Annotated in this window: 56 protein-coding genes and 2 tRNA genes (2 of these 58 only partly in view); 36 read left to right on the top strand and 22 right to left on the bottom strand. The window is 44.8% G+C overall.

The window, feature by feature from the left end; genetic code table 11:
* The 10 genes from ACN0VI_RS06155 to ACN0VI_RS06200 form a co-directional block, all read left to right on the top strand.
* Window positions 1-1,633, top strand: the 3' portion of a protein-coding gene (locus ACN0VI_RS06155) for a TonB-dependent receptor (RefSeq protein WP_417446138.1). 362 nt of this gene lie to the left of the window's left edge; 1,633 of the gene's 1,995 nt are visible here — the last part of the coding sequence; its start codon lies beyond the left edge, outside the window; its stop codon occupies window positions 1,631-1,633.
* Window positions 1,634-1,660: 27 nt separating this feature from the next.
* Entirely contained in the window at window positions 1,661-2,062 is a 402-nt protein-coding gene (locus tag ACN0VI_RS06160; protein WP_417446139.1) for a hypothetical protein, read from the top strand.
* A gap of 201 nt (window positions 2,063-2,263) precedes the next feature.
* Window positions 2,264-3,682, top strand: a complete 1,419-nt coding sequence (locus ACN0VI_RS06165; protein ID WP_417446140.1) for a cytochrome ubiquinol oxidase subunit I — start codon at window positions 2,264-2,266, stop codon at window positions 3,680-3,682.
* A complete protein-coding gene (gene cydB / locus ACN0VI_RS06170; protein WP_417446141.1) occupies window positions 3,682-4,713 on the top strand; it encodes a cytochrome d ubiquinol oxidase subunit II in 1,032 nt (343 codons plus the stop codon). Before ACN0VI_RS06165 ends, cydB begins: the two co-directional genes overlap by 1 nt.
* Window positions 4,713-4,853: a DUF2474 family protein gene (locus tag ACN0VI_RS06175; protein ID WP_417446142.1), complete on the top strand. Its 141-nt coding sequence runs from the start codon at window positions 4,713-4,715 to the stop codon at window positions 4,851-4,853. Before cydB ends, ACN0VI_RS06175 begins: the two co-directional genes overlap by 1 nt.
* 18 nt (window positions 4,854-4,871) lie before the next feature.
* Entirely contained in the window at window positions 4,872-5,264 is a 393-nt protein-coding gene (locus ACN0VI_RS06180) for a VOC family protein (protein ID WP_417446143.1), read from the top strand.
* Window positions 5,265-5,538: 274 nt separating this feature from the next.
* Entirely contained in the window at window positions 5,539-6,540 is a 1,002-nt protein-coding gene (locus ACN0VI_RS06185) for a diguanylate cyclase (RefSeq protein ID WP_417446144.1), read from the top strand.
* 36 nt (window positions 6,541-6,576) lie between these two features.
* Window positions 6,577-6,771 (top strand): CPXCG motif-containing cysteine-rich protein, encoded by a 195-nt coding sequence (locus ACN0VI_RS06190; protein ID WP_331889764.1) that lies wholly within the window; start codon window positions 6,577-6,579, stop codon window positions 6,769-6,771.
* A gap of 100 nt (window positions 6,772-6,871) precedes the next feature.
* Window positions 6,872-7,576 (top strand): pirin family protein, encoded by a 705-nt coding sequence (locus tag ACN0VI_RS06195; RefSeq protein WP_417446145.1) that lies wholly within the window; start codon window positions 6,872-6,874, stop codon window positions 7,574-7,576.
* 25 nt (window positions 7,577-7,601) lie between these two features.
* Window positions 7,602-8,357: a sulfite exporter TauE/SafE family protein gene (locus tag ACN0VI_RS06200; protein WP_417446146.1), complete on the top strand. Its 756-nt coding sequence runs from the start codon at window positions 7,602-7,604 to the stop codon at window positions 8,355-8,357.
* Window positions 8,358-8,661: 304 nt separating this feature from the next.
* On the opposite strand, the gene ACN0VI_RS06205 is transcribed toward ACN0VI_RS06200, so the two are convergent.
* Both ACN0VI_RS06205 and ACN0VI_RS06210 read right to left on the bottom strand, forming a co-directional pair.
* The gene (locus ACN0VI_RS06205) at window positions 8,662-8,952 is read right to left on the bottom strand and encodes a GIY-YIG nuclease family protein (RefSeq protein WP_417446147.1); all 291 of its coding nucleotides are present in this window, start codon (window positions 8,950-8,952) and stop codon (window positions 8,662-8,664) included.
* 446 nt (window positions 8,953-9,398) lie between these two features.
* Entirely contained in the window at window positions 9,399-9,851 is a 453-nt protein-coding gene (locus ACN0VI_RS06210) for a GFA family protein (RefSeq protein ID WP_417446148.1), read from the bottom strand.
* 281 nt (window positions 9,852-10,132) lie between these two features.
* Here ACN0VI_RS06210 and thrS point away from each other — a divergent pair, with 281 nt between their 5' ends.
* From thrS to ACN0VI_RS06265, 11 genes are all read left to right on the top strand, one after another.
* Entirely contained in the window at window positions 10,133-12,052 is a 1,920-nt protein-coding gene (thrS, locus tag ACN0VI_RS06215) for a threonine--tRNA ligase (protein ID WP_417446149.1), read from the top strand.
* Between the two features lie 25 nt (window positions 12,053-12,077).
* A complete protein-coding gene (infC, locus tag ACN0VI_RS06220; RefSeq protein WP_331889798.1) occupies window positions 12,078-12,611 on the top strand; it encodes a translation initiation factor IF-3 in 534 nt (177 codons plus the stop codon).
* A 155-nt stretch (window positions 12,612-12,766) separates the two neighbouring features.
* Entirely contained in the window at window positions 12,767-12,964 is a 198-nt protein-coding gene (gene rpmI, locus ACN0VI_RS06225; protein WP_015780731.1) for a 50S ribosomal protein L35, read from the top strand.
* 15 nt (window positions 12,965-12,979) lie between these two features.
* Window positions 12,980-13,339, top strand: coding sequence for a 50S ribosomal protein L20 (gene rplT, locus ACN0VI_RS06230; RefSeq protein WP_015780730.1), 360 nt, complete (start codon window positions 12,980-12,982; stop codon window positions 13,337-13,339).
* A 187-nt stretch (window positions 13,340-13,526) separates the two neighbouring features.
* Window positions 13,527-14,573, top strand: a complete 1,047-nt coding sequence (gene pheS, locus ACN0VI_RS06235) for a phenylalanine--tRNA ligase subunit alpha (RefSeq protein WP_417446150.1) — start codon at window positions 13,527-13,529, stop codon at window positions 14,571-14,573.
* 12 nt (window positions 14,574-14,585) lie between these two features.
* A complete protein-coding gene (pheT, locus tag ACN0VI_RS06240; RefSeq protein ID WP_417446151.1) occupies window positions 14,586-16,964 on the top strand; it encodes a phenylalanine--tRNA ligase subunit beta in 2,379 nt (792 codons plus the stop codon).
* A 31-nt stretch (window positions 16,965-16,995) separates the two neighbouring features.
* The gene (locus ACN0VI_RS06245; RefSeq protein ID WP_015780727.1) at window positions 16,996-17,298 is read left to right on the top strand and encodes an integration host factor subunit alpha; all 303 of its coding nucleotides are present in this window, start codon (window positions 16,996-16,998) and stop codon (window positions 17,296-17,298) included.
* Window positions 17,276-17,626 (top strand): MerR family transcriptional regulator, encoded by a 351-nt coding sequence (locus ACN0VI_RS06250; RefSeq protein WP_015780726.1) that lies wholly within the window; start codon window positions 17,276-17,278, stop codon window positions 17,624-17,626. The genes ACN0VI_RS06245 and ACN0VI_RS06250 overlap by 23 nt, the downstream gene beginning before the upstream one ends.
* A gap of 96 nt (window positions 17,627-17,722) precedes the next feature.
* Window positions 17,723-17,799, top strand: a tRNA-Pro gene (locus ACN0VI_RS06255).
* A gap of 157 nt (window positions 17,800-17,956) precedes the next feature.
* Window positions 17,957-18,781, top strand: coding sequence for a hypothetical protein (locus tag ACN0VI_RS06260; protein ID WP_417446152.1), 825 nt, complete (start codon window positions 17,957-17,959; stop codon window positions 18,779-18,781).
* A 72-nt stretch (window positions 18,782-18,853) separates the two neighbouring features.
* Window positions 18,854-19,078 (top strand): YHYH domain-containing protein, encoded by a 225-nt coding sequence (locus ACN0VI_RS06265; protein WP_417446153.1) that lies wholly within the window; start codon window positions 18,854-18,856, stop codon window positions 19,076-19,078.
* Window positions 19,079-19,264: 186 nt separating this feature from the next.
* On the opposite strand, the gene ACN0VI_RS06270 is transcribed toward ACN0VI_RS06265, so the two are convergent.
* The 3 genes from ACN0VI_RS06270 to dcm are packed head-to-tail and all read right to left on the bottom strand — an operon-like array spanning window position 19,265 to window position 22,112.
* Window positions 19,265-20,464, bottom strand: coding sequence for a type II restriction endonuclease (locus tag ACN0VI_RS06270; protein WP_417446154.1), 1,200 nt, complete (start codon window positions 20,462-20,464; stop codon window positions 19,265-19,267).
* Window positions 20,464-20,871 carry a very short patch repair endonuclease gene (locus tag ACN0VI_RS06275; RefSeq protein WP_417446155.1) on the bottom strand — a complete coding sequence of 136 codons (408 nt, stop codon included), beginning with the start codon at window positions 20,869-20,871 and terminating at the stop codon, window positions 20,464-20,466. Before ACN0VI_RS06275 ends, ACN0VI_RS06270 begins: the two co-directional genes overlap by 1 nt.
* On the bottom strand, window positions 20,856-22,112 hold the full coding sequence (dcm, locus tag ACN0VI_RS06280) for a DNA (cytosine-5-)-methyltransferase (protein WP_417446156.1): 1,257 nt from the start codon (window positions 22,110-22,112) through the stop codon (window positions 20,856-20,858). The genes ACN0VI_RS06275 and dcm overlap by 16 nt, the downstream gene beginning before the upstream one ends.
* Before the next feature lie 297 nt (window positions 22,113-22,409).
* Here dcm and ACN0VI_RS06285 point away from each other — a divergent pair.
* Window positions 22,410-22,500 (top strand) — tRNA-Ser (locus ACN0VI_RS06285).
* A gap of 166 nt (window positions 22,501-22,666) precedes the next feature.
* Here ACN0VI_RS06285 and ACN0VI_RS06290 read toward each other — a convergent pair.
* Together ACN0VI_RS06290 and ACN0VI_RS06295 are read right to left on the bottom strand one after the other, a co-directional pair.
* Window positions 22,667-23,140 carry a hypothetical protein gene (locus ACN0VI_RS06290; RefSeq protein WP_417446157.1) on the bottom strand — a complete coding sequence of 158 codons (474 nt, stop codon included), beginning with the start codon at window positions 23,138-23,140 and terminating at the stop codon, window positions 22,667-22,669.
* Window positions 23,112-25,952, bottom strand: a complete 2,841-nt coding sequence (locus ACN0VI_RS06295; protein WP_417446158.1) for a hypothetical protein — start codon at window positions 25,950-25,952, stop codon at window positions 23,112-23,114. Before ACN0VI_RS06295 ends, ACN0VI_RS06290 begins: the two co-directional genes overlap by 29 nt.
* 379 nt (window positions 25,953-26,331) lie before the next feature.
* Here ACN0VI_RS06295 and ACN0VI_RS06300 point away from each other — a divergent pair, with 379 nt between their 5' ends.
* Both ACN0VI_RS06300 and ubiT read left to right on the top strand, forming a co-directional pair.
* On the top strand, window positions 26,332-28,413 hold the full coding sequence (locus tag ACN0VI_RS06300) for a TonB-dependent receptor domain-containing protein (RefSeq protein WP_417446159.1): 2,082 nt from the start codon (window positions 26,332-26,334) through the stop codon (window positions 28,411-28,413).
* Window positions 28,414-28,721: 308 nt separating this feature from the next.
* Window positions 28,722-29,264 (top strand): ubiquinone anaerobic biosynthesis accessory factor UbiT, encoded by a 543-nt coding sequence (gene ubiT, locus ACN0VI_RS06305; RefSeq protein WP_417446160.1) that lies wholly within the window; start codon window positions 28,722-28,724, stop codon window positions 29,262-29,264.
* Here the strand turns inward: ubiT and ACN0VI_RS06310 are convergent.
* From ACN0VI_RS06310 to ACN0VI_RS06320, 3 genes are read right to left on the bottom strand one after another with little or no spacing between them, the layout of a single operon-like run.
* The gene (locus ACN0VI_RS06310) at window positions 29,234-30,115 is read right to left on the bottom strand and encodes a U32 family peptidase (RefSeq protein WP_417446161.1); all 882 of its coding nucleotides are present in this window, start codon (window positions 30,113-30,115) and stop codon (window positions 29,234-29,236) included. The genes ubiT and ACN0VI_RS06310 overlap by 31 nt on opposite strands.
* 5 nt (window positions 30,116-30,120) lie before the next feature.
* Window positions 30,121-31,110, bottom strand: a complete 990-nt coding sequence (gene ubiU, locus ACN0VI_RS06315) for a ubiquinone anaerobic biosynthesis protein UbiU (protein ID WP_331892261.1) — start codon at window positions 31,108-31,110, stop codon at window positions 30,121-30,123.
* Window positions 31,111-31,118: 8 nt separating this feature from the next.
* A complete protein-coding gene (locus tag ACN0VI_RS06320; protein WP_331892262.1) occupies window positions 31,119-31,400 on the bottom strand; it encodes a chorismate mutase in 282 nt (93 codons plus the stop codon).
* 613 nt (window positions 31,401-32,013) lie between these two features.
* Here ACN0VI_RS06320 and ggt point away from each other — a divergent pair.
* Entirely contained in the window at window positions 32,014-33,774 is a 1,761-nt protein-coding gene (gene ggt, locus ACN0VI_RS06325) for a gamma-glutamyltransferase (RefSeq protein WP_417446162.1), read from the top strand.
* A 77-nt stretch (window positions 33,775-33,851) separates the two neighbouring features.
* On the opposite strand, the gene ACN0VI_RS06330 is transcribed toward ggt, so the two are convergent.
* Complete coding sequence (locus ACN0VI_RS06330) at window positions 33,852-34,388, bottom strand: hypothetical protein (RefSeq protein WP_417446163.1); 537 nt, start codon at window positions 34,386-34,388, stop codon at window positions 33,852-33,854.
* A 25-nt stretch (window positions 34,389-34,413) separates the two neighbouring features.
* On the bottom strand, window positions 34,414-36,438 hold the full coding sequence (gene metG / locus ACN0VI_RS06335) for a methionine--tRNA ligase (protein WP_417446164.1): 2,025 nt from the start codon (window positions 36,436-36,438) through the stop codon (window positions 34,414-34,416).
* A 179-nt stretch (window positions 36,439-36,617) separates the two neighbouring features.
* Between metG and apbC the strand changes: the two genes are divergently transcribed.
* Together apbC and dcd are read left to right on the top strand one after the other, a co-directional pair.
* A complete protein-coding gene (gene apbC / locus ACN0VI_RS06340; protein ID WP_417446165.1) occupies window positions 36,618-37,706 on the top strand; it encodes an iron-sulfur cluster carrier protein ApbC in 1,089 nt (362 codons plus the stop codon).
* A gap of 62 nt (window positions 37,707-37,768) precedes the next feature.
* Entirely contained in the window at window positions 37,769-38,335 is a 567-nt protein-coding gene (dcd, locus tag ACN0VI_RS06345; protein WP_331890811.1) for a dCTP deaminase, read from the top strand.
* 82 nt (window positions 38,336-38,417) lie between these two features.
* On the opposite strand, the gene ACN0VI_RS06350 is transcribed toward dcd, so the two are convergent.
* The 5 genes from ACN0VI_RS06350 to ACN0VI_RS06370 all read right to left on the bottom strand — a co-directional run bounded on the left by ACN0VI_RS06350 (window position 38,418) and on the right by ACN0VI_RS06370 (window position 42,431).
* Window positions 38,418-39,233: a DUF3108 domain-containing protein gene (locus ACN0VI_RS06350; protein WP_417446166.1), complete on the bottom strand. Its 816-nt coding sequence runs from the start codon at window positions 39,231-39,233 to the stop codon at window positions 38,418-38,420.
* Window positions 39,190-39,813, bottom strand: coding sequence for a phosphoribosylglycinamide formyltransferase (gene purN, locus ACN0VI_RS06355; RefSeq protein ID WP_417446167.1), 624 nt, complete (start codon window positions 39,811-39,813; stop codon window positions 39,190-39,192). Before purN ends, ACN0VI_RS06350 begins: the two co-directional genes overlap by 44 nt.
* 11 nt (window positions 39,814-39,824) lie before the next feature.
* The gene (gene purM / locus ACN0VI_RS06360) at window positions 39,825-40,862 is read right to left on the bottom strand and encodes a phosphoribosylformylglycinamidine cyclo-ligase (protein WP_331892294.1); all 1,038 of its coding nucleotides are present in this window, start codon (window positions 40,860-40,862) and stop codon (window positions 39,825-39,827) included.
* Between the two features lie 170 nt (window positions 40,863-41,032).
* Complete coding sequence (locus ACN0VI_RS06365) at window positions 41,033-41,698, bottom strand: OmpA family protein (RefSeq protein WP_331892296.1); 666 nt, start codon at window positions 41,696-41,698, stop codon at window positions 41,033-41,035.
* Between the two features lie 169 nt (window positions 41,699-41,867).
* The gene (locus tag ACN0VI_RS06370) at window positions 41,868-42,431 is read right to left on the bottom strand and encodes a hypoxanthine-guanine phosphoribosyltransferase (protein ID WP_417446168.1); all 564 of its coding nucleotides are present in this window, start codon (window positions 42,429-42,431) and stop codon (window positions 41,868-41,870) included.
* Window positions 42,432-42,712: 281 nt separating this feature from the next.
* Here ACN0VI_RS06370 and ACN0VI_RS06375 point away from each other — a divergent pair, with 281 nt between their 5' ends.
* The 3 genes from ACN0VI_RS06375 to hda are packed head-to-tail and all read left to right on the top strand — an operon-like array spanning window position 42,713 to window position 45,152.
* On the top strand, window positions 42,713-43,780 hold the full coding sequence (locus ACN0VI_RS06375) for a DUF2066 domain-containing protein (RefSeq protein ID WP_331892299.1): 1,068 nt from the start codon (window positions 42,713-42,715) through the stop codon (window positions 43,778-43,780).
* Window positions 43,781-43,806: 26 nt separating this feature from the next.
* Entirely contained in the window at window positions 43,807-44,439 is a 633-nt protein-coding gene (locus tag ACN0VI_RS06380) for a CDP-alcohol phosphatidyltransferase family protein (RefSeq protein ID WP_417446169.1), read from the top strand.
* 23 nt (window positions 44,440-44,462) lie between these two features.
* Window positions 44,463-45,152, top strand: coding sequence for a DnaA regulatory inactivator Hda (gene hda / locus ACN0VI_RS06385; RefSeq protein ID WP_417446170.1), 690 nt, complete (start codon window positions 44,463-44,465; stop codon window positions 45,150-45,152).
* Window positions 45,153-45,165: 13 nt separating this feature from the next.
* Here the strand turns inward: hda and ACN0VI_RS06390 are convergent, their stop codons facing one another.
* Entirely contained in the window at window positions 45,166-45,525 is a 360-nt protein-coding gene (locus tag ACN0VI_RS06390; protein ID WP_417446171.1) for a carboxymuconolactone decarboxylase family protein, read from the bottom strand.
* A gap of 140 nt (window positions 45,526-45,665) precedes the next feature.
* Here ACN0VI_RS06390 and ACN0VI_RS06395 point away from each other — a divergent pair, with 140 nt between their 5' ends.
* Genes ACN0VI_RS06395 through ACN0VI_RS06405 form a run of 3 tightly spaced genes read left to right on the top strand, consistent with a single transcriptional unit; the run spans window position 45,666 to window position 50,676 of the window.
* Entirely contained in the window at window positions 45,666-47,417 is a 1,752-nt protein-coding gene (locus ACN0VI_RS06395) for a pentapeptide repeat-containing protein (protein ID WP_417446172.1), read from the top strand.
* Entirely contained in the window at window positions 47,418-48,305 is an 888-nt protein-coding gene (locus tag ACN0VI_RS06400; protein ID WP_417446173.1) for a TolB family protein, read from the top strand.
* A 19-nt stretch (window positions 48,306-48,324) separates the two neighbouring features.
* Window positions 48,325-50,676 carry an EAL domain-containing protein gene (locus tag ACN0VI_RS06405; protein ID WP_417446174.1) on the top strand — a complete coding sequence of 784 codons (2,352 nt, stop codon included), beginning with the start codon at window positions 48,325-48,327 and terminating at the stop codon, window positions 50,674-50,676.
* Between the two features lie 82 nt (window positions 50,677-50,758).
* Here ACN0VI_RS06405 and pckA read toward each other — a convergent pair whose 3' ends face one another.
* Both pckA and ispB read right to left on the bottom strand, forming a co-directional pair.
* The gene (gene pckA, locus ACN0VI_RS06410) at window positions 50,759-52,360 is read right to left on the bottom strand and encodes a phosphoenolpyruvate carboxykinase (ATP) (RefSeq protein WP_417446175.1); all 1,602 of its coding nucleotides are present in this window, start codon (window positions 52,358-52,360) and stop codon (window positions 50,759-50,761) included.
* A gap of 269 nt (window positions 52,361-52,629) precedes the next feature.
* Window positions 52,630-53,601: an octaprenyl diphosphate synthase gene (gene ispB / locus ACN0VI_RS06415; RefSeq protein WP_417446176.1), complete on the bottom strand. Its 972-nt coding sequence runs from the start codon at window positions 53,599-53,601 to the stop codon at window positions 52,630-52,632.
* Between the two features lie 281 nt (window positions 53,602-53,882).
* Here ispB and rplU point away from each other — a divergent pair, with 281 nt between their 5' ends.
* From rplU to cgtA, 3 genes are all read left to right on the top strand, one after another.
* Entirely contained in the window at window positions 53,883-54,476 is a 594-nt protein-coding gene (gene rplU / locus ACN0VI_RS06420) for a 50S ribosomal protein L21 (protein WP_417446177.1), read from the top strand.
* Window positions 54,477-54,479: 3 nt separating this feature from the next.
* Window positions 54,480-54,734, top strand: coding sequence for a 50S ribosomal protein L27 (rpmA, locus tag ACN0VI_RS06425; RefSeq protein ID WP_331889592.1), 255 nt, complete (start codon window positions 54,480-54,482; stop codon window positions 54,732-54,734).
* 120 nt (window positions 54,735-54,854) lie between these two features.
* Window positions 54,855-56,159 (top strand): Obg family GTPase CgtA, encoded by a 1,305-nt coding sequence (gene cgtA / locus ACN0VI_RS06430; protein ID WP_417446178.1) that lies wholly within the window; start codon window positions 54,855-54,857, stop codon window positions 56,157-56,159.
* Between the two features lie 52 nt (window positions 56,160-56,211).
* Here cgtA and ACN0VI_RS06435 read toward each other — a convergent pair whose 3' ends face one another.
* Entirely contained in the window at window positions 56,212-56,760 is a 549-nt protein-coding gene (locus tag ACN0VI_RS06435; RefSeq protein ID WP_331889596.1) for a DsrE family protein, read from the bottom strand.
* 137 nt (window positions 56,761-56,897) lie between these two features.
* On the bottom strand, window positions 56,898-57,671 hold the 3' portion of the coding sequence (locus ACN0VI_RS06440; protein ID WP_417446179.1) for a DUF1329 domain-containing protein. The gene runs 573 nt beyond the window's last position; the window shows 774 of its 1,347 coding nt (coding positions 574-1,347); its start codon lies off the right edge, out of view; its stop codon occupies window positions 56,898-56,900.

Genomic DNA, 57,671 nt, shown 5'->3' on the forward strand with positions numbered 1-57,671 from the left:
AGTCTATTCTATTCGCGGTCTTTCCAGACACAGAGTATTAACTTATGTATCGGACATTCCACTTAAAGCAGAACGACGCGCGGGAGTATCGAGTTCATTTTTACATCCATTGCTATTAGAGTACGCCCAGGTATCTCGAGGCCCGGCTTCGACCTTGTATCAGTCAGGCAGTTTAGGCGGTGTGGTAAAACTTTCTCCGGGCTTTTTTAATAGCTCATTTTTTTCGGCAGATTATCAAACTCAAGGTAACCGCAATAGCCAAATTTATGGCACTGGCGATACGGACTGGTCCGCGGCAATTGCCAGACAATACTCAAGCAACGGCGATGATGTTTATGGTAATGAACTAAACAATGGATACCAGCAACTTTCTGCAAGCTTTATTAAGCATTGGACTTTAGACGGAATTGATTATGAATGGATGCTTTTATTAAGCGACGGCGACGATATTGGTCGATCAAGCACACAATATCCTGAACGATTAGTCACAGTGCCTTCTGAACAACATTTGCTGAGCCAATTTAGTGCCCAGGGTTTGGACTGGAGAGCCAGTATTTATTTTCATCCCAACGAGGTTGAAACCCTAACTATAAGACCTGACCAAAGAGAAAATCATGTGATTAATGAGTCTCAGGATTACGGTTTCCATTTTGAGAACAGCTGGGAAGCGCCAAGCCTTTCGATTGAAGGTCTATGGGGAGTCGACGGTTTTCAAAGAGCAAATATTGATGCTAAAGAACAGGAGTTATCTTATTTAGATAACAGTGTTATACAAAGCCAAACCCTTAATGGCGCTTCAGAAAGAGAAATCGCTACTTTTGCAACGGTAAATAAATTCTGGGGTGATACCAAATGGCAAGTAGGTACTCGCTTAATTAATAATCGCCAATCGAACCAAGGAAGCGCATCCACTATCGACCATGCAGTCACAGGGTTTGTCGGATTATCCCAACCTCTGAATGACAAAGTGCTGCTGACAGCTAATGTTGGTACTGGAGTTCGTTTTGCTACAGTAAGCGAGCGTTTTTACAGCGGCACAACAGGGCGCGGCGAAGTTATTGGCAACCCTGAGCTGAATAAAGAGCGAGCCTTGAGTTTTGATCTGGGACTACGCTACGGCGCTCAAGATAAGCAGTTTAGCCTGAACATTTATCAGCAAAAAGTCAGTAACTATATTGAACGAATTGAAGTTGCGCCCGGCTTACTCACTTATCGTAACCTCAATAGTGGTGTGATTTACGGAGCTGAGTTTGATTCTAATTTTGTCATTAATGAACAATGGCAGTTGGGTATGGGCGCTATGTTGGTTAAAGGCAATGATGAGGACAACAATACACTGTCTGATATTCCGGCAAACCGTTTGCAAGGTCGAGCCCAGTATTTTGCTAATGGCTGGTCGCTCGACTTTTCGTTACAATACCGCCTTTCTAAAGATGAATTCGGTTCCGGTGAAAAAGCGACGCCAGCAGCCTGGGTCGGTAAACTAGGCTTTAAACAAGCGTTAAGTGATAACTTTGATTTATCAATCTTCGTTGATAATGCTTTTGATGAAGAATACTTTTCATCTTCCGATGATGTTGCACCTTATGTCGAAGGTCGAAGTTTTGGCGTCCGACTTACAAAAAGGTGGTAGCCAATATTGACGAGAATACCTACACAAATGCCAAAAAGTACAAAAATAGTTTTATTAATTAATGCCATGATCATGCTGGTAGCTTTAGCGTCGTTGTACCGTCTCTACGTTCAATCCAGTAGTGAAATGCTGACCGCCTTAGCCCATTGGACTTTGCTCGGCGGCATGCTGATAAGTAATCTGATTATTGTGTTTAAGGCACGTCCTCTGTGGAAGTTTATGCGTGCCATGTTGTATGTGGTAGTACTCCTACAAGCGCTTAATTTAATGATCATAGCCAAAGACTTTTTAACACTAACTGGCTTCTTAGCCATGATTTACAGCCTGCTGGTGATTATCTATTTAATTGGCTTCCGCGGCTACTTGAATAGCCATGTGTTCTTTGAATGGTTTATGGGCAAGTATATTAAGGAAACCAGGGAAGAGTAATAGAAGAACTTGTTGTTTGCTGAGTTGAACAATCAACTCACTACCTATCTAAGCCATACAACAACTAATCCAAATTAACTTTGTCCATACAAAATATCCTGCAAAGGCGATGCAAAGTGCCTTGTTTCCAACGGCCTGCACGGTATGATGGTTTTAGCCTTGACCTGGGTCAATTCTCTCTTTAAATAAAGGAGGTTATGGATGGAGCTGCTCGATGCTGTGCTGCTGGCGAGAATTCAATTCGCTTTTACCATCGCGTTTCATATTATCTTTCCTGGCTTATCCATCGGGTTAGCCGCTTATCTTGCTGTTCTTGAAGGCCTCTGGCTAAAAACCGGCAAACCGGTTTACCTCGCTGCGTTTAAATATTGGCTCAAAATCTTTTCCATCATTTTTGGTATGGGCGTGGTGTCCGGCGTGGTGATGAGCTATCAGATTGGCACTAACTGGAGCGTCTTTTCCGATAAAACGGGTCCTGTCCTCGGTCCCCTTATGGGTTATGAAGTTCTGTCAGCCTTTTTCCTTGAAGCGGGCTTTTTAGGCGTCATGCTGTTTGGCATGAATAAGGTGGGCAAGGGCTTACATTTCTTCGCTACGCTAATGGTTTCAATCGGTACCTTGATGTCGGCCTTCTGGATCTTGAGTGTGAACAGCTGGATGCAAACGCCCACTGGCTATGCCATTAATGAGGTTGGACAGTTTGTTGTCGCAGATTGGTTCGAGGTGATCTTCAATCCTTCGTTTCCTTACCGCTTAGCGCACATGACAACGGCCGCTTTCTTGTGTACTGCATTCTTAGTCGGCGGTGTTGGCGCCTGGCATTTGTTCAAGGCGCGCAAAAAGGGTGAGCGCAATGAAGTGGCACGCTTGATGTTCTCCATGGCGATGTGGATGGCAGCTTTGGTTGCACCTTTGCAGTTGCTGATTGGTGATCTGCATGGCCTTAATACGCTGGAGCATCAACCCGCTAAAGTCGCGGCTATGGAAGGCAACTACCAAACCCAAAAGGGCGCGCCATTGTATTTGTTTGGTATGCCTAACAGTGAAACAGAAACGGTTGACTACGCTATCAAAATCCCTAAAGCAGCCAGTTATATTTTAACGCACGACCCTGACGGTGAGTTAATTGGCCTTGATCAATTTCCTCGGGATGAATGGCCGAATGTGCCGATTGTATTCTGGAGTTTCCGCATCATGTTGGCGATAGGCATGAGTATGATTGCGATAGGTTTATGGAGTCTGTATTTGCGCGCGCGCAAGAAACTTTATGATTCCCCGATGCTGTTGCGAGTAGCCATTGTATTCGCACCATCAGGGATTATAGCAACGCTGGCTGGCTGGTTTGTCACCGAAGTAGGGCGGCAACCTTATACGGTTTACGGTTTGTTAAAAACGGTGGACTCTGCTTCGCCGCTGGATGCACCTGCTGTAGCGGTTTCATTGGCCTCTTTCATGATCGTTTACTTTATCGTGTTTGGCGCTGGCGTCTGGTACACCATGCGCTTGATGACTAAAAGACCATCGCAAGTTATTGAAGTCGATGACGATTCGCAAACCACCGTATTTCTATCCAATCGGGTGGCCAGCAAGTCGGATGGCTCTACAAAGGAGGCTGAGTAATGATTGATTCAGTGACGATTGCTTCTTCTGGCATAGATTACCCTATGATCTGGGCTGGATTGATTGCTTTTGCAGTCATGGCTTACATTATCCTCGATGGCTTCGATCTGGGTATTGGCATTCTGTTTCCCTTTATCAAAAGCAAAACCGATCAGGAAACGGCCATGAACTCAGTAGCACCCATCTGGGATGGTAATGAAACCTGGCTGGTGCTCGGTGGCGGTGGACTCTTTGCTGTATTTCCACTAGCGTATGCAGTGATTATGCCAGCCCTATACATGCCGATTATTTTAATGCTACTGGGTTTGATCTTTCGTGGCGTGGCTTTTGAGTTTCACTGGCGCACCAAAAACTCACAGGATTGGTGGGATCGTGGTTTCTTCCTTGGTTCCTTGATCGCCGCTTTATGTCAGGGCATTGCGCTCGGTGCATTAGTGCAGGGCATTACCATTGCTGATCGCGCCTACGCTGGCGGCTGGTGGGATTGGCTAACGCCTTTCAGTATCACAACCGGTATAGCTTTGGCTGTAGGCTACGTACTTTTAGGTGCAACCTGGCTCAATATGAAAACCACAGGCGAATTACAAAAACAGTCCATTCAATTCGCTAAAATAGCAGCCTGGTTGACCTTGCTCTTTATCGGTATCATCAGTCTGTGGATGGTGTTTATCGAACAGCAATACCTGCATCGCTGGTTTGATGCACCGAATCTTTATTATTTGATGATTGTGCCATTAGCGGTGCTGTTCTGCGGTTTCCAGCTACTCAATGGCTTACGCAAAGGTCGCGACAATAGCCCGTTTTTTTATGCCATTGGTCTATTTGTGCTGAGTTACATCGGTATCCTAATCAGCTTCTATCCAAACCTGGTGCCACCTTCGATCACCATCTGGCAAGCAGCCGCTCCGGACAATAGTTTGAAATTCTTGTTAGTGGGTGCTGCGGCATTAATCCCTATTATTATTGCCTACACTGCCTATGCCTACTGGGTCTTCCGCGGAAAAGTTAAGGAGAATGAGGCTTATCATTAATGAGTCAGGATAAAACAAATTCGAACGATCCAACTGACAAACCCACTTGGAAAAAGATCCTGTGGTTTGTTGGTTTATGGTTAGCCGGCGTTTTAACGCTGGCAACTATCGGCTACGGCATAAGGCTCTTTCTGGGTTAACCCATTAGGGAAAGTATGATGAATCTTAATCAGGTCACGCTACCGGTAAATAACCTTATTGAAGCCAATGAGTTCTATAGACGATTGGGTTTTGTGCAGATCGTCGATTCACCGCACTACGCTCGATTTGAGTGTCCTGCACGCTCTGATAGCCATGAGCCCTCAACTTTTTCACTGATGCTGGAACCGCAAACTACCGGTTCGGGAGCTACCATTTACTTTGAACATGAGGCTCTGGATGAGTGGGTTGAGGAGCTAATTGCCAAAGGCATAGAGTTTGAGCAACTACCCACCGACATGAGTTATCTATGGCGAGAGGCTATTCTCTATGATCCCAGTGGCAACAAAATCAAGCTGTACTGGGCCGGTGAGAACCGCTTGAACCCTCCCTGGCGTGTCGAAATCACGTAATATCACTCGATATAATGATGATTTGTCATAACAATCAAGTAACTAGCCATTACCTGATATATATCAAAAACGAATAGCATTCTTAATAACCCCACAAAATACCTGTGTTAAAAATGCACAATTTCTGGTATAACCCTAGCGCTTCCAAGGGATCCGGACTGTATGTTTTTTACTCTTAGTTCATGATTTTGGATGACATGCTCTGAGAAGCTGTCAGGCTCGATCCTCCTTTCCTGTTTGAGCCTGCCTTTGACCTTATATTGATATTGCGAATATGACACAGAAGACCGGTTCTATTTCATTAGATCTGCTCGCCGAAGCTTTGAAAGCAACGGTGGATGGCATTGTTATATCTGAAATTACTGGTGATGATTGCCAGATCATTTTTGTTAATCCCGCCTTTGAATCATTAACAGGCTATACAGCAGATGAAGTAATCGGCAATGATTATTGGGCATATATTCAAGGCACTGAAGAGCAACCTGAATTTGAGGTGCTTCGCCAAGCGGTTCTTAATCAAGAGTCATGTCGTGTCATTCTACGCAACCATAAAAAAACGGGCGAGCCATTCTGGAGTGAATTAAGTATTTCTCCGGTGTTCTCAGATAGTGACCAGTTAACGCATTACATCGCAGTGCAAAAGGATGTTACCCAACGCGTTGAGAAAGAGCGGGGCATTCAAGAGCGACATGAGAGCCTGTTGAGTTTAAAAGATGAGCTACAAGAGCTGGCCAGCCGTGACTCATTGACCGGCTTACACAATCGCCGCTACTTTGGTCAGGAACTGGATCGTCTGTGGGCGGTGCATCAGAGACTTGAAGCGACCATGGCGGTGGTCTTTATCGATATTGACAGCTTCAAGTTGTACAACGACCACTACGGTCACCTGGAAGGCGACAAAGCCTTGAAGGCCGTAGCGGATAAAATTTCAGAAAGCTTCTCGCGTAAAGCCGATCTGGTTGCTCGTTTTGGCGGTGAAGAATTTGTGGTGGTGGCAACCTTGGAAAATGGTGTTGACCGTTTCATCGATCATCTTGAGCGACTAAGACAATCTATTATCGAGCTGAAGATTGAAAATCAATATTCAGCGGTTAACCCATTCCTAACCATCAGCACCGGTGTTTGCTATGGAATACCGCCGAAAGACTCCAGCTCTTCCTTGTTCACTCGTGACGCAGACATTGCCATGTATCAAGCAAAGAAAACTGGTCGTAATCGTATCGAAGTGGTCAGTTACGAACCGGATGACGATACAGCCCTAAAACCGGTTTCCTGATTTGCCAATCAGCACCATACTGATCCAGAATGGCTTATGCTTAGACAAATCGAATCCACTATTTACTGCCCCTATTGCGGTGAGCCGCAAACCATTCTGATTGATCCATCTGTTTTGCAACAGTCGTATATTGAAGACTGCCAGATTTGCTGTCGCCCCATAGAGTTTCAAGTTCAGGTATCTGCCGATGGCGAAGATGTCAGTATTAACATAGCAACAGACAATGATTGATCATGCAACGAGAGCATATCTGATATCAGTTTCTATGCGTTGAGGTTATTTCTGGCAAGGCCTAAACTGACTCCTGTAAACCCAATGTAAGGAGTTTGTTATGTTAATTCGTCGAGCTAATGAGCGTGGTAACTTTGACTTCGGTTGGCTGAACACCTCGCACACCTTTTCCTTCGGGCATTATTACGATCCGAAATTTATGGGTTACGAAAGCTTGCGGGTGATTAACGATGATAGAGTTAGAGCCGGTGCCGGTTTTCAAACCCACGGACACCAGAATATGGAAATCGTCTCCTATGTTCTGGAAGGTGCTTTGGCGCACAAAGACAGCATGGGCAATGACGGCGTGATTCGCCCCGGCGAAGTGCAACGCATGTCCGCCGGAACAGGTGTTACCCACAGTGAATTTAATCATGATCAGGAAAACACCACAGGCTTTCTGCAAATCTGGTTTTTACCAGCGGAGCAGGGCACAGAACCCAGTTATGAGCAAAAAGCCTTTAGTGAGGATGAGAAGCGTGGCCAGCTAAAACTAGTCGCCTCGCAGAATGGTCGCGATGGTTCGGTGACCATTGGGCAGGATGTGGATATGTATGCAGGTCTTTTTGATGGTGCAGAATCAGCATCGCATCAGTTGTCAGCACAACGCAAAGCATGGTTACATGTAGCGCGCGGTAGCCTGCAGGTTAATGGCCAGGATCTCAACCAAGGTGATGGTGTTGGTTTTGAAGCTGGCGCAACCATCGAGCTTGCCAATGGCGACAAAGCTGAAGTGTTGATTTTTGATATGGCGCCCCTGGACTAAGCTGTAATCATAAGGACAATCGTTGATGGAGTTAATTCTATTCTGGAGCATTGCGGTAATCGCAGTACTCATCACAGGCATCTCCAAATCCGGATTTGCAGGTGGTGCAGGCGCGGTTGCCGTGCCGCTGTTGTCGTTGGTTATGCCCCCTTTACAAGCCATCGCCCTGATGTTGCCATTGCTGATTATCATGGATGGCTTCAGCGTCAAACTCTGGTGGGGCCAATACAACCGGAAATTATTAATCGCACTGATCCCAGCCTCTCTTATAGGCGTAGCCATTGGTTATGCCACTGCTGATCAGTTATCCGAAGACTGGATACGATTGCTTTTAGGCGTTATAGCTATCGCCTTTGTCGTGATTCAACTATGGCCCAACCAAAATAAAAAAGAACAGCAACATAAACCCAATGCCGTTTTGGGAGCCGTCGCCGGAGCCAGCGCAGGCTTCACCAGCTTCCTCGCCCATGCCGGCGGCCCACCACTTAACATGTTCCTGCTCAAACAAAAACTATCGCGCACAGAATTCCTCGCCACCGCAGTCTACTTCTTCGCCGCCATCAACCTGTTCAAACTCTATCCCTACATCGCCCTAGAGCAATTCAACAAACAAATCCTATGGCAAGGCGCACTCCTGATCCCCGTCGCATTAATCGGCGTGGCGTTAGGAAAATGGCTACAGGGCCATTTACCACAAAAAACCTTCCTTAATATTATTTATGTGCTGCTTTTTGGGCTCGGCTGTAAGTTAATCTACTCAGCCTTGAGTGAGTTGATTTAGTTTTTAGTCATCATTATGAGGAAAGAGCAGATTACCTAAAGGTACTTCCTTTGGTCGCCTGACTGTTGTCAGGATGACATGTCGAAAGGAAGATTGTTATTTGTTAGATGAGTAGTTTGAATTCGTTTCTATTTAGAAAAACATTAAGGTAAATATTGATTTCTTGAATAGATTCTTTCATTAGTACAAGGTATATGAGGCTGAATGAGCTATCAGAGTTAGTACCAAACACACAAACTTGTCATTCTGAATTTAATTCAGAATCTGCTCTTTCCTTCAGGCTTGAACATAACTTCGCTAAAAACTAAGAAGCAATACTGCTCCACAAGTCCTCCCACTGAGGATTTGCTTTCTCAATCAGCTCTTTCTTCCATTGTCGCCTCCAAGCTTTCAATTGCTTTTCACGTTCAATGCAAGACTCTATGTCGGATGAAGTTTCAAAATAAACAAGTCGCTTAGTTTTATATTGTTTACTAAAACCGTCAATAATTCCTTCGCGGTGTTGATAGACACGCTGAACAAGATTCCCAGTTACACCGATATAAATAACACCATCTCTTTTTGATGCCATGATATAGACGTAATATTCTTTCATAGTAAATCCTTTTACTGCCGTATACTTGCGATGATTTTTGAAATTTAAATCAGATTAGCTGAAATAAGTTCGAAGTTAATAGGTTTCAACCCTAAAATATTATTGTGATCAAAAGAAAAGAGCAGATCCTGATTTTCATCAGGATGACATGTCGGAAGGATGATTGTTATCTATTAGATGATTAGTTTCCATTGTAGCTAGTTAGAAAAGATTAAGATAAATATTGATTTCCTGTATTGCTCCTTATCTTTGCACAAGGTACATGAGGCCGAATAAGCTATCAGAATTGCAACTCAACCCCACAAGCATGTCATCCTGATGAAAATCAGGATCTGCTCTTTCTAGAAATATTCACCAAACCATCCGTGGGTAATTCAGGGAACAAAGGAAGTCCCTTTAGGGAATCTGCTCTAAGCTTTTCGACTCTCCGAAGTACCTATCCAACTCTAAGGGTAACTCTTCAAATCATCCGGCGTTTGCTCAGGACTTTGTTCCTCAAACTCTGACACCACTTCATCGCCGGTCATCATTTTGGTCTTGTTGGCGAAATCATAGTAATGCGGCTTTTGCTCAACATAAATCTGTTCATCAAAATGGAACTTGTCGTTGTCGGCAAACAGCCCGACGGGAATGTAATACTTATCGCTATCGACCAGGCGATAAAACAGATGAGTTCCACAGACATTACAAAATCCGCGCTCGGCCCACTCGGAGGAGCTGTAGACACTGATATGTGCTTCGTTCTCGAGAATTAATCCTTCGCCACCATCGACGCCAAGCATAGGGCCACCGGACCAAGTGCGGCACATCACACAATGGCAGGCACCAATACTTTCGCCCAGATTGGGGGCGCTGATTCCTGTTTTTCCACACAGGCATTGAGCGGTTGCATAACTCATAGCGGTAATTTCCTTAAACAGCTTTAAAAATGATAAGAATATCCATAAAACCTGATGTTTTACAGGGCTTTTTGCTATATCCTATTGTATATATTCGTCGGGTTCCCCGATAATTTCACATTAACACCTTAATCAGCCTCATAACCCAGGTTGACGGGTGTTTTTTGCGACTGTGTTTTTAAGGTTAAGAGACCCTAAGAATTGCTGTCGTTTACTACAATTAACAAACCGATTGAATAATAGCCCATTCGTAGGGGCTATATTCGAAAGAGAGAGTAAAAATGCCTGTAATTACATTACCTGATGGAAGTAAGCGTGAGTTTGACCACGCAGTTTCAGTTTATGACGTTGCAAACGACATAGGTCCCGGATTAGCCAAAGCTGCATTAGCTGGCAAAGTGAATGGTCTGATGGTAGACACCAGCTTTGTTATCGAAAACGATGCGAATTTAGCAATCATCACCGAGCGCGATGAAGACGGCCTGGAAGTGATTCGTCACTCAACCGCCCACTTGTTAGCGCAGGCGGTACAGCGTTTGTTTGATAATGTCCAAGTTACCATCGGGCCAGTAATTGATAATGGCTTTTACTATGATTTCGCGACTGAAAAGCCGTTTTCTGAAGACGACTTGCGCGCCATCGAAAAAGAGATGGAAAAAATCACCAAAGAAAACTTGCAGGTCGAGCGCACAGAAATGGGCCGTGACGAAGCAGTGGCTTTTTTCCGCAATATGGGTGAAGAGTACAAAGCTGAAATCATCGAGTCGATTCCGCAGAACGAAACCTTATCCTTGTATCGCCAGGGCGATTTTATCGACCTGTGCCGTGGCCCACACGTACCTGCCACGTCGAAACTGAAAGCCTTCAAGTTGATGAAAGTTGCCGGTGCCTACTGGCGCGGCGATTCGAACAACGCCATGCTGCAACGTATCTACGGTACAGCCTGGACTAACAAGAAAGAATTGAAAGCCTACTTGCACCGCTTGGAAGAAGCGGAGAAGCGTGACCACCGTAAAATCGCCAAAGCTTTGGACCTGTTCCATATTCAGGAAGAAGCGCCGGGCATGATTTTCTGGCACGACAAAGGCTGGACCATTTATAAAACGCTTGAGCAATACATTCGCGAGCGTTTGAAAGAACACGATTATCAGGAAGTGAAAACGCCTCAAATGGTTGACCGCAGCTTGTGGGAAAAATCAGGCCACTGGGACAAGTTCGGCGACGACATGTTTACGCTCAAATCAGACGAGCGTGATTATGCGATTAAGCCAATGAACTGCCCATGCCACGTCCAGATTTTCAACGTTGGCCTGAAAAGCTACCGTGACCTGCCATTACGTATGGCCGAGTTCGGCTCTTGCCACCGTAATGAACCGTCAGGTGCCTTGCACGGCATCATGCGTTTGCGTAACTTCGTGCAGGACGATGCGCATATCTTCTGTACTGAAGATCAAATTCAGGAAGAAGTGTCCAAATTCATCGCAATGCTTTATGACGTTTATGCAGACTTTGGTTTCACCGACGTTATCGTCAAGCTTTCAACCCGTCCAGAAAAACGCGTCGGCACTGATCAAGAGTGGGACAAAGCCGAAGCAGCACTGGCCGATGCACTGAAAGCCAATGACATCCAATTTGAATACCAGCCAGGCGAAGGTGCCTTCTATGGGCCGAAACTTGAGTTCACGCTAAAAGATTGTCTCGAGCGACACTGGCAATGTGGTACTATTCAAGTCGACTTCTCAATGCCGGGTCGCTTAGACGCAGAATATGTGGCGGAAAGTGGCGAGCGCGAAACTCCGGTGATGTTGCACCGAGCCATTTTGGGGTCACTTGAACGATTTATCGGTATTTTGATCGAAGAATTCGCTGGAAAATTCCCTGCTTGGTTGGCGCCAACTCAGGCTGTTGTCATGAATATTACCGACAAACAGGCCGATTTTTGCCAAAAAGTGGTCGAATCCTTGAAAAATAAAGGTTTTAGAGTGAATTCGGACTTGAGAAATGAGAAGATCGGCTTTAAAATTCGCGAGCAGACTCTAGCACGCGTGCCATTCTTGTTAGTGGTCGGTGATAGAGAAGTCGAAAATAACCATGTTGCAGTCCGTACTCGTGATGGGGAAGACTTAGGTAGCATGAGTATTGAAGCCTTTGCTGAGTTGCTAGAAGCAGAAGTTGCGAAGCGAGCCAGAAAGGCTGACTAGGCAATAATTAAAGAGGAAAATTACCATCAGAAAAGGTGATAAGCGCTCCGATAGACAGCGCATAAACGAAGACATCCGGGTGAAAGAAGTTCGCCTGATAGACGCCACCGGTGAAAACGTCGGCGTAGTAGGAATCAAAGAAGCCCTGGCTCAAGCGAAAGAAGCTAACCAGGACTTAGTGGAAGTTTCGCCAGATGCGGATCCTCCAGTTTGTAAAGTGATGGATTTCGGTAAGTTCCTTTTTGAGCAGAAGAAAGCGAAAGCAGCTGCTAAGAAAAAACAAAAAGTAACTCACGTGAAAGAAATTAAGTTTCGCCCAGGGACGGACATAGGAGATTATCAGGTAAAACTACGCAACCTGATACGTTTCCTGGAAGACGGGGACAAGGCGAAAGTAACTGTTCGCTTCCGTGGTCGTGAGATGGCGCACCAAGAACTCGGAATGGAGTTGTTGAAGCGTGTCGAAAAAGACTTGGAAGAATATGGAGCAGTTGAACACCGCCCTTCAATGGAAGGTCGTCAAATGACGATGGTGATTGGCCCCAAAAAGAAAAGGTAAGTAAGAAGAGTCTCGCAAGAGCACTTACACTTTTCATAGGTTGGGCAGCATGGTGTAACCACTGAGCTGTCCGTTTTTATAACTAGTCATGCGCTCAAACGATTGCACAACTTAAAAGCAATGGCCATGACGGGTAACAATGCGAGTATTTTATTATGCCAAAGATGAAAACTGACCGCGGTGCATCGAAGCGTTTCAAGAAAACTGCTTCTGGCCGTTACAAGCACAAACAATCACACTTGCGTCACATCCTGACCAAGAAATCAACGAAGCGTAAGCGTCATTTACGTCATGCTAAGTTAGTTGATGCTGCTGACACACGTTCAATCGATCGTATGTTGCCAAACGGTTAAGGTGAGGATTAAGAGATGCCAAGAGTAAAACGTGGTGTGACTGCCCATGCGCGTCACAAGAAGATCTTAAAGCAAGCTAAAGGTTATTATGGTGCACGTAGTCGTGTATACCGTGTAGCTAAACAAGCTGTTATCAAAGCTGGTCAATATGCATATCGTGACCGTCGTCAGCGTAAACGTCAATTCCGTGCTTTATGGATTGCTCGTATCAATGCTGAAGCTCGTGTACACGGTTTGTCGTACAGCCGCTTTATCAATGGTTTGAAGAAATCAAACATTGAAGTTGATCGTAAAATGCTAGCAGAATTAGCGGTTTTTGATAAAGTAGCTTTTGCTGCTTTTGCAGACCAGGCTAAATCTGTCCTTGAAGCTTAATAAGCTGATAACTGTTCTTTAACGAGAAGAGTATTTTAGTCGCCCTCGGGTGACAAGCGATTGAAGTAAAAAGGAAGGGCAGAGATGCTCTTCCTTTTTTTATGCATTTTCAATTAGAGGCTATTTTTAAATAGAGTTTTTATAAATAGAATCTTTATAAATATAGTATTAAACAACGAGAATTCTCATGGTCGATACACAGGGTACGAGTCAACAGGACTCCAGTTTACAAGAGATTATTTCGCAGGCTGAGCAAGAGATTTCAGCGGTTCAAAGTTTACCGGAGCTAGAGCAGGTAAAAGCCCGCTTCGTCGGTAAAAAAGGCCTGATAACAGCTCAAATGCAACAAATGGCCAAACTTCCACCGGAAGAAAAGCCAAAGTTTGGTGCCCGTGTAAACGAAGCGAAAAAAGAAGTCTTCGCCATTATCGAAGCGAAGCAAAAATCCATTAAAGACGCTGAGATCGCCAAAAAACTAGCAGGCGAAACAATTGACGTCACGCTGCCTGGTCGCAATATCCAGGACGGCGGGGTTCATCCGGTTAATCGCACCTTAGAAAGAATTGAATCCTATTTTGCGCAAATGGGCTTCTCGGTAGAAGAAGGCCCTGAAGTGGAAGACAACTTCCATAACTTCACCGCGCTGAACATCCCTGAGCATCATCCAGCGCGCGCCATGCACGACACATTCTATATCGATGCCGAGCGTTTATTGCGTACCCATACTTCGCCGGTACAGATTCGCGTGATGGAAGAGCAGAAGCCGCCATTCAGAATCATTGCACCGGGTCGTGTTTATCGTTGTGACTCAGATTTAACGCACACCCCAATGTTCCATCAGGTGGAAGGTTTATTGATTGACGAAAGCACTACTTTCGTTGATCTGAAAGGCATTCTGGACGAGTTTCTGAAGCATTTCTTCGAGAAAGATCTGGCCGTTAGATTCCGTCCGTCCTACTTCCCATTCACCGAACCTTCGGCAGAAGTCGATATTCAGTGCGTAATGTGTAATGGCGACGGTTGTCGCGTATGCAGCCACACCGGCTGGCTCGAAATTCTAGGCTGCGGTATGGTCCACCCGAAAGTACTCGAAGCTGTGGGTATCGACAGCGAAAAATACACCGGCTTCGCCTTCGGTATGGGCGTCGAGCGTCTCACCATGTTGCGTTATGGCGTGAACGACCTGCGGTTATTCTTCGAAAACGACTTAAACTTCCTAAAACAATTCAACTAATAGGTTTAGAGCATGAAATTCAGCGAAAAGTGGTTACGAGAGTGGGTAAACCCTGAAATTTCTACTCAAGAGTTAGTAGAAAAATTAACAATGGCTGGCCTGGAAGTTGATGGATTTGAATACCTGGGCAATAAATTCTCCGGCGTTGTGGTCGGCGAAATCGTCGAAGCCGAACAACACCCAGACGCCGATAAACTGCGTGTCTGCAAAGTATCGGTCGGTTCAGCCAGCGACGAAGACCTACAAATTATCTGTGGTGCGCCAAACGCACGCGCAGGCATCAAAGTCGCGGTCGCCATGATTGGTGCGGTATTACCGGGCGACTTCAAAATCAAAAAAGCAAAGCTACGCGGCATCGAATCACAAGGCATGTTGTGTTCTACAACTGAACTTGAGATTGGTGAAGACGGCGACGGCATTGTTGAACTGGATAGCCAAGCACCGCTAGGCCAGGACCTAAAAGATTATTTCGAGCTCAACGACCATGTTATTGAAGTGGACTTGACGCCGAACCGAGGCGATTGCCTGGGCGTTCGTGGTATTGCGCGTGAAGTCGGTGTATTGACTCAAACCGCGGTCACAGAGCATAAACCTAAAGCATTGGCTCCTGAAATCAGCGACACGCTACCAATTAAACTATCGGCACCGCAAGCCTGCCCACGTTATCTTGGTCGTGTCATTAAGGGCATCAACCCACAGGCCAAAACGCCTGACTGGATGGTTAAATACATCGAGCGTTCAGGCGTTCGTGCGATTGATCCGGTGGTTGATGTGACTAACTTTGTGTTGCTGGAACTCGGTCACCCAATGCACGCGTTCGATCTTAAACAAATCGAAGGCGGCATCGACGTTCGCATGGCGAAGCAGGGCGAGAAACTCACTTTGTTAGACGGCCAGGAAGTCGAACTGACTGACGACACTCTATTAATTGCAGACCATAACAAGCCATTGGCCATTGCTGGCGTGATGGGTGGCGAACATTCAGGTATCAACAGCCAAACTGATAACATCTTCCTCGAAAGCGCTTACTTCGACCCGATTGCGATTGCCGGTCGTGCGCGCCAATACGGCCTGCACACTGACGCATCGCACCGCTACGAGCGTGGCGTGGATTTTGAATTGCAGCGTACCGCCATAGAGCGCGCTACTGAGCTACTGCTAGACATCGTCGGCGGCCAGCCGGGCGACATCATTGAAGCAGTTGATCATGATGCCATGCCAAGCAAGCGCCATCTGCGTTTGCGTCGTCAACGCATCGAGCGCGTTGTGGGCTTCCCATTCGCTGATGATCAGGTACAGGACATTTTAAAGCGCCTGGGCCTCAAGCTGACCGCTAACGAAGACGGTTGGGACGTGGTGGTACCGAGCTTCCGCTTCGACATCGACAACGAAGAGAGCCTGATTGAAGAGCTGGTGCGCGTTTACGGCTACAACAAGCTACCGAGCCGCAAGCCACAAGCCGAAATGGCCATGTTCGACCAGCCAGAAAACCGCGTCTGGAAAAACGACATGCGCGATGTACTGGTCAAGCGCGGCTATCAGGAAGTCATCACCTACAGCTTCGTTGAACCAGAATTCCAATTGCAACTACACCCGGGCATTGAGCCATTACCGCTGATGAATCCGATTTCCAGCGAAATGGCGGTCATGCGCACCAATTTATTGCCGGGCCTGGTGCAAACCGCAAAATTCAACATCAACCGCCAACAGAACCGCATCCGCATCTTCGAACTCGGTTTGCGCTTCATCAACTCCGGCGACACGCTGCAACAGATCCCAACCATCGCCGGTTTGGTCTGCGGCCTGCGTAATAAGGAAAGCTGGAACACTGATGGCGTGAAGGTTGATTTCTACGACCTGAAAGGCGACGTAGAAGCCTTATTGCAAGCGACCAACAAGTCATACGACTTCGATACCCTGCACATGGATATCCTCCATCCGGGCCAGGCAGCCGAGATTAGCGTCGACGGCCATGCAGTCGGTTATATCGGTAAAATCCACCCACAGGTACAGCAGGAAATCGACCTGGATATGGACGCATTTGTGTTCCAGATGGACCTAGCGCCGCTCTCTGAGCGTCAATTGCCCGAATTTAAGCCATTATCCAAGTTCCCGTCGATCCGACGCGATCTTGCGCTAGTTGTAGCAGATTCTGTGAATGGCGGCGAATTACTTGATTTTATTGTAAAAAATGGTGGGAATTTACTGACAGACGCCCATATTTTTGATATATACAAGGGTGAGCACTTGGAACCAGGCAAGAAAAGTATTGCATTGGCCATGACACTCCGTCATCCGGACAAGACACTCGAAGACGCAGAAATCAACGCTGTGGTCGAAAAAGTAGTGTCTGGACTTGCTGAGCAATATGGAGCGGCGTTAAGAAACTAACGGCTTCGACTGGAATCAAAGGGGATATATTATGGCACTGACTAAAGCTGACATGGCAGAACGTTTGTACGAAGAACTAGGGCTTAACAAACGTGAGTCCAAAGAAATCGTAGAAGCGTTTTTCGAGCAGATCCGTGATGCCCTGGAAGATGGATATAACGTCAAACTTTCCGGTTTCGGAAACTTTGAACTCAGGGACAAGGCACAACGGCCTGGACGTAACCCGAAAACCGGAGAAGAAGTTCCAATCAGCGCGCGACGCGTAGTGACCTTCAAGCCTGGACAAAAATTAAGAGGAAAAGTCGCCGACTATGTTGGAACCGAGCAACAATAACGAATTGCCGGCAATCCCCGGCAAACGCTACTTTACTATTGGGGAAGTAAGCGACCTTTGCGCAGTAAAACCACACGTTCTACGCTATTGGGAACAAGAGTTCGACCAACTTGATCCGGTGCGTCGTGGTAACCGTCGTTACTACCAACGCGACGACGTCCTCATCGTACGCCAAATCCGTTCGCTACTATACGAACACGGCTACACGATAGGCGGAGCAAGACAATGCCTCAGCGAAAGCAACGGCGAAGAAGCTCCAGTCAACAAAGCGCAAATCGATGAGTTAATCGAAGAGCTCGAAAAACTCAAGCAATTCTTAGCCGCCTAAACCCCGCTGAGAATAAGCTAAACAAATCATTGCAAAATTAAGGAAATGCGGTACTATTGGCACCGCATTTTTCATTGCCTAAATGAAAATGCTAGTCGGAGCGTGGCGCAGCTTGGTAGCGCACTTGCATGGGGTGCAAGGGGTCGGAGGTTCAAATCCTCTCGCTCCGACCAATTAAATCAATATGTTACAAGCTTATAATTTCCTTTGAACCTCTAGTTTTCTCTCTGCGTACCACTCGGCGCACCATTAATCAAGATCGCTTTGCAAAATTGACAGGCTGTGCCTTATTGTAGATAGTTGGGACAAGTAAACAAATCCAAGAATAAAATGAAAAATAATATCTGTTCTAACGGTGATTGCGATAATGAATTACAACCTAATTCAAACTTGAATTTATGTAGTCAGTGCGAAGTCAATAAAACTCACACAAACAAAAAAGTTATTTTTATTTCTATAGTCGGGTTAATGCTTGTCTTGTTTGTTATTTATATTATTAGCAAAGAGCCATTCTTTGCTAATTTCGGTGGTTTTGTTGGAGGCATTGTAAGTCCGTTAGTGGCCCTTGCTGGTGTGATTCTGCTCTATGACACTTTAGCGCTGCAGCGAAAAGAACTAAAAGAAGCACGTGAGCAGTTTAGAAAGTCGTCAGCAGCATTAGAGCGACAAACTGAACTTCAGCAGTTTCAGGCTGAGTGCAAAGACTTGTACTTAAGTTTCATACCCCACTATGAGAATTTTATATACCTAATTGAGCATCTTCCAGAATTTGAAGTCCACCTTAACGACCATAGGTTTAAAGGCCGAATTAATGTATCTGGCAGGGATTTCTTTTTTACTTTTGTAACCGACAAAAAGAATGTAGAAGAAGATGCTATTGAGTCTTATCTAATTAAACATAAAGGTTGGCTTGATGAATTAGACAAACGACTAAGACAACTGATAAGTATCAGCAAACTATATAACGGTATAAAAAAGCCTGAGTTTTTAAGTCACAAATATATAGTCCATCCCAAGATTAATTTAAAAATGGTCGAGGTATTTCCAATTGCGGATTTATTTTACAAACTAAAGTATTTTAGTGCGTTAGACTTTGCGTATTTCAAGCTTATCCCAGTTGACCACCTCAATTTAAGTAGAGCAGAAACTGACTAAAAAAGACCTTCCTATTGCTTAAAGAGTTAGTTGAGAGTAGTGTGATTCAGTTCACAACAAAAAGGAGTGGGTATGAAAATCAAAATAATAGTAGGGTTAGTTTTATCATTGGCAGCATCAATGTCCTATGGGCACAGTGGTCGAACTGATAGTAACGGCGGCCACAACTGTAGTGCGAAATCCATAAAGAAGGGTTTATGCTCTGGTTACCATTACCATAATGCTGGTGTTGAGTTAGCAAAAAACTCAATCAAAGCAGCTGAACAATTTAATAGCAAAGCAGAAGCTCCAAGATAATATTACTTACTTTTAAAGGAGAAAGCCCTTCTAATGAGGGGCTATTTTCCCGTCATCAAGATTACTGTGTAAGCAAGAACATTTTAATTAACTAATTTTGAGTTATAGCTTACTAAAGTCATATCAAGTTGTAACATGATAGCCCAAATTAGTAAGAGGACTTGGCTGAAACTTCTGTGTTAAATTTTATTGAAGAGAGCTTAAATGAGCCACTAGATGCTCTAAATCCCATAACCAATTTTGCTGATTATTTGTGTAGGTATCTTTTATAGCTTTGGGAACGACGAGTTGTAAGTTGAAATCCTGCATTTCATTCGTTTGATTGGTCGATATCCGAGGCTGTAAAGTGAAAAGGTGCTTTTCATTGATTCGATCTGCCTCAGTAAGTACTTGCCTCCATCTATCCTTGCAGGTTGTTTTAACTCCTAACATTGTCAGTTTATCACTACTGAAACCAGGGTCTTTATAACTTTCAATATTGGGAAAAATGAAATCTGGTGTTTTGTTATTTTCTGTTTTTTGCCCCCATGAGAAATTTATTTTAGATGTTTCAAATAAGCACGCAAGGTGGTTTTCTAAAGCTCTTCCTGCCCTAGCATACCGTCTTTGTCTGATGCTTTGAGAGAAGCTTAAAAACTCATCTGCATCTTGGAAGCCTGTTTTAAGTCTATCATTTATTATAGTGGCCTCTAACTGCTTAAACATTGCTTCTTCGGTATCCCACCAATTGATAATGGCCTCATCAACGTTTTCAAAGTCTGCTAACTCGCCAGATGTATCGCGAGCTAACTGTGAAAATTCTTTTGTTGTTGGAAAGGCTAACGATCCAAATTTACTTTCTATAATTTCCAAGTAGTCTTTACCAAAATTAGCGTTGAGTTCAAACCCAACTTCTTCAAGGATAAATCTTTTGGTAATAGTAAGCTCTTCGTTGTTTTCAGTAAAATCAAATGACTTAAAACTGTCTGTTATTGATTCATCAAAAAGCTCGTTAAGCTCTATTTCTGATTGAGAGCCTTCTGGTGCTGAGACAAATATGATTTCACCGTCTTTCTTTAAGATAACTACCAGTGCATCACCGGCCGAAGAAAGTGCTATTGCAGGGTTTTCTTGATAATAGAATCTATATTCAGAGCGAGTAGGGTGGCTTTCTCTGGCATCGTACCAAGTCACTGAGCCCTGAAGAAATTCAATTTTTTCCTCTTCGTCTTCCAGTCTGATGAAGCTAGCTGGGTATGTGATCCGGTCTTTTCCTAAGTATTGAGCCATCTGTTTTGTGCCGTTTAGCTCATGTTGGTTTGAACTACGTTGATCACACTCAACAGCACTCAGTTTTTTTATTGAAGCTCCAATGATATAGTCATTTAATTTTCCAAAATCAGACATTAATTTATTACCCTGTCGGCTAGCCATTTTGTAAAGTTATCACTTTTAACCTCACACTCCCAAACAATTATTATTTTCCACCCTTGGGCATATAGAGCATCGTAATTCTTTTGATCTCTTTTTACATTTTCTTTGAATTTCTTCAGCCAGAAGTCTGTGTTCGATTTTGGCGTATATGAGTACTTACAGCCTTTGTGTCTATGCCAAAAACACCCATTAACGAAAATAACGGTTTTCCATTTAGATAAAACTATATCTGGTTTCCCAGGTAGTGTATTACTGTGAAGCCTAAATCTGAAACCTTTTGTGTGAAGGTACTTTCTTACAATTATTTCTGGCTTCGTATCTTTTGACTTAATCAAGGCCATATTTAAACTTCGTTGTTTCTTTGTCAGGCGGTCAACCATATGGCACTAGTTTCTTTGACAGTACTTGGATCAGCTTCAACTAAACTTACTATGTGAGGCTTCATTATTCTTGCTATTTCACTTATTACTGGAGTAACTACTGAGTTACCGAACTGCCTGTATGCTTGTGTATTTGATACCGGGATCTGAAAGCTATCAGGATACCCCATCAGTCTGGCGCACTCTCTTGGGGTTAATCTTCTTGGGTTGTTACCTTGGCCCCTTGAAACTAATATTTCAGCACCATCCTTGTGGTATCGCGCAGAGAGAGTTCGGCTAGTATCATTTGCAGTCACTATTCCATAACCAAAGCCATTACCTTTTTCTTCATGCTTCTTCTTATAAGCTTTGAGATATTCCCAGAGTTTTGTACTTATAATAAAATTCTGCTCCACAGTTGCCTTCTTGCCATAAGTATAAGGTGGTTCAGGTTGCTCTGTTCCATCTTCAGTGTGTAATATATCTTTCATTAGCACAGAGCCCTTGCCCGGATGATTAAAGTCATCCCATGTGAAAGCTACATCATCCCTGAAGCCGACGATAAATATCCTTTGCCGATGTTGGGGGACGAACCCATTAGCATCAATTACTTTACAAAAGATTTTATAACCAAGCTTTTCAGTTAATGTTCTCTTTATAATTTCGAATGTTCTACCTTTGTCATGACTAGTCAAGTTTTTGACATTCTCTAGTAAGAATGCTTTTGGTCTCTTGGCATCAATAATGCGTTCAACATCGAAAAATAAAGTTCCCTGAGTGTTGCATTCAAAACCGTGAAGCCTACCTAGAGAGTTCTTTTTTGAAACACCTGCCAGTGAAAATGGCTGACATGGAAATCCTGCAAGTAACACATCGTGGTCAGGAATCAATGAGGTATCTACCTTTGTAATATCCCCAACTATTGGATGAGCATCTTTGAAATTTGCTTTATAGGTTTTCTGCGAAAATCTATCCCACTCGGAAGTAAAAACACACTCTCCACCTGCTTGTTCAAAACCCCTTCTTATGCCGCCGATACCAGCAAATAAATCAATAAAAGTGAATCCAGAGCTGTGATCAAGGGGAGGTAGCTTGATGCTCAAGTAAATTTGATCAAGCTTGGCACTTACAGTTCCTTCTTTGGGAACTGTTTCTTCCTTTAACCAATTTCTTAAAGTTTTAACGTTAATTTGAAGAAGTTCTGATAATTGCTCTTCACCAAGCAGCAAATTTAATTTTGATAGCTTATATATACAGTTCATCTAGGGCCTATTTCGGAATAAATTTCCATATTTTCTCCCAGAGATTCTACTTTATAGCAATTTAGTGTCAATCAATAATGCTAAATAGCTATAAATTAAAAGTATCTCAATAGGTCAGTATAGGCATAAACTCTTCTACAAATGCTTACCTTAAGTAAAAACTAGCTTTCAGGCAGTCGTTGTTGCTTAAATAATAAACGAATTGTTTAAATCTTAGTTAAATAAGCCAAAAAGTAGATTTTTTTTAAAAAAGGACTTCCTTCTAATCAGTGGTTACGGTATTATTTCGCGCAATTCGGAGAGGTGGCAGAGCGGCTGAATGCACCGGTCTTGAAAACCGGCGTGGGTTTGTAGCCCACCGTGGGTTCAAATCCCACCCTCTCCGCCATATCTCAAAAAGACGCTAACAAGCGTCTTTTTTTGTGCCTGTTTATTTTCTTTCCACATATTTTCCATAAACACTGACTTGACTCTTTTCTAACTACTGTGTCAGCTCGCAAGTTTCAGTACCGTAAAAAAGCCCGCTTCTGAGCGGGCTTTTTGTTGGGTTGAGGTTATTTAATCTCTAGCTGATATTGCGGGCGCCTGTTTTTTGTTTCGGCGCTTGGTGGCATATCAGGCCAGATCATGTCGATTGAGTTTGTGCCTTTTTGCAGCATTTCTTTGTCTACGAAGGCGTAGAAGGTGGTTGCTTGGTGTGGCTCAAACTTGGTCAGTACTTCTTTGCCGTTCACGGTGATGATGGGTGAACTGGACAGGTACAAGTTGACGGGTTCTTGTGTTTCCACTTTGATCACCAAGTCGTCTTGTTTGAGTTTGCGTACTGAGCTTTTGCCATAAATGTTGGCTTGTTGTTTGGCGTCGAGCTTAACAACTTGTGCCGTTTTGATCATTATGGCGCTTTTGCCTTTGGCAGGTTCGGGTCTTTTGTCTGGGCTGTCGCCGGCAGCGATGCTGGTCGCGGCGATAAGACTTAAAGCTATCCCTGCTAGTAAGCTCTTAGCGTGAGAATTCAATATCGTCCACATAGATCTCTCCTTGTGATGGATTGGTAAATTTGAATCGAATAACGTCAATGTCAGTTAGGTCGACATTGGAGTTGTTCACGATGAATGAGTGCAGCGGAATTCTGACTGTGGTCATGACATTGTAATCGGTTCCTGGGCGATCATAAGGCACTGGAATCGGGTCAAAGTTCGCGGCGTGTGTCGAGCGTTGGTTGGCGCCACTGACGAGCTCTACATAGAAGTCTTGGGTTCCTGAGACAGGGTTAGTGCCTGCGTTGGTCATAGCGACCCGGAAGGATAGGACTTCGTAGCCGGATACGTCTTGCTGAGCTGCTGGAATCGAATATTCCATGGTGGCAGAGCTTGCGTTCCAGGCTGCTTGCAGCGCTTGCGTGGTGTGGATTGATGGGCCATTGACGGATGACTTAACCACGCCAGAAGAGCTGCTGGTATTGTCTGAACCTGCTTCGACCTTTTGGTGAATCTTTTCATGGTGGAAGTGATAGTTATTTACGCCAGCGGTTGATGGGAAGCTTAAGTTTCCGCGCAACATGTCTTGATAGACTGATTCGCCTTTTAAGTGAATCAGGTTAAAGGCAGCGAGATAAGCTTCGCCAATTCGTTGTTGCTGTGCTGCTGGAATGTACTGTGGCCTTGCTGCTGAAGCATCATCGCCGTGCGATGCCCACACCGTATTAAAGAAGTTGTGGTTTGCGCCATACAGATGGAAACCACTTTTAACGGTGTTGTCGCTGACGGTGCTTCCAGCTCGGTCATACAGACGAATGCCTCGCAAATCCGACACATCGCCATCTGCTGCGGGTAGCATGACAAAGTATGGGATGTCACCCAAGGTGTAGAGCGGGTTGCTGAAGTCATAACGATCAGTTGGTGCAATGGAGGATACTGCGACAATGTTAAAGGCCGTATTTTGCACATAGGCTGAAACCGACGCTTCGCCACCACGCGAGTGACCGCTGACGGCAATTTTGTTCATATCCACATGGTTGCTGAATAGGCCCGAACTTGGGTCAGGATAGCTTGGGAAGGTCGCGCCGTTGTTCATGTGTGACCAAAGCTCAATATGGCTTAAGATTAACTCGCCACGCTCCGGAATCCACTGTGGTACCCAACCGCTTAGATCGAATGCATCAATGGATACTGCGATGACGCCATTACTGGCCAAGGTTTCGAGTAAGCGCATATAGCCTTCATGGTTTGGCGTCCGTTGGTTAACCGGGCAATTGACGTGATGTGGTTGTGGAACTGATATTTCACACACGCGGTGGTTACCATGTTGGATCAGGAAGATCGGATGCTGACCTGCGGCTACTGGCGTGTTGGTGCCGGCCACTGTTGCTGGATAGCGAACGATAGCGCGTAAGTCGACATCGGATGCATTGCCCATAGTGGCAAAATAGTCATCGAAACTGTATTCGAATTCACCAATGGCGTAGTTGCCTAAGTCGTATGGATCATCGGCTACGATAAAACCAATTTGCGTAGAGCCATCAAGGAAATCAACACTACTATCGTAGTTGTTGTCTGATACATAATCCCCCGGGCTCATGGCAACTGTCGAACCGAAATCAACCACCACATCATATTCGCCTTCGTTCAGCGGTGCGTGCCAGATAATGGTGTCGGTACCGTTAATGCAACCGGATTTAACGCGCATAATTTCTATGCCGCCGGAAACATCAACCAGATTTGTCGAACCGCCCATGCCGGGATCCCATTGCGGTGTGCTTCTGTGATCAACAACATAATAAGCTGCGTAATTACCGCCAGCATGGCCTGCCTGAACATAGGTTGGGTCAACCGCGCCCCAGACGTCGTCATTTTGATCGGCGAATGAGTCGGCAAATTCAAAGTAGGGGAATCCGCCTGTTAGTTGACGACCTGCAATGTCCATCAATGGGCCACCCGGAGGGTAGTAGAGATAGAGCACAAAGGCGGTGTCTTGTCCGTACGACACGCGGTCTGTCAGATCTAAACGATCATAGTCGAGTTCGCGATCTTCGCGCTGGACGATGATGTCGTATGCGCCGCGACGTTGTAGCTCTCGATCCCAGCTGCGAACGGTAAAGTTACCATTGCCATCAGCTTCAACCCATTCGGCAGCTGCGGCACTGAATTCGCCGGTGATGTCGTTAACCAGATCACCTTCTGTCCAACGGCGTTGGTTGGGAACTAGTGATACCCGTAGTTTTTCGCCAGGCTCGAAATTGCTGCCTGAGATAAACAGATCCTGCTTTTGGCTGTGCATACTGTTGTGTAAGCAAGCTTCGCGGTCGGATGGGTAGACGAGTGGTCTTTTGTCTTGAATGACCGGAAGGTGAAGTTGCTGAATGGGCTTACCAACTCTGAGCTTCATCGGCGGAATCTTTCCTGATTCGTCGCGTTCAACTTCGTGTAGGCTCACCGCTAGCTTACGTCCTGCCAGTTTTTCGCGAGCTTCTTCGAAGCTACGAAAAGCAAAGGGTTGTTCTAACTCCTGTTTTGAGCGATAAGAACAGCCGACAACCCCGGTGTGATACCACAAAATAAAGTTAGGGATTTCACCGCGTGCATTGGTGCTAACGCGGGCGAAACTGACTGCTTCTCTATAGTCCTCGACATACTCAGTATCGATACCGAGTCTGACTTCATACAATCGATTTTTCTCTAAGCCAGAAGCGGCGAGTGTAAGAGAGGAACCTGTTTCCAGGTATTCTTGGACATTACCATTTTCATCGACGGGAACTAAGCCGTCATACTTTTCAGAAGCGAATAGGGTGCTACTAAAAAGGAGGATAAAGGATGGTACTATCCATTTGCTAAATGGTGTCATAGTGTAACTCCTTGTTAAATAATCCATAATTGAAGAGGCAGTCTTGATAGAACGACTGCCTCTTGCACATGATAGGCGACTTCGACTTTTTTGCTATAAGAGAAAGCGGTATGTTGTGTAAGAAATATCTGTAAAATCAATGCGTTAGCGCATTAGTGGCAAGTCGAATATGAGAGGGTTTGGTGATGGCCGAAATGTTTATGTTGGGTTTGAGTTTAGGTGTTGGTGAAGTTTGTAGGGATAACTCATGAGTTGTCCTTACATCATGTATGTCCTCTCTCTGAATACTTGCTCTTAAAGAGTGCGACAATTTGTCGCAGTGTTTTTTCCTTTCGTATCTATACAATTAGCGCCGATTTAATTCTTTTCTGAGGGCGTTATGAATTTCTTTTCTATTGATTCTTTTCGTGTGAGCGCGGTTGCGTTGGCTGTGTCTGGCTGTTTTTATTCTGGGGTTGTGCTGGCTGAGGATGTTGAATCTGAGGACGAGCATATTGATGTGATTACGATCAGTGCGTCGCGTGGTTCGGCTGATGATTTGTCGGTGGCGGATGCGGATCCGGTTGAGTCGGATGTAGCGCAGTGGTTGAAGACGGTGCCTGGGGCGAATGTGAATAAGAATGGGCCGGTGACGGGGATTGCGCAGTATCGCGGGATGTTCGGTGATCGGGTTGGCGTCAGTTTGAATGGTCGTACGGCGATTGGTGCTGGGCCGAATGCGATGGATGCGCCTTTGACTTATGCGGTGCCGATGACGGTTGAGGCGATGACGGTGTATCGCGGGATTGCACCAGTGACTGCGGGAATCGATACGCTGGGCGGTGCGGTGGATGTGCATCTGAAACGCGCGCGTACTTCTGAGGAACTGTCGGTCGAGGGTTCTTTGAGCAGCTGGTATTCGGGGATTAACGACGGCACGACTTATGCCGGGGATATCAACGTCAGCACTAATGATTTCGGTGTGTATGCTTTTATCAGCGATCAGACTGCCAATAATGCAGAGGATGCGCTGGGACGCGATATCATTACTACCGCATATGATAAGCAGCAATCGGGTTTGGATATGGCTTATGAGTTCGATAATAGCCGCATAGGTTTGCGTTATGGCAAAACCGAAACCGGCTTCTCGGGCACGCCTGCGTTGCCAATGGATATCAATTATGTGGATGGCGAGCAGTGGAGCCTGGATGGCGAGCATCAGTTAGGCAGCACTGTGCTGGAGTGGCAGTTCGGTGCTTCGGACAATACCCATGGCATGGATAATTTTAGCCAGCGCGTGAATCTTGATCCTACTGCGCATCGATATACCTATGCAGCGGCGAAGAGCTCAGATTATAAGTTGCAACTGACAGCTGGTGACTGGGTCTATGGACTGCAGGGGTATCTGTCTGAGCATGATGTGGATATTAGCAATCCCAATAATATGATGTTCAGTGTGGTTAATTTTAATCAGGTTGAGGATGACCGTCACAGCGCCTATGTGCAGTGGGGGCAGCGCTCAGAAGCGCGTAGCGATACCCTTGGCGTTCGGGTTAAGTATAACCGCGCCGATGCTGCCGAGGTGGCGCATTCGATGGCGATGATGAGTCCTGCGATTGCGGGTTTGCAGAATGACTTTAATCAGGCGGATCGCAGTGTAAGCGATACGACTTATGATGTGACCTATCATGGTAAGTCGATACTGAGCGAGAGTTTTATCTGGAACTACAGCGCGGGCATTAAGCAACATGCGGCCAGTTATCAGCAGCGTTATCTGTGGATTCCGATGCAGTCTACGGGCGGACTGGCGGATGGTAAAACCTATATTGGCGATATCAATCTTGACCCAGAAACCGCCTATCAAATTGATACCGGTTTTGATTATGTGAATGGCGGTTTTAAAGTGTCGCCGCGCGTGTTTTATTCGCAGGTGAAGGATTATATTGAAGCGAATCCAAGCGAAGATCAGCGCGCGATTATGGCTGCCGGAATGATGGGCGATCCTGCGCCATTGCAGTTCACCAATATTGATGCGAGCTTGTGGGGCTTTGATGCCAACTGGCGCTATGACATGCCATCGGATTTCTTTTTGTCCGGGGTCGTGAGTTATGTGCGTGGTGAGCGCGATGACAGCGATATCAATTTGTATCGTATTGCACCGCTCAATACACGATTTGTGTGGGGCTATCAGGGCGTGCAGTTTAGTACCCAATTCGCCGCGCAGGTTTATGCGGATCAGGATCGGGTGTCGAGTATTAATAATGAAACCGAAACTGCTGGGTATATGGTGTGGGACTGGATGGCCGATTATATGTTTGATGGTGGCCTGACGGTGCGTGCTGGTGTTGAGAACTTGTTCGATAAACAGTACGTCGAGCATCTGGGTGGCGTGAATCGTGCTGCGGGTAGTGATATAGCCGTTGGGGAGCGATTGCCAGGCAATGGTAGGAATGTTTATGTCGGGTTTGAGTTTACATTTTAAAAGAAGAAAGAGTAGAGCTAAAGAGCAGATTCCAAATCAAGTTTGGAATGACATTCCTTAAGTTTTGGTTTGTTTGTGGTGGGCCAAGGCCCACCCTACGTCAGAAAGTTATTTTTGACCTAACAATCTTGTCATCCTGAACTCGATTCAGGATCTGCTCTTATTTGATGTGTTACGCTTTGCTAACCCATCCTATGGTACTTGGCCGCTATACTCACTCTACGAATGAGGAGGCTCATGATCAAGGTCATGCTTTATTTTCTGCGCAATTCTTATAATGAGTCAATTTCAACAATTGATTAATCGTTATGACTGAGTCCACTGGTGTTCTAAAGCTTCCTTTTGCTGATAATTTGAAGTCTGCTTTATTGCCGAAATTTGCTTCTTGGGTTGCTCCTAAAAATTTGGGTTCATGTGTACGCTTGGTACCGCAGGTGATCAATCGTAAAGTGATTGAGTCGGTGTTGAATCGTGTGTTGCAGGAGCAGGTTGCGGATGGTGATTTTGATTATTTGAGCGGTAAGTGGTTGCAGGTTGAAATCCGGGATGCCCAACTGTTTGTGACTCTCGGTTTTCGCAATGGACAGTTTGTGTGTCGTGAGGTTGTGCGCCAGGCGTGCGAGGCTAATGCTCATTTGTCGGTTATGACGGTTGATGCAATTGACATGGTGCAGCAGAAGGTTGATCCGGATACTTTATTTTTCCAACGAAAGTTAACCATTGGTGGCGATACAGAGTTGGCGCACCATGTTAAAAATACGTTGGATACGCTAGACCCAGAGGCTATTCCCAAAGTGGTGCTGAGTCTGTTGCAGCACTATCAGGCGATCATTTCCAGGCCTGCCATCTGAAACCAGTAGCCGTTGCAGTATTCGCGTGTGTGGTCTGCAAAATTAACGGTTGTTTGGTTGCTGTTAATGGCATGAGTCAGTGCATGAATAACCTCTAAGGTCGTTTCAGGGGCTACCGGTACAATCCGCGCGTAATCTATTCCAGCAGCTTGTAGTTTCTGCCAGTGATTAAGCAAATTGCTGACTTTGCCTGACTGAGTCTGGATGCCATTAATTTGCGCAAAGCTATCGCCTTCGCGTGTAGAAACCTCAATTCCTTCCACATCATCTTTGCATTTAAACTGGCAGCGATCTTTTGGTAAGTCATGATGACGTGCGGTAAAGCAACGAGCCGAATAAGCCAGTGGCATTCGCCCATAAATTTGATACTCAAGTTCAACGCCAAGCTCTTGTGCTTTCGGGATAACGGGCTTGAGATCTTCCTGGCCCAGTTCCACCGGAATGTTCCAACGGGTCATGCCTAATCTATTGAACAGACTTAGGGACTGGTTGTTATAGATATTGATGGCATTACCGGCGACAAACGACTTGCTAGCTTGATTGGCAATTTGTATCGCTGACATATCATTGGCTTCAACCAGGAAATCACCTTGCTGGACAATTTTTTTCAGGTAGTTCAATTCTGATTCTGCTTCGAGCAAGGTCATGGTTGAAAGAACTACTTGTTTACCTTTGCTGGCTAACAGCTTGCCGATTTCCATCCAGTCTTGCAGTGTCATGCTGCGACGTTTAGAGCAAACGGTTTCGCCCAGATAGACGGTATCAATATCGGTGTCAGCAACCTGCTGATAGAAATCCTGATAGTCTTGTTTGGTCCAAAAATAAGGGACGGCTGCGAGTGATGTTTTCATAATGGTTATTGCCAGCTACGTTCATAGGCGCCAATGGTTGTCTGGCGACCTTCTGAAAGTGCGGTGAGTTTTTGTTTATCCTGTTCGGTGGGCTGCTCTGAGTTTTTGAGAACAGAGTCAATCGCCTTGCGCCAGACATTGGCCACAGTTTCAATGTAGGCAGGACTGCGCTGGCGACCTTCAATTTTTATCGCCACCACACCGGCCTGATGCAGTTCAGGCAGAATGTCCATAGTATTGAGGCTGGTCGGTTCTTCCAATGCGTATTCAATATTACCTTCCACTTCAAAGCGGCCCTTGCACAGTGTCGGGTAGCCTGCGTTTTCACCTTCCTCAAACTGGTCGATCAACAGATTGTTTAATCGACTCTTAAGCACGCCATCATTTTCTTCCCAGCGCACATGAGAGGAGGGCGAGCAGACACCCTGAGTATTGGGGGATTCGCCAGTTAAATAAGACGATAAGTAACAGCGACCTTCAGCCATGATGCAGAGACTGCCAAAGCCAAAGACCTCAATTTCTACTGGTGATTTTTGTGCTAATTGAGTGACCTGCTTTAAGGATAAAACGCGCGGTAGAACGGCGCGCTTGATGCCAAAATTCTGATGATAAAAATTCAGTGCTTCAAGGTTGGTTGCTGAGGCCTGCACGGATAAGTGTATTGGAAACTCACTGGAGCGGGAACGGATGTAGTCCATGATGCCGCTGTCAGCAACAATTAGGCTATCAATACCAATATCCAGCGCCATGTCGACACTGGATGTCCAGGTCTTCCAGCCATCCTGCCTTGGGTAGGTATTGATCGCGCAATAGACTTTGCAGTTATGTTGATGAGCGTACTCGATGCCTTTGTGCAGATGTTTTTCACTAAAGTTGAGGCCTGAAAAATGGCGAGCATTGGTTGCATTTTTAAAGCCGATGTAGACCGCGTTTGCACCCTGATCAACGGCTTTGACTAATGACGGGTAATTGCCCGCTGGACATACTAATTCCATGAATTGAGTTAACCTGCTTGTTTGGTATTTTTTAGAAGCTGTAGATTTAAACTGGCATTGAATACTGCGCGGAAAATACAGATCAGATCCAGTTGATGGTAAAGCGTAGGGTTGCGCGAAGAGATATCGCTGATGATTTGGCGTTCCCGTTCCGGGCAGTGTAATGGCAGGCCTAGCTCACCTTTCAGATCAGAGATCTGGTCAATCACCTGAGAGCGTTGTTTTAACAGGCTAAGTAATTGTTCATCAATGGCGTCGATTTTTGAGCGTAACTGATCAAGTGGCATCATGGTATTTCTCCCCGGCACTCTTTAAGTTATGGGTATAACTCATTAATGGACACATTTTAGGTGTAGCTTTTGTTAAAGCCCTTGATATGAATCAAACAAGTGGGGATGTTTTGAGGGGGAAAGAGCAGATTCTGAATTCCCTATAGGTATTCCCTCTGGTCACAGTTTGGGCAGGCAACTCTCCAGGATTTGCCCCTGCATTCCCCACATCCCTGTGGGTCAAATGACATTCCTTGAGGTTATGCTCTCTGTGGGCAAGCGTCATTCCTTAAAGGTGTTCTAAGAAGTCTGCTAGGGTCAATCTTTGGCAAAAGCCTATTATTCTTGTCATCCTGAAATTTATTCAGGATCTAGGACAAGTCATGACTTGTCCGCAGCTCTGAGAAATATAACTGTAGTGTTGTCTATCCGGACAGGATTCGTAATTTAGTAGTTAAAAGAGCGAAAGAGCAGATTCCAAATCTAGTTTGGAATGACAAAACTCTGGGAGGAGTTATTCTCTGTGGGCAAGTGTCAATCCTTAGGTTTTCTTATTGGCGTGCCCACCTGCGACAAGTGTATATCTGAGCCTTCGACTTTATACCGATATGGTTTACACTGACTGCATCTTTGAATGACCTTAATTCTTGTTATGACTTTTATTCGTCCAATTTTCTATGTTTTAACCAGCTTACTGCTGTCTCTATCGGTCAGTTCTGTGGCTTATGCCAGCTCAGAGAGCAAAGAAGCGCCGGCCATTATTGATTACCAGAGTATTCACCATCCGGAAGTTGCAGAAAACGGCATGGTGGTGTCGCAACAATTTATCGCCAGTCGAGTAGGCCGCGATATTTTGCGCAAAGGTGGTAATGCTGTGGATGCTGCAGTGGCAACATCGTTAGCATTGGCGGTAGTCCTGCCTCGTGCTGGTAACTTGGGAGGAGGCGGTTTTATGCTGGTTCACCTTGCCGAGAAAGGCGAAACGGTGGCGATTGATTATCGTGAAATGGCACCTGCTAAAGCACATCGTAATCTGTTTCTGAATGCTGATGGCAGTGTGAATCCCATTAAAGCGCGCTTTAGCCATTTGTCTGCAGGCGTACCGGGCACCGTTGCGGGCATGGAGTTAGCCTTGGAGCAATACGGAACTATGGAGTGGGAAGAGGTGATTCAGCCAGCGATTGATTTGGCGGAGAATGGCTTTGAGGTGACTTGGGACCTGTCCAATAATCTGGAGCGCCGAAGTAGCCGCATGCTCAATGAAGCGACTCGTAAGGCTTTTTATAAAAAGGATGGTTCTACCTATCAAGCAGGAGAAATCTTTAAGCAACCTGATTTGGCCTGGTCGCTAAAACAATTACAGAAGCATGGCTCAAAAGCCTTTTACGAGGGAGACATTGCCAAGCGACTGGTTGCGGATATGGAAAAGCATGGTGGCCTAATCACACTGCAAGATCTTGCTAATTATAAGCCGGTCGTTCGTAAGCCATTAACGGGTGATTATCGTGGGCACCGGATTGTTACCATGCCGCCGTCTAGCTCTGGTGGCGTGCACCTGATTCAAATGCTGAATATTCTTGAGCATTTCCCGATTAAAGACTTGGGCGTTAACTCAGCCAATTCTATTCATGTGATGACCGAAAGTATGAAGTGGGCTTATGCAGATCGCAGCAAACATTTGGGCGATACGGATTTTTATGATGTGCCGATTGAGTGGCTGACCAGTAAGGAATATGGCAAGCAACTGGCTAAGACCATTGAGATGGATAAGGTAACTCCGTCCAGCGAGATAGAAGCGGGCACAAAACCAAAATACGAAAGTCCTGATACGACGCATTTTTCGGTGGTGGATCAATGGGGTAATGCCGTTTCCAATACCTATACCTTGAACTTTTCCTATGGCTCGGGGATAGTCGCCGCTGGCACCGGGATATTGCTGAACAATGAAATGGATGATTTTTCCTCCAAACCTGGCACGCCTAATGCCTATGGTTTGATTGGCGGTGAAGCCAATGCTATTGAACCTAAAAAGCGTCCCTTAAGCTCTATGACACCAACCATGGTCTTTAAAGATGGCAAAGTAAAGCTGGTTACCGGAAGTCCTGGTGGCAGCCGAATCATCACTACGGTGCTGCAAATGGTAGTCAACGTCGTCGATCATGATATGAATGTGGCTGAAGCGACCCATACCGCACGTTTCCATCATCAATGGCTACCGGATCGTCTGTTCGTTGAGCCAGCGATTAATCCTGATACCCGTGATTTGCTCAAAGCCAAGGGCTACGAGCTGTATGATTCGAGCACTATGGGCAGTACTCAATCCATACAGGTAGAAGATTATATTTATGGTTCCGCTGATCCGCGCCGTCCGAATGCCGAAGCGGCGGGGTATTGAGATAGGTTTGGTTTGCAATTTATAGGATGGATTAGGCTCAAAGAGCTAACCCATCCTAAATTAAAAAGTTAAAGGGCTTATGACTTATTGGGTTGCTCTTCGCTATTAAAGCTTTTTTCACTCTTTGTGGTTTCCTCACCGAGGGATGGCTCGATAGGTGTTGCCATGTTTTTAACTTCAGGTTTTGCTTTTGATTTATTTGGCGTTGCTCTATCGTTACTTTGGGCTTGCTTCTTTCGCCAAAATTTAAAGCCGAACCATGCGCCAAGTCCAACTACAAAAATGGTTACGAATACCCAGATAATGGTTTTGACGCCCGCCATGAAGCCTGCGCTGTCGCCATCAAATAATAACACCACGGAATTTAAGACTAACGGCGAGTAGGTTTCGGCATAATCCACAGGGTGGCCGGGAGTGAGCGCTCCTGCCAGTATAACTGAGGTGATAAACCACTTAATGGCGAAGTGCCATTTTCGGGTGGCGTACCAAATGATGCCAATCATCAATAAAACTAGCCCAATGTACATGGCCCAAGTTGAACCATAGCTGGCAAAGGTGGTGACGATTTCTTGTGTCTCACCGGTCTGCACTGTTTCTGTTGCTGCTACTGTCATGATTAATCCTGTTATTGTTCTCTGGCTACTTTACCCGCATGCCTGGTTGGGCGCCTTCGTCTGGATTCAGGATCCAGAGATCTTTACCGCCTGGGCCGGCTGCCAATACCATACCTTCTGACATACCAAATTTCATCTTGCGTGGCGCAAGGTTAGCGACCATCACGGTTAGCTTGCCTTCTAAATCAGCAGGGTCGTAAGCGGCTTTAATACCGGCAAAGACTTGCTTGGTGACACCATTACCTAAATCCAGTTGTAGCTTGAGTAGTTTATCTGCCCCTTCCACATGCTCGGCTTTGGCAATTTTAGCAATACGTAAATCAATCTTGTCAAAGTCACCAAACTGGATTTCATCTTTAATCGGATCATCCAGTTGTGTTTCCGGTTTTACTTCCGGTTCTAAGTCTTCTTTTGAATCTTCAATCATGGCTTCGACCTGTTTCATATCGATGCGTTGCATCATAGGTTTGAATTTATTGATTTCGTAATTCGTTAAAACGTCTTGAGCACTCGCCCAGTCCAGGTTATCCAATTTCAGGAAGTCTTGTACTTTGCCTGCTAATTCGGGCAGTACTGGCGCTAGGTAAGCGGTCAGAATTTTGAACATGTTGATGCCAAGGCTACACACCTGATGGGCGCGTTCTTTGGTTTCATCATTCTTGACCAGATTCCACGGCTCTTCGTTTGCGATGTATGCATTGGCTTTGTCGGCCAGCGCCATAATCTGTTTTACGGCACGACCAAAATCGCGGTTTTCATAATGCTGAGCTAGTTCTTCTGAGGCATCGGTGAACTGCTTGATCAGTTCTGGCTCAATGATGCTGTCGCTTAACTTTCCATCAAACTGTTTGGTAATGAAACCTGCACAACGGCTTGCAATATTGACCAGTTTACCAACTAAATCGGAGTTAACGCGTTGCACAAAATCTTCAAGATTTAAATCGAAGTCATCAATGCGGTTGGATAGTTTTGCCGCATAGTAATAGCGCAGGAACTCAGGACGGAAGTGGTTGAGGTAAGTACGTGCTTTGATGAAGGTGCCTTTGGATTTTGACATCTTCTGGCCATTGACGGTTACAAAACCATGAGCCCATACCGCGCTTGGTGTGCGGTATCCTGCGCCTTCTAATACTGATGGCCAGAACAGAGTGTGGAAATAAATGATGTCCTTACCTATGAAGTGATAAACCTCAGCGTCGCTGTCTTTGCCCCAGAAGTCATCAAAGTTCAAATCATCACGCTTATCACACAAGTTCTTAAAGCTGGCCATATAGCCGATTGGCGCATCCAGCCAGACGTAGAAGTATTTGCCTTTTTCGCCCGGGATTTCCCAACCGAAATAAGGTGCATCGCGTGAAATATCCCACTGACGCAAATCATCCAGCCATTCGTTCATTTTGTTTTGTACTTCTGATTGAACGTGTCCGTCAGCACCTAACCATTCGCGCAAGAATCCTTCGAAGCCTTTCAGGTCAAAGAAAAAGTGTTCTGATTCTTTAAGAATTGGAGTTGCACCAGATACTGCTGACTTTGGATTCTTCAGTTCTGTCGGGCTATAGGTTGCGCCACAGGAGTCGCAGTTATCGCCGTATTGATCTTCCGAGCCACATTTTGGGCAAGTGCCTTTTACGAAACGATCCGGCAGGAACATTTCTTTTTCAGGATCGAATAATTGATTAATGGTCTTTGAGCTGATGTGACCATTTTCTTTGAGCTTGAGGTAAATGCCTTGCGTCAGCTCTTTCGATTCTGGGCTGTGGGTGCTGTGGAAATTATCAAAACCAATCAAGCAGTCAGCAAAATCCTGGGCGTGCGCCTGATGACTTTCTTTAATGAAGTCTTCAGGTGTTTTGCCTTCTTTCTGTGCGCGTAACATCACTGGGGTGCCATGAGTATCGTCTGCACAGACATAGATACATTGATGGCCACGAGACTTCTGGAAGCGAACCCAGATGTCGGTTTGCACATATTCCAGCAGGTGGCCAATGTGGATATCGCCATTGGCATAGGGAAGGGCGCTGGTAACAAGAATTTTGCGTTGTGAGCTCATATTGAAATAGAGTCCTGAAATTAGTTTTGTGGATCATTTACTTAGCCGTGAATACTACTTGTTTTGGGTCAAATTTTCATTAACTAATTCGCCCAAATATCATGATCTGGCTTGGTTTTCGGCCCTAAAAGACTTAGACTTTGAGCCACTTTTTTAAATAAGCCGGACAGATAAGCAGAATGCTCACTGAACAGCAGATCCACGATGCGCTGAGCCAACTGAAGCTCAGTCAATTAGATACCGATTTAATCAGCGCTAAAGCACTTAAAAAGACCGATATTGATGGAAATAAGGTCATTTTGACCATTAAATTGGGCTTTCCGATGGGTGATTATCAGCAAGAGCTGGAGCGTGAGGTTTGCGAATACCTTAACGCACAGTTTCCTGAGATCGAGGCTCAAGCTAAGGTTTCCTGGCGCGTAGAGTCCCATGCTCATCCCGCTAAAGTACAAGCCATGCCTGATATCAAGAATATTATTGCCGTCGCATCAGGCAAAGGTGGTGTGGGTAAATCGACTACTTCTGTTAATTTAGCGCTAGCTTTAAGTCATTTAGGCGCCAATGTCGGCATTTTAGATGCTGATATCTACGGCCCCAGCATTCCAATTATGCTCGGTCTACAAGGCAAGCACCCTGAGAGCACCGATAAAAAGACCCTTTTGCCGGTTGAAAATCATGGCCTGCAATCGATGTCGATTGGTTATCTGGTCAAGCCGGAGCAGGCTATGGTATGGCGTGGGCCAATGGCCAGCGGGGCACTACAACAGCTGATTAATGACACTCAATGGCGTGCTCTCGATTACTTGATCATCGACTTGCCACCGGGCACGGGCGATATACAGTTGACCATGGCGCAGAAGATCCCAGTCACCGCAGCGGTGGTTGTAACCACGCCGCAAGATATTGCTCTGGCCGATGCGCGAAAAGCGGTGACCATGTTCAATAAGGTTTCAGTACCGGTTCTTGGGGTGGTCGAAAATATGGCCATGCACACCTGTTCCAACTGCGGTCATCAGGAGCATATTTTTGGTGCTGGCGGTGGCGACAAGCTGGCCCAGGAGATTGGGGTTGAGCTATTGGGTAGTTTGCCATTGGCTTTATCCATTCGTGAGCAGGCTGATAATGGCGAGCCGACTGTGATTGCCGATCCGGCAAGTGCAGAAAGTCACTTGTATCTTGACATAGCGCAACGCATTGCTGCTAAATTGTCGTTACAAGAGAAAGAGTTCAGAGCGGACTTTCCGACGATTACGATTGATAACACTTAATGTTGATACTGTAATGTTTAGAGCAATGTTAAGTAATAATTAGAAATTAAAGAGAAACGACTATGACAATAAAAGCTGATAAGTGGATCCGCAGAATGGCGGAGAGTGATGGAATGATTGAACCATTTGAGCCAGGACAGGTTCGTTACAATGGTGATCACCGTATCGTATCTTATGGCACTTCGAGCTACGGCTACGACGTGCGTTGTTCTGATGAGTTTAAGATTTTCACCAATATCAATTCAGCCATTGTTGACCCTAAGGCTTTCGATGAGAACAGCTTTGTTGACGTTAAAAGTGACGTTTGTATTATTCCGCCTAACTCATTCGCGCTAGCTCGTACCATTGAGTATTTCCGTATTCCGCGCAACGTATTGACCGTGTGTTTGGGTAAATCAACTTATGCGCGTTGCGGCATCATCGTTAACGTCACGCCGCTTGAGCCTGAGTGGGAAGGGCATGTAACACTCGAGTTTTCGAACACAACACCATTACCTGCAAAAATTTATGCCAATGAAGGCGTAGCGCAGATGTTGTTCTATGAATCAGACGAAGTGTGTGAAACCTCATACAAGGATCGCGGTGGTAAGTATCAGGGGCAGCGTGGGGTGACTCTTCCGAAAACCTAATAGCTCAGTTCCTACTAAAATAAAAAAGCCAAAGACGTCATTGCCTTTGGCTTTTTTTATGTAATAACTTTTCCTTAGAATGTTAAAGTTTCCAGCTGGTTGCCACTAACTTGGCTTCTTCTTCATCGTCTTTAATTCTTTGGATCTGGACCAGTAACATTTCATGGTCTATGGCAAACCAGAAATTAGTGATACGAGTACCGTCTTTTTCCACCAGCTGTAATTTTGCGGTTCGAATGTCGCCTGATTTTAACTTTAGCGTTTCTTCGCCCATCACCGTAAACTCATGATGACGAATACCACCTCGATAGCTGATGTCGATAGCTTGCAGAGGCTTTTGTGCCATCAGGGTTTCTCTTACTGCTAAAACCTCAGTGAGCGGATCGAGTAGACCGTCCTGTAGCTGCATGTTCCACTTTCTATCCTCGTATGAGCCTTGTTCACGCATCGCGTCCCAGTCAAACTTTTGTGTCAAAGTCCGATCCGAACGGAAGCTGGTGTCAGCAAAACTTTGATAATGCAGTGGGCGAATAACTCCATCGACTATTTCAAAGCGACTGGTTTCGCGACGTTCGTCTGAAAGCAAATAATAACTGATATCTGACTTCATCGAAGATTGCCATTGGCCATTACTGAGCTGCTCTAGTGTACGCTTGGCTGTTCCTATCTTGTCGCCATCGTGCATCACTTTGTATTGTATGGAATAGGGCTTAACGGCTTTCAGATCTGTGCTTTTGTATTCGGCAGTTGGTTCTTCAGCTGCTACTGTGGCAGTGAATAAGCTAATGAGTAAAAATAGCAGGGCGCTTGAGAATAGACTTAAAAATACAGCTGAGGAAATACCCTCGGATGACTTATGAGAGCTTAACTGGCTGTTGGTCGAGCCAGGCTTGGCCATCTTTGAATTGAAGGCGGCCGCTGCAGAACCAGCTAACCACTTGTGAGTATAGCTTGTGTTCTTGTTGCTGAATTTTCTGTTGTAGTGTTTGCTCTGTGTCATCTGCTGTAACATGAATACTCCGTTGTGCAATGATTGGGCCACCATCCAGCTCAGCCGTTACAAAGTGTACACTGGTTCCGTGTTCTTTATCACCATTCTCCAGTACTCGCTTGTGTGTGTCGAGTCCAGGGTATTTAGGTAATAAAGACGGATGGATGTTAAGCATTGTGCCTAAGTAATGCTGAACAAACTCTGAACTTAGAATACGCATAAATCCCGCCAACACAACCAAGTCTGGTTGGTATTGGTCAATGGTTTTAATCAGAGCCTGTTCAAAGTCAGAACGACTGGCAAATTGGGTATGATCGACCGCAATGGCTGGGATGTTTGCACGGGTAGCGCGTTCAAGTCCGTAGACATCCGGTTTATTACTGATTACAGCGGATACACGACCATCGATAGCGCCGTTTTGGACGCTATCGATAATGGCTTGCAGATTGCTTCCGTTACCGGAAATAAGAACAACGATGTTGGACATATTGGGTTGGTTTAAAGAACGACTTGTTCTTCATCACCATCGCGTGCAGCGATATAGCCAATGTTATAGACCGTTTCACCCAACGTTTGTAATAAATCAGAGGCTCTTTCAGCGTTCTCTTTGCTCACGACAAGAACCATGCCGATACCGCAGTTGAAAGTACGGTGCATTTCATGACGATCGACATTACCTTCCGTTTGGAGCCATTGGAAGATTTTAGGCATTTGCCAGGCGCTGGTGTTAATCATGGCCTTAGATGTCTTAGGCATAACACGTGGCAGGTTCTCTTGTAGACCGCCGCCAGTGATGTGCGAAATAGCCTTAACTTCCACTTCTTTAAACAGGCGAAGCAATGGTTTAACGTAGATGCGGGTTGGCTCTAACAGGGTTTCGCCTAATGTTTTGCCATTCTCGAACTCGGCATTAACGTCAGCACCGCTGACTTCAAGAATTTTGCGGATCAATGAGTAGCCGTTTGAGTGTGGGCCGCTTGAAGCTAAACCGAGCAATACATCGCCGGACTTAACTTTGCTGCCATCAATAATCTTTTTCTTATCAACGATGCCCACGCAGAAGCCAGCCAAGTCGTAATCATCGCCTTCATACATGCCCGGCATTTCAGCAGTTTCGCCACCAATCAATGAGCAACCTGAGATTTCACAACCCTTAGCAATACCTGTAACCACGTCTGCTGCAATGTCGACGTCCAGTTTGCCGGTAGCGTAATAGTCCAGGAAGAATAGAGGTTCAGCGCCTTGAACAACCAAGTCGTTGACGCACATGGCAACCAAATCAATCCCAACGGTATCGTGCTTTTTCAGATTCAAGGCAAGACGCAGTTTCGTACCTACGCCATCAGTACCGGCAACAAGCGCCGGCTCTTCATAACCTGAAGGCAAGTCGAAGAGTGCGCCAAAGCCACCGATATTTCCCATCACTTCAGGGCGGTAAGTTTTTTTGCAGACGTCTTTGATTCGGTCTACCAGGGCGTTGCCTGCATCAATGTCCACACCTGCGTCTTTATAGCTCAGGGATTTTTTGTCGCTCATTTGTATTCCTAGATAAAAGTGGGCTCGGGTCAATGGACCCTTTCAAAATTGCGCTAATTTTACTAGATGCGGCTATTGATAGAAAGGAGTGACCTTAAAAAAGCATCAACTTAATTGCTTACAGGCAAAGAAAAAGCGGCCGAAGCCGCTTTTTACAAGAACAGATACACTTAGTTCTGTGGATCTGGGGTAATGGTCAATTCAACACGACGGTTTTTAGAGCGACCAGCTTCTGTTTCGTTTGGTGCTACCGGGTAGCGTTCGCCATAACCAACCACACGTAGACGGTTATTTGGAATCTCGCGCTGACGTAAGTAAGACGCTACGCTGTTAGCACGTTTTTCCGATAACTCCTGGTTGTAGGAATCGCTACCGACAGAATCGGTAAAGCCAGCTACTTCCAGATTGGTGTCTTTAAACTTGTAGAGTACTTTAGAGACTGAATCTAATACCGGATAGAAACCACTATCAATGGCAAAACGGTCAGTCTCGAAGGTTATGTCGCCAGGCATGATTAAGTGAATTTGATCACCGTCACGCTGAACGCCCACACCTGTCCCAGCCAATTCTTCGCGAAGTTCCGCTTCCTGGCTGTCCATGTAGGCACCGATACCAGCACCAATTGCACCACAACCTAGAGCAGCGTTACGAGCACTTTTGCTATCGCGAGTTGCGCCAATCAGGCCACAAGTAATGGCACCAATCGCGCCATACTTAACTGTTTTACTGGTTTGTTCTTCACCAGTGTATGGATTAAGCGTTGTACAACCAACACCCATCACGCCTGCAACAACTGCGGCAGTAAGGGTTTTCATAAAAGGGGTCGATATTTTCATACTATTTCTCCTCGGGTTCCCCAAAAAATACTTGGATTCATCATAGCTTACTAGAATGAATACTAACTGAATTAACAGTGACTTATTAGCGTATCTTTGCTTTCAAGTTAATACAAAGACGTAAATGTGAATTATTACTCAGTATACGCCTTTTATAAGAAGATGACCGTTATATCGCATAAATTGCTGGCAAATTACGCCATAACCCTTTGTAATCCATGCCACAGCCAAAAATATATCGATCCGGTACACTTAAGCCAATAAAATCAGGTTTAAAACCTGACTCAGGTTTGCGTTGGTGGTCCTTGTCTACTAGAACGCCGCATTGAAGGCTTGTAGGATTAAACTGCTGACACTCGTTTGCAATCGCTTCCAAAGTAATGCCTTCATCAAAAATATCATCAAGCAATAAGACGGGGTGGTTATGGATATCTTCAGCTTTGGGTTTAACCATCCATTGTAGTTGCTGTCCATGCGTTTTATCGCCGTAGCGAGTGGCGTGTAGATAGCTGACTGATACAGGTATGGTTAGTAGACGTAATAATTGTCCTGCAAAGTAGAGCCCACCATTCATGATGCAAAAAATCTGTAAAGGAGCGGGGTAGTTCTGGCTGTTGATTTGTTCGGCGAGCTTGCTGATGGCGCTGTCTACAACCTGTTCGCTGACTATGACTTCCGCATGATTTAAGACCTGATCGGGATGTGGGAAGTGACTTGAGCTGCCTTTTGCCATTGAATTCGCCTGTTTAATGCTGAGAAATAAAGAAAGTGCCGCGTATTATAGGTAAGGTCAAACGCTCATTCGAGACTTTCTTGCGGTAAATACGAATGAAAAAGGGAAAGAAAAGGGATAGTTAACTCTATCTATCATTAGGATATGGTCTAATTGCCTGGCGTGATTATTAAAAACTGCTAAAATGCCGACATTATTGGGCAGGTTATCGGTGCTTGTGCAAATATTGCAAGCTTTGTATTAAGGCGAGCAAAAGATAATTAAAACAGGAACTTAGGTTCATGAGACATATTTCAAAAAAATATCTTTATTTGACACTCCTGCTAGTGAATATTTTTTGGGTTATGCCCGCTCAATCTGAGCGTGTGGCTGACTTATATTCTGCTAGCTGGCCAGTGGAAAATCAGTCGACCGGTGTGCGTCAAAGTGCTATGCAGAATGTCTTCGCGGAAGTTCTGGTTCGAGTCAGTGGCAATAAATCTGTTGTTAACAGTTCGCAAATCCAAGCGGTTCTGTCGGATGCGCAAAATTATATGCGTCAATATTCCTATAAAAGGTTGAGTGCAGAAGAGCAAATGGTCTATGAAAGACCTTTATTGCTGGTTGCTACTTTCGACAGCCAGGCGGTACACAGAATATTAAAAGACGCGCAACAGCCTATCTGGTCTGAAAACAGACCTATCGGTAGTTTCTGGATTGCAGTGGAAGAGGCTGGGCAACGTCGCGTAGTCTCAGAAAGTCGGGATCAGGTGGCTATCGCTATAAAGCGTGCGGCAGCCCGCCGAGGCTTGCCAATTGTCATGCCCTTGATGGATCTGGAAGACAAGTCAGAAGTTTCTGTGGGTGATGTCTGGGGCCGGTTTACTGGGCCAATCAAAAGAGCTTCTGAGCGATATAATGCTGACTATGTGGTCGCTGGACAGTTGTCACAGAGCGGTGGACAATGGATGGGGCGCTGGTCGTTGGATTTAGGCGGAAACGTTGAGAATATATCGAGCACTGCCGGCAGCAAGCGACAGGTAGTGGCTGATTTAATTGACCAAATAGCCGATAAATTGGCGGCAAGACTGTCTATTGTGTTATCTGATGAAGTGCTTGCGGTAGAGATTTTTGTTGAGAATATCAATTCACTGGATGCCTATGCTGGTGCCAGACGTTATCTGGAAGGCTTGGGTATGACTCAATCAGTGAGAGTGCTTCAAGTGAAAGGTGATGCTGTTTTATTTGAAGTTAAGGTGCAATCTTCGCCACAAAGCTTGATTGATGCTATTAATATAGGAAATAATCTGCGTCGCACTCCAACCGATCAAGGTTTAGGCGGACGATACAGTTTCCGCTGGCAGGAATAGTAAACAGGGAAATAAATAATAAAATCATGAGCTTAAGTGTATTACCAAACATCATTACCATCATGCGGATTATTCTGATTATTCCGTTTGCCTACTATGTAATGATCGAACAATATGCTTTGGCATTGGTTATTTTCCTGATTGCGGGCCTTTCCGATGGTTTGGATGGGCTACTCGCTAAGCGGTTTCGCTGGCAAAGCCGGTTTGGTTCGATCACCGATCCTTTAGCCGATAAATTATTGTTGCTGGTAGCTTTACTATTGTTGGTGGTTAAAGGGCATATTTCCTGGACTTTATTTTGGGTATCAACCGCAAGAGATGTGATTATTGTCGGCGGCGCAACCAGCTATCATTATTTCGTTGGGCCTTATGAAATGCGCCCGTCTTTAATTTCTAAGTGGAATACGGCTTTGCTTATTCTGCTGGTATTATTGGTTTTATTGACGGTCGCCGACTGGTATTCCGCTCCTGATATGTTGTTGCAAGGCCTTGAAATTACAGTAATATTGACCTGCATTATCAGTGGCCTTCATTATATCTGGCTAGGCGTTGTTAACTACAAAGTGGTTAAGAATGAGAAACAGGCGTTGCCTGAAAGCGGCAATGACGCAGTTAAAGATAAGACTGAAACGAACCACACTGACCCTGGTCAGCAATAAGAATAACCGATAAATAAACAGCCATGCAGCAATTACCCCTCGATATAGAGCTTCATTCCGATGCAACCTTTGCCAATTTTATGGTTGGCGAAAACCAGCTGTTGCTTCAGAAGTTAGAAGCCATTTGTCAGGGTGAGAGCGAGTTTATCTATATCTATTCCGAACCGGGCCATGGTCGAAGTCATTTACTGCAAGCATTAACTCATGCTTATTCTGAGCAGAATCCCGACAAGCTCATTGCCTATTTGCCATTAGAAAACAGCATGTTAGTACCGCAAATGCTGGATGGCCTGGTGGCTTTTGATTGTGTCTCGTTGGATGGTATTGAGAAAGTGATTGCTGATAAAGACTGGCAAACCGCGATTTTCAATCTTTATAACCAACTCAAAGAGCAGGGCAAGAGTTTGCTGATCACAGGCTTAAATGCGCCATCGCAGCTGGCTCTTGATCTTAAGGACCTTAAGTCACGGCTATCGGCTATGTTCATATACAACATCAGGCCCTTAAACGATGAAGAAAAGCTGATTCTGCTACAAAGAAAAGCAGAGGAAAAAGGCTTGGAGCTCAGTACAGAAGTCGCTCAGTATTTATTGGCCCGCCAACAACGTGATTTACCCACGTTGCTGGGAATTTTGGATAAACTGGATCAAGCATCCTTGCAGGCCAAAAGAAAATTAACCATTCCATTTGTTAAAGAAGTGCTTGGTTTATAAGGATTAATATAAACTACTCACTTTGATCTTGTTCCTCGAATAAAAACTCAAGGCTAAGTTTTGCGTGACGTAAATGTGGGATCACAATCGAACCGCCCACTAACATAGCAACGCCCATAGCTTCGTCAAGTTCCTGCTTATTCCAACCTTGCTTGACGCACTGTTCCAGATGGTAATCAATACAGTCGTTGCAACGCAACACCATGGATGCAACCAGACCAAGTAACTCTTTGGTTTTCGAATCAAGAACACCTTCACCGTAGGCTGTTTTGTCTAGTCCAAAGAAACGCTTAATTAACAGGCTGTCGGTATCCAATGCTTTGGCGTTACCCTGTTCGCGTTTGTGGCGAAACTCTTCAAATGGATGAGTCATGATAATCCTTAGAAATGGCAAAAGAATCCATTGTACTGACAGCCAGCTTTAGCTCAAGTAAAACTGCTGTTAGATGCTGTTTTATATAAAGTTTCTATGGTATAAATAGAGTGCTACGGCTTGGCTGAAGAGGAAAACTCATGTCTCTGACATCAGAGGACAATACAGAATTATTAAAAATATTAATGCAAGGGGAAAAAGTCTGGAATCAATGGCGCAAAGAGAACCCAAAAACTCACGCCAATTTTGACGGACAGGATCTTCGAGGCCTTGACTTGTCTGGTTGTGATCTTTCAGAAATGAGTTTTGTTGGAGCCAATCTAGCTTATTCCGATTTGCAAGGTGTTGCTTTAATCGCCAGTAATCTGACTGACGCCAATCTTTGTTATTGCAATCTTTCCGGTGCAAAATTAATTGCTGCTAATTTAAAGCAAGCTAATCTTAGCCATGCCAATTTACTTCATGCCAATTTATTAACTGCCATTTGTTTCCGCACCGATTTGTCCAGTGTGGATTTACGTGACCATGATTTGCGCGGGCAAGATTTGCGCGAAGCCAATTTGAGTGGAGCTGATTTGCGTAACCAAAACTTAGAAGGTTTGGACATGCAGGGCGCTAAATTAATCGGCGCAAAAATGGAAAATGTTAATTTACGCGATACCAATCTAAACAAAGCTAATTTGTCTGATGTTGATTTATCCAGCTGCCGCATTGAGGGGGTTACTTTAAAGGGTGCCAATCTTAGCAATGCTAATATTTCAGGTTTGGATTTATCCGGCTTTAATTTAAATGGCGTAAACTTCAAAGGTGCTGATTTACGAAGCGCTAATTTAGGCAGAGCAAATCTTGATAACGCGATCTTGAGTGCTACCAAATTATGGCAAGTGCAAACGAATGGCTGGTCGATTCGTAACATTGACTGTAGCCATGCAAGTTGGGATCAGCGTGGTCGTGATTATACTCATTACGCTAAGAATCAATTTGAAAAATTATTTGCAGATAAGATCACTTTTACACTGCGCTACCAGCGTATGTTGTCTTACCAGGATCTAGCTACGTTACCATTTTTGATTGAACATCTTGAAGCCAGTTATTGGGGCTGTAAACTGCGTATTCGAGATATTCGCAATGAACCCGGCGATACTCGCGCCATTATCGTGGTCGAAGATACGGGTGGTTTAAATCCAACCATGCTTGAAGCGAGTCTTCGACAAGAAGCAGAAAAATTGCAATCTATTCAAATCAGTCTTCAATCCGAGCGCAAACTGCAGTTTGAAATCCGAGAGTCTTTACAGGCGATTAAAGATAAATACTGGCCTAAGTTACTTGAGCTTTCTGAAATTGACAGTGATGCAAAGACTCGTCGTTTAGCAGTGTTGTTTACTGACCTAAAAGGCTTTTCACATTGGACTGAAGAAGATCGAACAGAGAAACTTTCTTTGTTCCGAGGTTTATTAAAACCTGTTCTTAAAAAATGGCAAGCCAGTTATCCTAATATGGAGGGTGATTCTTTAAGAGCCACTTTTCAGAATGTTGAAAGCGCTTTAAGCTGCGCCGCCATGATTCAAAAGGTATTGGCGGGAGCCGGCTTTGCTTTACGTATCGGTTTGGATATTGGCGAAGTTAAAATTACTCACAATGAAATTACCGAGCAACTTGATATTGAAGGTGATGCCATTAACTTTGCTGCACGCCTCGAGTCTATGGCTGAACCTGGTGAAGTACTGGTGTCGGAAAATGTCAGGCATTATGCCATTCAGGCTGACTCAGCTTTTACTTTCAAAGAACAAAGGCTAGCCCTTAAAAAAGCAGTCGGCGATAAGCAGGCAGGCGATAAAATTGTTTGCTATTCGGCACAACCTTTGGCTTTTGTTCAGCCTCCGGAGTCATAAATGAACTTTTCTTCCTGGCTGGCAATTGTGTTGTCAGCACAATTAGTTTGTGTGTCAGATCTGCGAGCAGAAGACGAAACTCCTGCAATCCCTTCAACCGATATTGTAGTTATTCCTGTGAGTTCGCCTGGCGCTTCAATGAAAGTGGATGCTGGTAATGCACTCAATGCTTTTAATCATATAGGTTATGATAATCAACCTCATTTTTCCGCCGATGGTGAGCTGCTGTATTTCACACGAATGATGGATGAACAAACGGATATCTTTGCTTACCACTTTGCCGAAAAGAAACTAACCAACGTCACTCAAAGTGATGACGTTAGCGAGTATTCCCCGACGGTTTATGATGACAGTAGATTAAGTGTTATAGGTGTTAATTCTGAAGGTCAGCAGCATTTGCGCTTGATCACTCTTGATGATGCAACCCAACAAGTTCTCAACCCCGCTATTGAGCCTGTGGGATATCACGCATGGCTGAACTCAGACTTGGCTGCTACTTTTGTCTTGGGCGAAGTGATGACTTTGCAATTACTTGACGTTAATGCTGAAGGAAAAGCAGAGCCATTGGTTGAAAATATAGGCCGTTGCTTGCAACGAGTTACAGAGAATAAAGTGAGCTTCACTCAGCTCATAGATGGTCAGAATCATATTTTTTTGATAGACCAAAGCGGTGACGTTAAAGCCACAGACATTGTTTTACCTGAGGGTGTACAGGATTACGTTTGGCTGGACTCAAATGGGGTAGCTGTTGGTAAGGGCAGTCAATTGTGGTATATAAGTAACACAGAAAAGAAAATACTCGCAGATCTAAAAGAATTAGAGATTAATAATATAAGCAGGCTTGCACTCGATACTATCAATCAAAGATTGGCGTTAGTTTACAAATAGACGCTGAGGAGTCGTTTTAATGACAAGAAAGGCAAAGCCATTACCTTTTCTGGTAAAAAACCTGATTGCAATTGGGATTATAGTGCTATTGGGCTTTGCTTTTTTGTGGTTTGCTGGGCGCTGGTTAGAGTCCACTGAACATCAGTATGCTGAAGAGCGCTTCAATGATGTGTCAACTCGCTATGTATTAAAGATTACAGGTGATGTTAAGCGATTTATTGATGATGTTGAGCAGCTAGCCACTTTCTTTTCCCTTTCTGAAAAAGTCACTCGATTCGAGTTTGAACATTTTGCTAAGAGCAATCTGGTTAAACACAGCGGAATTCAGGCATTTGAGTACGTGCAATTTGTTAAGCATGAAAATTTAGAGTCATTCCTTGAGACTGCCCGCGAAGAATATCCTGATTTTAGCTTAACTGAAAAAGCAAATGATGGAACTTTAATCCTTTTAAAATTAAATCGTGAAGTTTATTATCCGATTATTTATGCGTATCCTTATCAAGAAAATAAAGAGGTCATTGGTTACGACCCTTATCGTTCTGATGCACGCCAGGAAGCCTTAGAAAGGGCTATTCGAACTAACTCAACGACAGTAACTTCACGTATGGAGTTGCACCAGCATCCAGGCAAATCCGCTGCTTTAGTTTTTGCTCCGGCTTATAGTTATGCAAAAGAAAACACGCAGGGAAATATCGTTGGTTTGTCTGAAGGCGTATTCGTTTTAGAGGAGCTTATTAGTGAAACCTCGAGTGAATTGGCGCGCTTTGGACTGTCGCTCACTATAAACGATGTGACTGATGGCGGTAACAGCCTGTTACTTGAGCACCATTCAAGAGGTCAATCACAAGTTGATAGTGATAATGCATTTGCCATTGATAGAACATTTGATCTAGGTGGTCGAGTTTGGAACTTAACCATTACCGGCAGCATTGAAGAGTTTTATTTGCCGCTATCCAATGCTCGCTATTCGTTGATGTTATTAGTAATGTTGCTGGCCATATTCCTGTCCTATTTTATGTATCTGGTTTTTGTGCTCTATCGCAATAATAAGGTTTTACTAGAGAGCAAGGGCCAGTTAAGGAAAAACATCACTGAGCTTGAGTCGAGTCGAAGTCAACTGGTGTATCAGGCTAATCACGATTTCCTGACTGAGCTCGAGAACCGTTTTGCTCTGGATAAGTTTCTCAATGAGTTAATAAGTGAGAGTGATGGAGCTAAACACATTGCCTGTTTGCTTGATATTGACAAGTTTAATCTGGTTAATGATTCATTTGGGCATGAAGCAGGCAACTTTGTGCTAAAACAGTTTGCCAAGATTATTCGTGCGAATATCGGGGGGAATGATCGTGCCTTTCGACTTAGTGCAGATGAGTTTTTGATTGTTTTTGATCAGGTAAATTTAGAGTCTGCCTATAAGGTTATTCAGAATATCCTAATGACAGTGCACGATACTGTATTTGATTGGACAGAAATGCACATTAGTGTCGATGCAAGTGCTGGTATGGCAACAATGAGTTCAGACACCTTAGGACCTAGCGAAGTTCTTTCGGAACTAGCATCCGCTCGAACCATAGCGAAAGAAAAAGGCGGTAATCGAATCCATGTGTTTGATAAGAGCGATCCTGAGAGTATCCACTTCCATCAGCAAGTGTTATGGGTTAACCGTATTAATAAAGCCTTAGACGAAGATCGTTTTGCCCTACGTATACAAACCATTAAAGACCTTAATGGCGAGGGTGATTTGAAAGAAGTGCTGGTGGTTATGCTGGATGAACAAGGTGGCATGATACCGCCTATTGAATTTATTCCTGCCGCTGAACGATTTAATTTAATGCCACAGGTTGACGAATGGGTTGTAAACCGTGTGCTGGAATACTTGGAAGCTAATCAGCAAGCAAGTGATTATTTGTGGTGTATCAATTTATCAGGTGTTTCACTTAATAGTGAAGAGTTTAGAGAGAATCTGGTCGAGAAAATTTCAGAGAATCAAGAGTTAGCCAGGTATATGGTATTTGAAATTACTGAGACTGCAGCCATCAATAACTACGATTTGGTAAAAGAGTTTATTGACAGCCTCAATCGCTTTGGTTGCAAGTTTGCATTGGATGATTTTGGTAGCGGTATGTCATCTTATGGTTACCTACGGAACATTCCAGTTGACTTCATTAAGGTAGATGGCTCTTTCATTAAGCAAATACTCGAAAATGATTATGACCAAACCATTGTAAAAAGTATTTGTGAAATTAGTGTTCAGCTCGGTATTAAGACGATTGCAGAGTTTGTTGAGAATGAACAGGTATTGAATAAGATTAAAGAAATGGGCTTTGATTATGGGCAGGGTTATCACATAGATAAGCCCAAGTTGATTTAAGTTTCATTATCTATTTTCAAAAGCACCAAGACAAAATAAAAGCCGCATTCAGCGGCTTTTATTTTAAGTTTAGAACTTACTATTAAAGCGATGGCCCTGCTGATATAAGCGCTTTAGCTTTGTCGTTATCAGCAAATCGGTCAAAGTTCTTAATAAACATTGCCGCTAGCTTTTTCGCCTTTTCTTCCCATTCAGCTGCAGAGTTATAGGTGTTTTGTGGGTTCAGAATGTTGGTATCGACGCCTTTTAGTTCAGTTGGGATAGCTAGATTGAAATAAGGCAGGTTCTCAAATGAACATTCTTCAATAGAACCATCCATAATTGCATCAATAATTCCGCGCGTATCTTTGATTGATATACGCTTTCCAGTGCCGTTCCAACCGGTATTGACTAAGTACACTTCTGCGCCAGCATCTTGAACGCGTTTCTCTAGTACTTCAGCGTACTGTGTTGGATGCAATGATAAGAAGGCTTCGCCAAAGCAAGAGGAGAAGGTTGGAGTTGGTTCTGTGATACCACGTTCAGTGCCCGCTAACTTGGCTGTGAAGCCCGATAGGAAGTAGTATTGAGTCTGCTCAGGAGTTAATTTGGCAACCGGAGGAAGCACACCAAAGGCATCGGCTGTCAGGAACACGACTTTCTGTGCATGGCCAGCCATGGAAGCAGGTTTAACGATATTGTTAATATGATAGATGGGGTATGAAACACGAGTGTTTTCAGTTTTACTACCATCGTCAAAATCAATCTTGCCGTTGTCGCCGACTACAACATTTTCAAGTAAAGCATCGCGACGAATTGCACGGTAAATATCGGGCTCATTTTCCTCGCTCAAGTTGATGGTTTTTGCATAACAACCACCTTCGAAGTTGAAGACGCCATTATCATCCCAGCCATGCTCATCATCACCAATCAAGGCACGCTTTGGATCCGTTGAAAGAGTTGTTTTACCGGTACCGGAAAGACCAAAGAAAATGGCTACATCACCTTTTTCGCCAACATTTGCTGAACAGTGCATGGAAGCAATGCCTTTTAGCGGTAGCAGGTAGTTCATCATCGAGAACATACCTTTTTTCATTTCACCGCCGTACCAGGTGCCACCGATAAGCTGAATTTTCTCAGTCAGGTTGAAAGCAACAAAGTTTTCAGAGTTGAGGCTATGTTCTTGCCACTTAGGGTTGGTCGCTTTAGAACCATTCATGACCACGAAATCAGGCTCGAAACCTTCCAGCTCATCATCGCTTGGACGAATGAACATGTTTTTAACGAAGTGAGCTTGCCATGCAACTTGAGTGATAAAGCGCACTTTCAAACGCGTTGCTTCATCGGCTCCGCAGAAAGTATCAACCACAAATAGACGACTATCTGATAGTTGATTGGTAACCACTTGCTTTAAGTCTGACCAGACTTCTGGAGAAATAGGCTTGTTATCATTCACCCCATTTTTTGACCACCACACTGTATCGCGAGTGGTGTCATCCATAACGATGTACTTATCTTTCGGTGAGCGACCTGTGAAAATACCGGTATCTACTGCAACGGCACCAGTGTCAGTGACCACGCCTTTCTCATAACCTTCGGCGCCTGGTTTGGTTTCTTCTTCAAATAGTAATTCGTAAGACGGGTTATAGATAATTTCTGAAACTGAGTGGATGCCATATTGGCTTAAATCAAGATTGCGAGACATTGGGTACTCCTCTTGGACAAAGGCTCTCAAACCTTTGCAATGCAACTGTTAAGCTAAGCGGATCGGGATGCTTAAAATTGCGCGCTATTATCGCAGAATTTAAAAACGCTTGCGAGAGCTAAAAGCTATCAATTGTCAATTTTTTTGCCACTGATTGGCTTTTTAAATCGATAGCTTCAATCATTGCCTGTTACCCCATCTCTGGCAAGGTATAAATCGGTGTAGGGGCTGACTGATTCCGTTTTTAGAGTTGTGTTTGAGAGTTACGCTTAGGAGTTACGCTTGAGTGACAGCTGGGCAATATCAATTAGCGCCTGTTTGTACTGACTCTCGGGTAGTGGTTCTAAGGCACTAATGGCTTTTGCTACCGCTCTCTCTGCTGACTGGTAGGTGTATTCGATAGCGCCTGTCTCTTGGATAATGCGTAGGATGGCATCCATATTATCAAGCCCACCTTGTTCGATGGCCTGGCGTATCATTTGCGCATCACTGTCAGAGCCGTGCTGCATCGCATAAATCAGGGGCAGGGTAGGCTTACCTTCGGCCAGATCATCACCGACATTCTTACCGAGCTCTTCGGTATCAGCGGCATAATCCAACGCATCATCCACGAGCTGGAAAGCATTGCCGAGTTGTAGGCCGTATTCACGTAAACCTTCTTCGATATCTTTGCTGGCGCCTGCAAGGATGGCAGCCAATTGCGTGGCAGCCGCAAACAAAATGGCGGTTTTGCGCTCAATCACTTGATAATAAGAAGCTTCGTCCACATCAGGATCATTGACGTTCATCAGCTGTAGGACTTCGCCAGCGGCTACTTCGTTAGTAGTTTCCGAAAGCACTTCCATTACACGCATTTCGCCCACTTCAACCATCATCTGGAAGGAGCGGCTATATAAATAGTCTCCTACCAGTACCGAGGCCTGATTACCAAACATGGCGTTGGCGGTTTGGCGACCACGGCGTAGGTCAGACTCATCCACAACATCATCATGAAGCAGGGTGGCGGTATGGATAAGTTCGATCACGGCAGCCAGATTCGGATGGAATTTGCCCTTATAATTTAATGACTTAGCGGCTAGTAGCAAGAGCATAGGACGCAATCGCTTACCGCCCGCCGCAACAATATAATGACCGACCTGGTTCACAAGAACCACGTCTGATTGCAGTCTGTCTATAATGATTTGGTTGGTAGCATCAAACTCATCCGCAACCAAGTCTCTGATTTCATCTAGGGTCATCATAATTGTCAAAAGCGTTTGTATTTTGTAGGAAAATCAATAAAATTGCACCGCAATCCTAGTGAGGCATCGCGTTTCGGTCAAGTGTTATCGACGTTTTTTCAAGTCGTAGCCCGACGGCAGCCTCGAACGGGCGAAAAAAGAGTAAAAAAGCCTGATTTCATCGGCTTTTCGCTTGATCCAATACGTGCTTTGGCTTACAATTCGCGCCCTTAATTCGTAATCGCATTGCATATTAACCTTGTCGTTGAGATATACGAGAGGGTCAAAACTGGAGAATAAATATGTACGCAGTAATAAAAAGTGGTGGCAAACAGCACCGCGTTAAAGAAGGCCAAGTTGTTCGCTTGGAGAAAATCGAAGCGGAAACTGGTGCTAACATCGACTTCAGTGAAGTATTGATGGTAGCAGATGGTGATAACATTCAACTTGGTACGCCTTTAGTAGAAGGTGCTGTAGTATCAGCAGAAGTTGTTGATCACGGTCGCGCTAAGAAAGTAACTATTCTTAAGTTCAAGCGTCGTAAACACCACATGAAGCGTCAAGGCCACCGTCAGTGGTATACTGAAGTTAAAATTAACGGTATCGCTCTAGATGGTGCTAAGCCAGCAGCTAAAAAAGCTCCTGCTAAAGCAGCGGCCAAGAAAGCTCCAGCTAAGAAAGCCGCTAAAGCTGAAGGTGACGATTTAAGTCAACTTTCAGGTGTAGGTCCAGTTATCGTTGGTAAATTAAACGACGCTGGTATCACTACATTTAAGCAAATCGCCGAATGGACAGCAGCAGATGTTGCTAAATTTGACGAAGAATTAAACTTTAAAGGCCGCATCGAACGTGAAAACTGGATCGAGCAGGCTAAAGAATTGGTAAAAGGAGAGTAAACGATGGCTCACAAGAAAGCTGGTGGTAGTACTCGTAACGGTCGCGATTCCGAAAGTAAACGCCTTGGTGTTAAACGCTTTGGCGGTGAAGAAGTAAGCGCAGGCAGCATTATTGTTCGTCAACGTGGTACTAAATTCCACGCTGGCAACGGTGTTGGTCTTGGTCGCGACCACACTTTGTTCGCAAAGGTTGACGGCAAAGTGAAATTCGAAGTTAAAGGTAAAAACAACCGTAAGTTTGTTTCTATCGACGCTTAATCGAATCAGATGAAGAAAAAGCCTCAGCCATCGCTGGGGTTTTTTTTTGCAAGCTGGGTTGTAAACTTAATTGTATAATAGGCAGATAGTCTAACAGGGTAACAGTGGCAGAATAGCGCAATGAAATTTGTTGATGAAGTATCCATAAAGGTGAAAGCAGGTGATGGCGGTAACGGCATTGTCAGTTTTCGTCGTGAGAAATACGTTGCACGTGGCGGCCCTGATGGCGGCGACGGTGGCAACGGCGGTAACGTCTATATTGTTGCTGATGCTGAGCTTAATACCTTGGTTGATTATCGCTTTGTGCGTTTTTATCAAGCGACACGAGGTGAGAACGGACAAGGACGTAATAAAACCGGCAGTAAAGGTGAAGAGCTTTACTTAAAAGCCCCTGTTGGAACACAAATTACTGACAAAGAGACCGGTGAGGTTGTTGGTGATCTGGTTCGTGATGGCCAGGCTGTGTTGGTGGCTAAAGGCGGATTCCATGGTCTTGGTAATACGCGTTTCAAAAGCTCAATTAACCGCGCGCCACGTAAGGCTACTCATGGCACTCCAGGCGAGTTTCGTGAACTGCGCCTTGAGCTGAAAGTATTAGCTGATGTGGGTCTGTTGGGTTTGCCTAATGCCGGTAAATCAACCTTCATTCGAGCTGTTTCATCAGCTAAACCTAAAGTCGCCGACTACCCGTTCACAACCCTGGTGCCTAACCTGGGTGTGGTTCGAGTGGATACCGAGTCGAGCTTTGTGGTTGCTGATATTCCTGGTGTGATTGAAGGGGCTGCGGAAGGTGCTGGGCTTGGTATTCGATTCTTGCGTCACCTTGCACGTACTCGAATTTTATTACACATCGTCGATTTGTTGCCATTTGATGAATCCGATCCGGTTAAGAATTTTAATGGGATTATGAATGAGCTGTATAAGTACAGTGAAAGTAAGGATATATCCTTAAAAGATAAGCCTGTCTGGTTAGTGTTCAATAAGACCGACTTGTTATCCGAAGAAGAGGTTGAGGCAAAAATTGCTGATATGCTCGAGCGCCTGGAGTGGGATGGACCTGTTTACCGTATGTCTGCTATCCAGAAAGAAGGCACTCGAAAAATCTGTAATGACATCATGGATTATCTGATTGAGCATCCTAAAATGCGTGAGTACGAAGCAGAGACTCAAGCTCAGTCCTTTAACTGGCCCGAGCCTGGTGCCATTGATGAAGTGCCACAGGAAGTCTGGGATGATCTTGATGACGGGTGGGACGAAGATGATGACGCAGAGAGTGATGAGAGCTTGGATGAAGAGCTTTCTGATGAGGAGCTTTCTGATGAGGAGCTTTCTGTTCAAGAACAGCTTGATGACGACGGCTCAGAAACTGATGAAGTTTCTGACGAAACTGAGCAGCCAGTTGAGCAAGAAAAAGATAAGCCCTAGAGTTTCCTCAACTTTAGAAATATTAAAAAGCGAGCTGTAAGCTCGCTTTTTTTTAAAACGGAATTAACTGGTAATCATCTTCCTGCAACAATACTGCCATTGTCATGGCTGATAATGCCAACTTCACGTCTGAAGACAGTTCACTTTTCTTAACATCATAAAAGGCAACTGACTGGCCGCAAACGTAAAACTCAACACCGTTTTCAGCTAGTCGGTGAATTAGATCTGTATTAGGATTTTTATAGCCATGCCGCTTGGCATAAGCTTCGTCGGTTAAGATATCTTTGACAGCCGAACCATGTAGCACCACCGCTAGCTTCATATTGTCAGGTTCGACGCCATTTCTGGCATGCATGTTTAAGAAGCGGGCAACCGACTCTATTTTTCGGTTGTATTGATCGTGCTTTTGGTTTGTTTCGCTGATATCAAACAGGGCTTTATATACAAAACCTTCCGGTAATGGGATATCGCTATCTTCTATGGCTGAGGCTGGTCCATAAGCTTCAAGAATGGGGCCCATTTCTATATCACTTTTTGCTTCGGATAGATTCACTGCAAGGGCGAGCAGGCTACTGGTGAGTACAAGACAGATTTTTTTCATATAAACCTCTATTGGGAATTTTTTGTGATGCTGATTTGAAACTATACTCAGCATAGCAATAAGTGGCAAAAAAAAGCCACTCTTACGAGTGGCTGCAACACAGGTGGGATAAACCAGGGGATGTGTAAAACCTGACATTAACGACCTTCGCGTCTCAGTGCTGAGGCTGTGAACTTGCTGTAGTTAAGCTCGGTTCCGAAGTCATACATGCTTTCTTTGTTATCTAGACCAAATGCGATATAGCGTTTGGCTTTGAGATCATGGAGCACATCTAATGTGCTCCAAAGGACTGGGACTTCGTAATAGTTGATGGCATGTGCTTCGCCTACGCGCCATAGCTGGCCATTTTCATCATAGTGATCAACTAGCAACGCCTGCCAGCTGTCTTCATCAAGGTAGAATGTTCTGCGGCTATAGATGTTCTGTTCAGTTTCTTTAAGAGTTGCTTCGACTACCCAGACACGGTGTAGCTCATAACGTGCCAGATCTTGATTAATATGACCGGGGCGAATGATGTCGTCATAGTTTAATTGGTCACTATGTAATTTATAGGCATTGTAGGGAACATAAATTTCTTTCTTACCCTTTAATTCCCAGTTGTACCTATCAGGAGAGCCGCTGAACATGTCAAAGTTATCAACGGTAGACAACCCATCTGAAGCCAGAGCGGGAGCATCATAGGCTACCGTAGGCGTTCGGCTTGCGCGGCGACGGCCTGGATCATAGCGCCAGGCGCGACGAGGATCTTCAACCTGATTGGAGGTCTCATGAACTAATAAAACCTGACCTGCCAGGTTAGAAGGTGCTGTGATGCGCTGCTTATAGAGGAATAGCAGGTTATCTTTTTCAGGGTTTTCCTGTACATAATATTGTAAGGATTCCTGTTCAAACTTAACTGGCGAATAGCTGCC

This window comes from Kangiella sp., from assembly GCF_048265365.1.
Taxonomy (GTDB): domain Bacteria; phylum Pseudomonadota; class Gammaproteobacteria; order Enterobacterales; family Kangiellaceae; genus Kangiella.

Coding starts and splice junctions, on each gene's coding strand:
- ACN0VI_RS06160 (WP_417446139.1), top strand. CDS start 1,661: ATGCCAAAAAGTACAAAAATAGTTTTATTAATTAATGCCATGATCATG.
- ACN0VI_RS06165 (WP_417446140.1), top strand. CDS start 2,264: ATGGAGCTGCTCGATGCTGTGCTGCTGGCGAGAATTCAATTCGCTTTT.
- cydB (WP_417446141.1), top strand. CDS start 3,682: ATGATTGATTCAGTGACGATTGCTTCTTCTGGCATAGATTACCCTATG.
- ACN0VI_RS06175 (WP_417446142.1), top strand. CDS start 4,713: ATGAGTCAGGATAAAACAAATTCGAACGATCCAACTGACAAACCCACT.
- ACN0VI_RS06180 (WP_417446143.1), top strand. CDS start 4,872: ATGAATCTTAATCAGGTCACGCTACCGGTAAATAACCTTATTGAAGCC.
- ACN0VI_RS06185 (WP_417446144.1), top strand. CDS start 5,539: ATGACACAGAAGACCGGTTCTATTTCATTAGATCTGCTCGCCGAAGCT.
- ACN0VI_RS06190 (WP_331889764.1), top strand. CDS start 6,577: ATGCTTAGACAAATCGAATCCACTATTTACTGCCCCTATTGCGGTGAG.
- ACN0VI_RS06195 (WP_417446145.1), top strand. CDS start 6,872: ATGTTAATTCGTCGAGCTAATGAGCGTGGTAACTTTGACTTCGGTTGG.
- ACN0VI_RS06200 (WP_417446146.1), top strand. CDS start 7,602: ATGGAGTTAATTCTATTCTGGAGCATTGCGGTAATCGCAGTACTCATC.
- ACN0VI_RS06205 (WP_417446147.1), bottom strand. CDS start 8,952: ATGAAAGAATATTACGTCTATATCATGGCATCAAAAAGAGATGGTGTT.
- ACN0VI_RS06210 (WP_417446148.1), bottom strand. CDS start 9,851: ATGAGTTATGCAACCGCTCAATGCCTGTGTGGAAAAACAGGAATCAGC.
- thrS (WP_417446149.1), top strand. CDS start 10,133: ATGCCTGTAATTACATTACCTGATGGAAGTAAGCGTGAGTTTGACCAC.
- rpmI (WP_015780731.1), top strand. CDS start 12,767: ATGCCAAAGATGAAAACTGACCGCGGTGCATCGAAGCGTTTCAAGAAA.
- rplT (WP_015780730.1), top strand. CDS start 12,980: ATGCCAAGAGTAAAACGTGGTGTGACTGCCCATGCGCGTCACAAGAAG.
- pheS (WP_417446150.1), top strand. CDS start 13,527: ATGGTCGATACACAGGGTACGAGTCAACAGGACTCCAGTTTACAAGAG.
- pheT (WP_417446151.1), top strand. CDS start 14,586: ATGAAATTCAGCGAAAAGTGGTTACGAGAGTGGGTAAACCCTGAAATT.
- ACN0VI_RS06245 (WP_015780727.1), top strand. CDS start 16,996: ATGGCACTGACTAAAGCTGACATGGCAGAACGTTTGTACGAAGAACTA.
- ACN0VI_RS06250 (WP_015780726.1), top strand. CDS start 17,276: ATGTTGGAACCGAGCAACAATAACGAATTGCCGGCAATCCCCGGCAAA.
- ACN0VI_RS06260 (WP_417446152.1), top strand. CDS start 17,957: ATGAAAAATAATATCTGTTCTAACGGTGATTGCGATAATGAATTACAA.
- ACN0VI_RS06265 (WP_417446153.1), top strand. CDS start 18,854: ATGAAAATCAAAATAATAGTAGGGTTAGTTTTATCATTGGCAGCATCA.
- ACN0VI_RS06270 (WP_417446154.1), bottom strand. CDS start 20,464: ATGTCTGATTTTGGAAAATTAAATGACTATATCATTGGAGCTTCAATA.
- ACN0VI_RS06275 (WP_417446155.1), bottom strand. CDS start 20,871: ATGGTTGACCGCCTGACAAAGAAACAACGAAGTTTAAATATGGCCTTG.
- dcm (WP_417446156.1), bottom strand. CDS start 22,112: ATGAACTGTATATATAAGCTATCAAAATTAAATTTGCTGCTTGGTGAA.
- ACN0VI_RS06290 (WP_417446157.1), bottom strand. CDS start 23,140: ATGTGGACGATATTGAATTCTCACGCTAAGAGCTTACTAGCAGGGATA.
- ACN0VI_RS06295 (WP_417446158.1), bottom strand. CDS start 25,952: ATGACACCATTTAGCAAATGGATAGTACCATCCTTTATCCTCCTTTTT.
- ACN0VI_RS06300 (WP_417446159.1), top strand. CDS start 26,332: ATGAATTTCTTTTCTATTGATTCTTTTCGTGTGAGCGCGGTTGCGTTG.
- ubiT (WP_417446160.1), top strand. CDS start 28,722: ATGACTGAGTCCACTGGTGTTCTAAAGCTTCCTTTTGCTGATAATTTG.
- ACN0VI_RS06310 (WP_417446161.1), bottom strand. CDS start 30,115: ATGAAAACATCACTCGCAGCCGTCCCTTATTTTTGGACCAAACAAGAC.
- ubiU (WP_331892261.1), bottom strand. CDS start 31,110: ATGGAATTAGTATGTCCAGCGGGCAATTACCCGTCATTAGTCAAAGCC.
- ACN0VI_RS06320 (WP_331892262.1), bottom strand. CDS start 31,400: ATGATGCCACTTGATCAGTTACGCTCAAAAATCGACGCCATTGATGAA.
- ggt (WP_417446162.1), top strand. CDS start 32,014: ATGACCTTAATTCTTGTTATGACTTTTATTCGTCCAATTTTCTATGTT.
- ACN0VI_RS06330 (WP_417446163.1), bottom strand. CDS start 34,388: ATGACAGTAGCAGCAACAGAAACAGTGCAGACCGGTGAGACACAAGAA.
- metG (WP_417446164.1), bottom strand. CDS start 36,438: ATGAGCTCACAACGCAAAATTCTTGTTACCAGCGCCCTTCCCTATGCC.
- apbC (WP_417446165.1), top strand. CDS start 36,618: ATGCTCACTGAACAGCAGATCCACGATGCGCTGAGCCAACTGAAGCTC.
- dcd (WP_331890811.1), top strand. CDS start 37,769: ATGACAATAAAAGCTGATAAGTGGATCCGCAGAATGGCGGAGAGTGAT.
- ACN0VI_RS06350 (WP_417446166.1), bottom strand. CDS start 39,233: ATGGCCAAGCCTGGCTCGACCAACAGCCAGTTAAGCTCTCATAAGTCA.
- purN (WP_417446167.1), bottom strand. CDS start 39,813: ATGTCCAACATCGTTGTTCTTATTTCCGGTAACGGAAGCAATCTGCAA.
- purM (WP_331892294.1), bottom strand. CDS start 40,862: ATGAGCGACAAAAAATCCCTGAGCTATAAAGACGCAGGTGTGGACATT.
- ACN0VI_RS06365 (WP_331892296.1), bottom strand. CDS start 41,698: ATGAAAATATCGACCCCTTTTATGAAAACCCTTACTGCCGCAGTTGTT.
- ACN0VI_RS06370 (WP_417446168.1), bottom strand. CDS start 42,431: ATGGCAAAAGGCAGCTCAAGTCACTTCCCACATCCCGATCAGGTCTTA.
- ACN0VI_RS06375 (WP_331892299.1), top strand. CDS start 42,713: ATGAGACATATTTCAAAAAAATATCTTTATTTGACACTCCTGCTAGTG.
- ACN0VI_RS06380 (WP_417446169.1), top strand. CDS start 43,807: ATGAGCTTAAGTGTATTACCAAACATCATTACCATCATGCGGATTATT.
- hda (WP_417446170.1), top strand. CDS start 44,463: ATGCAGCAATTACCCCTCGATATAGAGCTTCATTCCGATGCAACCTTT.
- ACN0VI_RS06390 (WP_417446171.1), bottom strand. CDS start 45,525: ATGACTCATCCATTTGAAGAGTTTCGCCACAAACGCGAACAGGGTAAC.
- ACN0VI_RS06395 (WP_417446172.1), top strand. CDS start 45,666: ATGTCTCTGACATCAGAGGACAATACAGAATTATTAAAAATATTAATG.
- ACN0VI_RS06400 (WP_417446173.1), top strand. CDS start 47,418: ATGAACTTTTCTTCCTGGCTGGCAATTGTGTTGTCAGCACAATTAGTT.
- ACN0VI_RS06405 (WP_417446174.1), top strand. CDS start 48,325: ATGACAAGAAAGGCAAAGCCATTACCTTTTCTGGTAAAAAACCTGATT.
- pckA (WP_417446175.1), bottom strand. CDS start 52,360: ATGTCTCGCAATCTTGATTTAAGCCAATATGGCATCCACTCAGTTTCA.
- ispB (WP_417446176.1), bottom strand. CDS start 53,601: ATGATGACCCTAGATGAAATCAGAGACTTGGTTGCGGATGAGTTTGAT.
- rplU (WP_417446177.1), top strand. CDS start 53,883: ATGTACGCAGTAATAAAAAGTGGTGGCAAACAGCACCGCGTTAAAGAA.
- rpmA (WP_331889592.1), top strand. CDS start 54,480: ATGGCTCACAAGAAAGCTGGTGGTAGTACTCGTAACGGTCGCGATTCC.
- cgtA (WP_417446178.1), top strand. CDS start 54,855: ATGAAATTTGTTGATGAAGTATCCATAAAGGTGAAAGCAGGTGATGGC.
- ACN0VI_RS06435 (WP_331889596.1), bottom strand. CDS start 56,760: ATGAAAAAAATCTGTCTTGTACTCACCAGTAGCCTGCTCGCCCTTGCA.